The following is a 56,679-nucleotide window of genomic DNA, read 5'->3' as shown; positions in this document are numbered from 1 at the left end:
CTCCGTGAACCGGTCGCCGCGGTAGCCGGCCTCGTCGGGCCGGTCCCGCTGGATCGCCGTACCCATCGCACCGTCGATCACCATGATGCGCTGGCGCAGCGCAGCGGTCAGTTCCTCGGTGCAGTCGGGGCGGACGTGTGGCACGAAGGTATCCGGCGCCGAGTCGGTTGCGGTGGCGTCCACGTGCACTCCTTCCGTAGCGGAAGGCGTCCTTAGCTCTGCCGAGCGTGGCGGATACCGGGCTGGGCGAGGTCAATCCCCGCGCCCCCGGCAACCGTTGCAACGCCTCTCGACCGAGCAAGTCTACGTCGTCGTCCTCACGACGGCTGGACGCCCACGTCATGGTCAAGATCAAGCCCGACGCAGGTGGCGTCGACCCGGTCTTGGTTACCCAGGGTAACGACACTGCCGCCGAAGGTATTTCACGGCGACGCCAGCGCGGACGGCGACCCGCCCGGCGATGGCACTCGCCGGTGCCGGGCAGGGCTTACGCTGGCCTGGTGACAGACCTGCCCGACCTGCAGGACACCATCATCGTGGCGGCCTTCGAAGGCTGGAACGACGCCGGTGACGCGGCCAGTGACGCCCTGGAACACCTCGACGTGATCTGGGAGGCCGACACCATCGTCGAGATCGACGACGAGTCCTACTACGACTACCAGGTGAATCGCCCGGTGATTCGCCAGATCGACGGCGTGACCCGCGAGCTGGTGTGGCCCTCCATGCGGATCTCGCACTGCCGCCCACCCGGCAGCAACCGTGACATCGTCCTGATGCACGGCGTCGAGCCCAACATGCGGTGGCGGACGTTCTGCGCGGAGTTGCTGGCCATCGCCGAGAAGCTCAACGTCGACACCGTCGTGATCCTGGGCGCACTGCTGGCCGACACGCCGCACACCCGGCCGGTGCCGGTCTCCGGAGCCGCCTACTCCCCCGAGTCGGCCAAGTTCTTCGGCCTCGAGGAGACCCGGTACGAGGGACCGACCGGCATCGCCGGCGTCTTCCAGGACGCCTGCGTGGCCGCCGGAATCCCCGCCGTCACGTTCTGGGCCGCCGTGCCGCACTACGTGTCGCAGCCACCCAACCCCAAGGCGACGGTGGCGCTGCTGCGCCGTGTCGAGGATGTCCTGGACATCGAGGTGCCCCTGGCCGACCTGCCGATCCAGGCCGAGGAATGGGAGCAGGCCGTCACCGAGATGACCGCCGACGACGAGGAGATCGCCGAGTACGTCCAGTCCCTCGAGGAGCGCGGCGACGCCGAAGTGGACATGACCGAGGCCCTGGGCAAGATCGACGGCGACGCGCTGGCCGCGGAGTTCGAGCGGTATCTGCGTCGGCGCGGGCCGGGCTACCGGGGTTAGACCGGTTGGCTCGACGACCTGGCGGAGAGCCGTTGCGCCTTGCGCGCGTCGCGCTCGAGATACCTGGCCTTCGACTCGTCGAACCTGTCCGCCTCGACCTCCGTGTAGGCGATGAAGACGGCCAGTTCGTCGCGTAACCGCAGACCCTCGCCGGTGAAGTCGTCGCGCTCGAAGATTCGCCAGTACCGCAGCACGGGCATGATCACTTCGTCGAGATGCTGCCGCAGATCGTAGATTCCACCGACGGCGATCTTGACGGCGTTGCGGCGGAAGTTGGGTATCGAGAAGCCAGGCATCTGGAAGCTCGACAGGATGCGGCAAATCGCGCGTATCGCGCGGTCGGGCGAGAGGTCGAGCGCAGCTGCCCCGACGCCGCGATAGAAGATCATGTGCAGGTTCTCGTCGGCGGAGACGCGCTTGAGCAACTGGTCGGCGATCGGCTCGTCGCAGGCCCTGCCGGTGTTTCGATGAGACACGCGGGTGGCCAGCTCCTGGAACGTCACGTACACCAGGGTGTCGAGCATCGACTCGGGACCCACGGTCCCCTGCCCCTGCTGGCCGGGACTGAAGCCGGCGGTCACCTGCAGCATCCTGGCCCGTTCCAGCTCGACCGGATCCACGGCCCGCGTGACGACCAGGTAGTCGCGAAGTGCCGTGCCGTGCCGGTTCTCCTCCACGGTCCAGCGATTCACCCACGCGCCCCAGGCGTCGTCGACGGTGAAGCTCTCGGCGATGGCGCGGTGATACGACGGCAGGTTGTCCTCGGTGAGCAAGTTGGTGATCATCGCCACCCTGGCCAGATCGGAGATGCCCGAGTCGTCGACGTCCCACTCGCGGCCGCCCGCCGCGGCGTAGTTCGCGCCGTCGGACCACGGCACGTAGTCGTGTGGGCTCCAGTCCTTGGTCGTGGCGAGGTGTTGGTTGAGTCCGGCCTCCGCGACCGGCTCCAGCTCGCGGAGGAGCTCTACGTCGGTGAGTGTTCTTGCCAATTGTCCGCCGTCCGCAGTCGTGGTCGTGGTCGTGGTCGCCACGTCATCGCTGGAGTCTTGGCGCTGAACTGACTGGGCCAACCTACACGCGGAATGTGGGTAGACCCGGGACGCGCACCGGCTAGACCCGAATTGGCTTGGGCGCCTGCCACTGACCGTCCAGCGCGTCGGGCTTGGGCCAGTAGAGCCGCAGTATCAAGGCGAACGGGCCGTCCGGGGCAGGCAGCCAGTTGGGTTCGCGCTCGGGCCCGGGTGAATCCCGTTGCACGTAGATGGTGTAGCCGCCGTCGACGTCGGGGACCAGCTCGCGCAGCATCGGCGAGTTGATCAGATAGCGGTTGATCGGGTTGGCCACCAGCAGACTCTTCGGCAACCCGTACATGGTCAACGACCAGAACGAGTTGACGGGCGGCAGCTGGCCCGGGGCGAAGTGATACGTGTAGGCGTTGGCGCCGGTGAGCGGCGCACCCGACGCGTCGGTGGAGAAATTCGGGTAGAGCGCTTCGGCCGCGGTGTTGCCGTAGATGCCGAACACCGCGCCGGCCATCCGGTAGAGGTAGTTGCCCCTGAGGTCCTCCTTGGAGCCAAACAGGCTGGCGGAGGACAACTTTCCGGTGTCGATCTCGTTCTTCTTCAGGGCGTCGAGGTCGGCCCAGGCGTCGGCCATGCCGTCCTGGACCGCGGTACGCATCTCGGGTGAGAGCTTCTCGGCGTCGAAGGACCCGTCGGGCCCGATGCCGATGGAGGCGAACCGGTCTCGCATCGCCTTCTCGGCGGGCAGCGTCGGGGTGAACTTCATGATGAAGCTCAGGATGTCGAAGAACTGGGGTGAGGTGCGCTCCTGGTCGGAAGTCAGGGCGGGGACGAAGTCGATCGCCGGGGCCGGCGGCGGCAGCGGCTGCTTGAGGAAGACCGACAGCGGCTCCACGCGATAGCCGTCCTGAATCCTCTTGACGGCGTCCAGATCTGCCGGTTCGAACAACTGGGTACGGTAGAGCACCAGCGCCAGATCGGTGTCGGACCGGATGACCTCGTTGACGCCCGCGGGCTTCTCCCCTGTCCAATTGGGGCCTGCCAGAAGGTATTTGCCCCCGCTGTTGCCGGTGGTGCGGCTGCCCACGTAGGCGAAGTTGGCCGTGTACTGGTCGACGAACTGCAGTGAGTAGTACCGGTCCTGCTCGATCGGCGGGACGGTGAACACCAGCGGCTCGGTGCGCAGGTCGGCTCCCACCGCCGAGTAGGGCGTGTCCGAGTTCGGGGTCTGGATCGTGGTGTCGGCCGGCGTGTAAACCCGTGCGGTGTTGTGGACTTGGTTCCAGCCGCCCTTGTACTCGGCGTCCTCCTTGTCCACGAAGTAGGAGTACATGACGCGGTAGTCGTCGACCATCGGGAAGCCGTAGACGTAGGCCTCCTTCGCGATCGCCCTGGCCTGCTCCGGGCTGACGGCCGACGACGGTGGGGGCGGCGGTGCGGAGCCGACCGCCTGGGGCTTGTCACCCTTCGCACATGCCGCGGCGACGGTGACGAGCGCCGCCACGATGCCGAAGGCCATGGCCCGTCGGAGGAAGGTCGACTTCACGTCATCATCAAACCACCTGAGCGGCTGCCGATCCCGGACCCTCGACGGGCAGGGTGTCACGTGGGGTTTGGCGCGTTCACCGCCTCGGAGTGCGCGCTCGTCGACCGCCCCAGCGCGACCACCTCGGCGTCCATCCGCGGCAGCAGGTCGGGCACGAACCTCTTGATCGGCGCCTCGCCCAGACGGGTCGACGCGAGCGGCTTGAGCCATCGCAGCGCGCCCACCCAGCGCGGGCAGTACACGCGGGTCTTGCGACCCTCGATGCCGGCGACGAAGGCCGCGCCGCACTTCTGCACGGACGTGGTGACGTTCACGGGATAGGGCAGCTTGGCCAACATCTCGCCGAACGTCGACAGATCGGTCTTGGTGTCGCGCACCATCGCCGTGTCGACCCACGACATGTGCGCCGACCCGACGTCGACGCCGTGGTGGGCGACCTCGAGCCGCAGCGCGTTCGCGAACTGCTCGACCGCGGCCTTGCTGGCGTTGTAGGGCGCCAGTCCCGGGGCGGCGGTGAACGCGGCCAACGACGACACCACGAGCACGTACCCACGGCGGTCGACGATCGACGGCAGCGTCGCCCGCACGGTGTGGAACACCCCGAGGACGTTGACGTCCAGCAGTCGCTTGAACGCCGCGGGGTCGACCTGCAGCACCGATCCGTAGCTGGCGATGCCCGCGTTGGCCACCACCACGTCGACGCCGCCAAAGCGGCGCACCGCGGCGTCGGCGGCCGCCTGCATGGCGGGCAGGTCGCGGACGTCGGCGGTGACCGTCAGCACCCGGTCGTCTCCGAGTGTGGCGGCGAACCGGTCGAGCGCGTCGGCGTCGACGTCGGTCAGCACCAGTCGCGCACCCTTGGCGTGCAGCCGTCGTGCGACCTCCGCGCCGACACCCGCCGCGCCGCCGGTGACGAACACCACCTTGCCGCTCACCGAACTCATGGGCGAAAAGGTACCTCGTGGTTAGAGCGCGACCCCGAGTAGCGCGTCGACGGCCGCCACGACGCGGCCTGGGGCGTCGGCGTCGTCGCCGCCGTACTCCGCCGCGTCGGCGACCCAACCGTCAACGGCGGCAAGCGCCTTCGGGGTGTCGAGATCGTCGGCCAGGTACTGGCGAACCCTGGTGATCACGTCGGTCGCGTCGGGTCCGGCAGGCAGCGCCGCCGCCGCGCGCCACCGGCCCAGCCGGTCTTGGGCCTCGGCGAGGACCGCGTCGCTCCAGGAGCGGTCGGCGCGGTAGTGCCCGGCCAGCAGGCCCAGGCGGATGGCCGCGGGGTCGACGCCCTGGGCGCGAAGCTTCGACACCAACACCAGGTTGCCGCGGCTCTTGCTCATCTTGTGGCCGTCCCAGCCAATCATGCCGGCGTGGACGTAGTGCCTGGCGAAACGTCGCTCGCCGGTGACGGATTCGGCGTGGGCGGCCGAGAACTCGTGGTGCGGAAAGATCAGGTCGCTGCCGCCGCCCTGCACGTCGAGGCCGGTGCCGATGCGGTCGAGCGCGATGGCGGCACACTCGACGTGCCATCCGGGCCGACCCGGGCCGAACGGTGACGGCCAGCTCGGCTCGCCGGGACGCTCCGCGCGCCACAGCAGGGCGTCCAGCGCGTCCCCCTTGCCCGCCCGGTCGGGGTCCCCGCCCCGTTCGGCGAACAGCCGCAGCATCGTCTCGCGGTCATACCCCGACTCGTACCCGAACTGCGGCGTCGCGTCGGCCCGGAAGTACACGTCGGGGTACTGGGCGTCGTCGACCACGTAGGCCGCACCGTCGGCCAGCAGCTTCTCGACCAGCTCGACCACCTCGGCGATGGCGTCGGTGGCGGCCACGTAGTCGTGCGGCGGCAGCACGCGCAAGGCCGTCATGTCCTCGCGGAACAGCTGGGTCTCCCGGGCGCCGAGGTCACGCCAGTCGACGCCGTCGCGCGCCGCCCGCTCGAACAGCGGGTCGTCGACGTCGGTGACGTTCTGGACGTAGTGCACCCGGTGACCCGCGTCGAGCCAGGACCGGTAGACCAGGTCGAACGCCAGATACGTCGCCGCATGGCCCAGGTGGGTGGCGTCGTACGGGGTGATGCCGCACACGTACATGGTCGCGGTCTCACCGGCGGCCACGGGCCGGACCTGGCCGTCGGCACTGTCGTAGAGGCGCAACGGCGTTCCCTCACCGGTGAGCTGCGGAACGGTAGGCGCAGGCCACGATTGCATGGCTCCGACTCTAGGGGTTGCGTTCAGTTCGGCCTCCGACGGTGGTTGTTCGCAGTCTGGGACAACGGGCGGCACCGATCCATTCCCGGACGCGCTCAGAACAGCGAGCCGATCGCGTCCAGCAGGGTGCCGGCCAGCTCCGGCCGGCACATCACGAAGTCGGGCAGGTACGGGTCGGGCCGGTTGTACCGCAGGGGCGAACCGTCCAACCGCGAGGCGTGCAGTCCCGCCGCCGTCACCACCCCGGCCGGTGCCGCCGAGTCCCACTCGTACTGACCGCCGGCGTGGACGTAGGCGTCGACGTCGCCCCGGACGACGGCCATGGCCTTGGCTCCGGCGGACCCGATGCCGACCAGTTCGACGTCGAGCATGTCCCGCAGCCACCACAACACCGTGGGCGGGCGGTGGCGGCTCGTCGCGATGCGGATGGGCCCCGGCTCGCGCGGCGGGGGCGCGGACACCGTGTCGCTGCGGTACACCGCCCCGAGCGCGGGCAACCCCACCACGGCGTCGGTGATCGCGCCGTTCGGTCCGGAGGTGCGCTGCCACAGCGCGATGTGCACCGCCCAGTCGGTGCGGCCGGGCGTGGAGAACTCCCGGGTGCCGTCGACCGGGTCGACGATCCAGACCCGGTCGGCGCGGAGCCGCGACAGGTCGTCGGCCGCCTCCTCGGAGAGCACGGCGTCGTCGGGCCGGTGCTCGCGCAGCCGGTTCAGGATCAAGGTGTTGGCACGACGGTCCCCGGCGTCGCCGAGGTCGTAGAAGTCGTCGAAGCCGATCTCGGCGCGCAACGCGACCAACATCCGGCCGGCTTCGGCGGCCACCTCCGCGGCGAGCGCCGCATCGCTGATGCGGGGACTAATCGGGTCCTACTTGGGCGTCGCGCCGGGGGCGCGCACGACCATCGGCACCGCCGGGAAGTACGCCGCCATCTCCGAGCGGCAGCGCCGCAGCGCCGCGGTACCGAAGCCGCGGTGACGATGATCGGGGTGGATCCAGACGCGGACGTTCACCTCACCCCCGACGAGCTCGCCGAACACCATGCCGACCTTGTCGGATCCCTCCTCGGCGACGAACCAGACCGCCTCTTCGTTGGAGACCCGGCCCAGCGCGGCGCTGATCTCGTCGTCGATGCTGCCCGCGGGCCCGCCGGAGCCGTCGCCGGTGGCGCCGACGTCGGAGGTGCGCGCGGCGAAGAGGTCGCGGTCGGTGTCGGAGGAGAACGCGCGCAGCGACAGGCTCTCGCCCGAGCTGGCCGGTCGCTCACCGAGGGTGAAGGTGAGCTGCTTGTTCAGATCCTCGAGCTCCTCGGCGATCTTGCGACGGGAGTCCCTGGTGAGCTGGTCGAAGGAGATGGTCATCACCGCCTCACCGCCCTTGGGCGAGGTGTCGAGCAGCGCCGCGATGGCCGAGACGGCGGCCGCCCGGTCGCCGGCTTCGACGATCGCGTCGAGCACCTCGTGGCGGCGGTCGAGCGCCTTCTGAAGGGCGTCGGCGATCTCCCTGCGGGCGGCGGCGTGATCGTGATCAGTCATGACGACGAGCGTAGAACACTCAGGTCAAAACGCCGGCCACGGGATCGGCCTGCGCCTGTCCGGTGACGGCATCACCGGGTTCTCCAGCAGACCAACGGTTCTGGCATACAGCGCGTCGATCTCCCGGTTGGTGACGTGTGGCCGCAGCGTCTGGTCCAGATCACCCAGCAGCGCGTCCCGCAGGCAGGCGACGTCCCGCAGCGCGTCGTCGTCGACGGGCTTTCCGGCCCACCCCCACAGCACCGTGCGGAGCTTGTCCTCGGAGTGCAGACTCACGCCGTGGTCGACGCCGTAGACGTTGCCGTCGACGCCAGCCAGGATGTGCCCGCCCTTGCGGTCGGCGTTGTTGATGATGACGTCGAACACCGCCATCCGCCGCAGCCGTGCGTCGTCGGCGTGGACGAGGGTCACTTCGTCGCCGGCGTAGTCGTAGGCCTGCAGCACCGGCAGGAACCCGGGCGGCACCTCACCCGCGGGCAGCAGGTCGACCAGGTCGGGGCCCGCGTCCGGGTCGTCGGGCACCTCGGTGTCGTCCAGCACGTCGCCGGGCTGGTCGACCCACCGCTGCACCATCCCGCGGCCCGCGGGTCCGTCGCGAACCACGGTGTGCGGCACCACGTTCCAGCCGAGCACCGCGGACACCAGGTAGGCCGACACCTCGCGACCCGCGAGGGTGCCGTCGGGAAAGTCCCACAGTGGCGCCTCACCGGCGACGGGCTTGTAGACGCAGTGCACGGTGCGCTCGTCGAGGGTCGCCTCGCAGAGGAACGTCGCGTTGCTGGCCGACCGGATCCGCCCCAGGACCGTCAGCGCGCCGGAGCGAAGGACTTCGTCGTCACCTGCGCGGTCGTCGACACTGCGGTCAGAATTCGGCGTCATCGTCGGATTCCGCCAGCATGCCTCGTCGGTAACCGTTGGTGCGCACGCAGATGTGTCCCGCGGGATCCAGGGGTTCGTCGCAGAGCGGGCACGGCGGCCGGCCCGCGGAGATGACGCGATTGGAGCGGGCCGCGAACTCGCGCGCCGACTCGGGCGTCAGGAACACCCGTACGGCGTCGGGACCGTCCTCGGCGTCGTCGAGCACCACCGACGCGTCGAACTCGGTCTCCGAGACGGCGAGCAGTTCGACCACCACCGTCTCGGCCTCCGAATCCCAGCCCAGGCCCATCGTGCCGACGCGGAACTCGGCGTCGACCGGGGTGATCAGTGGGCTGAGATCTTCGACCTCGGCGGTCTCCGGCGGCACCGGGGTGCCGAAGCGGCGGTTGATCTCGAGCAGCAGGGCGGCGATCCGCTCGGCGAGCACCGCCACCTGTTGCTTCTCCAGGATCACCGACACGACGCGTTCGTCGTGCACGGCCTGAAGGTAGAACGTGCGGTCGCCAGGTTGCCCGACCGTCCCGGCCACGAAGCGGTCGGGTGAGCGGAAGACGTGAATCGAACGGGTCATGGCACCTCCCAAAATACCGGTAGAGCCACCGCATCCGTAATCCGAACGGTGACGCCACCGACGTGTCCGGACCTGTCAGTCGGTGGAGCCACCCACCACCGCGTCCCCGGAGGGCTCCGGTTTCGCCAGCAGCGCCGAGGTCAGGGCGGGGCCGGTGTGGTTGACGTGGAGCACGAACGGACGCGTCGACGTGTACCGGATCACGCTCATCGACGCCGGGTCGGCGGTGATGCGCTGGAAGTTGTCCAGGTGGCTTCCCACCGCGTCGGCGATGATCGACTTGATGACGTCGCCGTGCGTACAGGCGATCCACAGAACGTCGCCTTCGTGCTGCTCGGCGAGGGTGCGGTCGTGTTCGCGGATCGCGGCAACCGCCCTGGCCTGAACCTGCGCCAGCCCCTCTCCGTCGGGGAACACCGCGGCGCTGGGTTGCTGCTGGACCACCGCCCACAGCGGCTCCTTGACGAGGTCGCCGATCTTGGCGCCGGTCCACGCGCCGTAGTCGACTTCCGAGAGCCGTTCCTCCACCACGGGTTCCAGCCCGAGCGCGGCAGCCAGCGGCGCCACCGTTCGCTCACAGCGCAGAAGCGGCGAGCGCACGATCGCCTTGATCGGAAGGTCTCCGACGCGGGAGACCACCGCCTCGGCTTGTTCGCGGCCCTTGTCGTCGAGGTCGACCCCCTCGGAGCGACCCGCGAGGGTGTGCGCGGTGTTGGACGTCGAGCGACCGTGTCGAAGCAGGATGACCGTCATCGCCTGGCGCCGCCGCTCACTGTGCTGCCACCGAGCCGGTGCCCAGCAGGACCAGCAGCGTCGCACCGAGGATCACCCGGTAGCCGACGAACCAGTACATGCCGTGGCGCACCAGGAATTTCAGGAACCAGGAGACGGCAGCGAGGCCGACCACGAAGGCGATGACGACCGAGACCGCGAGCTGCGGCCCGGAGGCGCTCATCCCCCGCCCGTCGGGATGGAAGGCGTCGGGCAAGGAGTACAGCCCCGAGGCCAGGACGGCGGGGATGGCGAGCAGGAAGCCGAACCGGGCGGCGGCCTCGCGCTGCTGACCCATGAACAGACCGGCGCTGATGGTCGCACCCGATCGCGACACCCCGGGGATCAGGGCCAAGCATTGGGAGACGCCGATGACGATGCTGTCCTTCCAGGTGAACTGCTCTATCGGGCGGGTTTGCCTGCCGAAGTACTCGGCGGCGGCGATGACGGCGGAGAACACGATCAGCGCCGTCGCGATGACCCAGAGGTTGCGGACGTCGTCGCGGATGAAGTGCTTGAAGATCAGCCCGGCCGCGCCGATCGGAATGGTGCCGATGATGACCCACCAGCCCAGCCAGTAGTCCGGGGTACGACGCGAGGAGTCGCGCAGCCCGCCGAACCACGCCGCCAGGATGCGGCCGATGTCCTTGGCGAAGTAGATCAACACCGCGAGTTCGGTGCCGAGTTGGCTGACCGCGGTGAACGACGCGCCCGCGTCGTCGGCGAAGAAGAGCTTCGACACGATCGCGAGGTGCCCGGAGCTGGACACGGGAAGGAACTCCGTCAGGCCCTGCACCACCGACAACACCACGACCTGCAGCCACGACATGTCCATCACGCCGACGACCGTACCGTGGGCGGGCGGTCAGCGAGCCGTGCGCGGCACCGGTTGGGCGTCGTTGACGGCGTCGCGGACGGCCGCCGTCAGGCTGCGTTCGTCGGTGACGTCGACGTGCTCGAGGCTGCGGCTGGCCGCGGCGACGACGTCCTCCTCCTGCGGGACCGGGCCCCGCAGGCGCGGGCGGTACACCTCGACGGTGAGACGCCGACGGTCGACCTGGAAGGAGAAACTCCTGCCGTCACCCACGCGGCCGAAGCCGCTGGCGTGGAGGCCGGTGGAGACGACCTCGACGCTGAACTCGCTTTCGGACACGTCGTCATCGGCGGCCAGGGTCATGTCCGAACCATAGCGCCGGGGCGGTGTCCCGACGTGCCTAAACTGGCCCTTCGAGCCCCAATCCCATCCCATCGTAGAGGTTTACCCCTTGCCACCGACCAGAACACCGAGGCGTCGCCTGACTCACGGCGCGGCCATGATCGTGACGGTGGTCGCCCTCGCGTCCTGCGGCTCCAAGGCCTCCGACGCTCCCCCGCCGACCATCTCGCCCGCGACCGCCGCCGTGTCACCGGCGGCCAGCGAGACGCCTGCGGGCTCGGTGCGGCCCCTGGCCGGGCGCGGTGAGGCCGTCGTCTTCGACGCGGCCACGTCGTCGTCGGTGGTGCTGAGCGCCGACGCCGCCGGTCAGTCGGCGCTCGTCGCGTTCCCGGTCACGGGGCCGTCGCGGACCGTGCCGCTGCCGAGCCCCGCAACGGCGATCGCCGGCGACGGGCGCGGGACCGTCTACGCGGCGACCAAGGGCGGATACTTCACCGTGAACCTGGGCGCGGGCGGTTCGGTGGTCCGGCGCGACGTCGACGGCGAACGCGACACCGACTTCACCGCCGTCACCCGCCGGGCCGACGGCAAGATCGTGCTCGGCAGCGCCTCCGGTGCGGTGTACACGCTGAGCTCCGACACCACGGTCGGCGCACGGCTGCAGATCTTCGCCCGCGTGGATGCGCTTGTCGCAGAAGGCGACACGGTCGCCGTCCTGGATCGGGGCCAGACGTCGGTCACGACGGTCGACCCGTCGGGCACCAAGCAGCAGCACGCCCTTCGCGCGGGTGAGGGAGCCACCACCATGGTGGCCGACCCGGCCGGCCGCATCCTGGTGGCCGACACCCGCGGGGAGGCGCTGCTGGTCTTCGGCACCGACCCCCTGATGCTGCGCCAGCAATACCCGGTGAAGGGTGCGCCGTTCGCGCTGGCCGGGTCGTCGCGACTGGCGTGGGTGTCGCAAACTGCGACGAACACCGTCGTTGGTTACGATCTGGCGACCGGAATACCCGTCGAGAAGGTGCGTTATCGAACCGTGCAGCAACCGAACTCCATGACATACGACGACCAGACCGGAACACTCTTCGTGGTGTCCGGTTCGGGCGCGGGTGTGCAAGTGATCCCGGGGGCGGGCTCGTGAGTTCGCCTCAGCGGGGACGCATGCCCGCCGCGTGGGAGGCCGACCTCTCCGACGAGTACGAGTGGGTGCCGTTGCGGCTGCCCCCCGACGTCACGCGCGTCTCCGCGTCGATCCGGCTGTCGATCGAAGCCGAGTATCGCGGGTGGGAGTTGACCAGGGTTCGCCTCTACACCGACGGAAGTCGACGAGTTCTGTTGCGGCGCAGGAAGTCTGCGGCATGGGCGAGCGTCGACGGTCAGCCCGCCTCGTGATCTACCACGCGCTGCGACGACTCTTCTTCCTCGTTCCACCCGAGCGGATCCACACCCTGGTGTTCGCCGCCCTGCGGTTGGCGACCGCGCCGAGGCCCCTGCGCCGGAGCCTGACCAGGTGGCTGGCCCCGCACGACCCCGTCCTGGCCAGCACGGTGTTCGGCGTGCGGTTTCCGGGGCCGGTCGGTCTCGCGGCCGGCTTCGACAAGGACGGTACTGGCCTGAAGACTTGGGGTGCACTGGGTTTCGGCTACGCCGAAGTCGGCACGGTGACCGCACACCCGCAACCGGGCAACCCGGCACCGCGAATGTTCCGCTTGCCGCAGGACCGCGCCCTGCTGAACCGGATGGGCTTCAACAACCACGGCGCGGCGGCGCTGGCACGTCGGTTGAGCCGTCGCGTCGCCGAGGTGCCGATCGGGGCGAACATCGGCAAGACGAAGGCGACCCCCGCCGAGGACGCCGTCACCGACTACACCGAAAGCGCGCGCCTGGTCGGTCCGCTCGCGTCGTTCCTCGTCGTGAACGTCAGCTCTCCCAACACCCCCGGCCTTCGCGATCTGCAGGCCGTCGAGTCGCTGCGGCCGATCCTGGCCGCCGTCCGGGCCGAGACCACCACCCCGGTGCTGGTGAAGATCGCCCCCGACCTGTCGGACTCCGACGTCGACGACATCGCCGACCTGGCAGTCGAACTGGGCTTGGCCGGCATCGTCGCCACCAACACCACGATCTCGCGCGCCGGACTGGTCACCCCTGGCGCCGACGAGCTGGGCGCTGGGGGCGTGTCCGGCCCGCCCGTCGCCCGCCGCTCGGTCGAGGTGCTCCAGCGGTTGTACCGCCGCGTGGGCGACCGACTGGTGCTGATCAGCGTCGGCGGCATCGAGACCGCCGACGACGCGTGGGAGCGCATCGCCGCGGGCGCCTCACTGCTGCAGGGCTACACCGGCTTCGTGTACGGCGGGGGGTTGTGGGCCAAGCACGTTCACGACGGCCTCGCCGAGAAGCTGCACGCCGGCGGTTTCGCGTCGCTGACCGACGCCGTGGGGTCGGAGGCCCGCTAGCCCTCCTTCTGCTCGTAGGTGCCCATGATGACGGCGCGGGCGATGGCGTGGCTGAACAGGTTGAAACCCAGATAGGCCGGCGTCGCATCCTCGGGGATGTCGAGCTTCTCGGCGTCGACGGCGTGCACGGCGATGAAGTAGCGGTGCGGGCCGTGCCCCGGCGGCGGGGCGGCGCCGATGAAGCGCTTGAGGCCGGCGTCGTTGGCGAGGGTGATCGCGTCACCGGGGAAGCCGCTGTGGCTGCCGTCCCCCACGCCTTCGGGCAGCTCGGTGACGGTGGCGGGCAGGTTGGCCACCGCCCAGTGCCAGAAGCCGGAGGCCGTCGGCGCGTCGGGGTCGTACATCGTCACCGCGAAGCTGCGCGTCGTCTCGGGAAACCCCGACCAGCTCAGCTGCGGGGAGACGTCGGAGCCCCCGGCGCCCATGATGCCGCTGACCTGGTCGTTGGCCAAGGGCTGGCCGTCGGTGACCGACGTCGAGGTCAGGGTGAAGGAGGGCAGCGTCGGAAGGTCGTCGTACGGGGTGCTCATCAGGTCCTTTCGGTGCAACTGTGGGTGGGTCAGCAATTCAACAGGAAGCTCTGGAGAACCTCGGTGCCGAACGTCAGCGACTCGACGGGTACCCGCTCGTCGACGCCGTGGAACAACGCGGCGAAGTCCAGTTCGGGCGGCAGCCGCAGCGGAATGAAGCCGAAGCATCGAATGCCAAGCCGCGCAAAGTGTTTGGCATCGGTCCCGCCGGACAACATGTAGGGCACGATGCGTGCCTCCGGGTCGACCGCCAGCAGCGCGGCGTTCATGGCCTCGACCAGGTCGCCGTCGAAGGTGGTCTCGTAGGCGGGCAGATCGGTGATCCACTCGCGGGTGACGTTCGGCCCGATCAGTTCGTCGACGGCGGCCTCGAACTCCGCCGCGTGGCCGGGCAGGATGCGGCAATCCACCACGGCCTCGGCCGACCCCGGGATCACGTTGGCCTTGTAGCCGGCCTTGAGCATCGTCGGGTTCGCCGAGTCGCGCAGCGTCGCACCCACGATGCGCCCGATCGGACCGAGCTTGGCGACCACGCCGTCAAGATCCGGCGAGTCGGGATCGAAGGAGTGCCCGGTCTCCTCGCCGACGGCGGTGAGGAACTGCGCGACGGTGTCGGTGAGCACCACCGGGAACTGGTGGCGGCCCAGCCGGTCCACCGCGCCGGCGAGGGTCGTGACGGCGTTGTCGTCGTGCACGAACGAGCCGTGGCCCGCGCGGCCGCGGGCGGTCAGCCGCATCCAGCGCATGCCCTTCTCGGCCGTCTCGATCAGGTACAGGCGCTTGTCGCCGCCGTCGCGGTGGGGCACCGTCAACGAGAATCCGCCGACCTCGCCGATCGCCTCCGTGACGCCCTCGAAGAGGTCGGGGCGGTTCTCGACGAGCCAGCCGCAGCCGTACCTGCCGCCGGCCTCCTCGTCGGCGACGAAGGCGAACACCAGGTCTCGCGGTGGCGCGATGCCCGAGCGCTTCAGGTACCGCGCGACGGCGATCATCATGCCGATCATGTTCTTCATGTCGATCGCGCCGCGGCCCCACACGTAGCCGTCGGACACGGCGCCCGAGAACGGATGCACGCTCCAGTCGGCGGCTTCGGCGGGCACCACGTCGAGGTGCCCGTGGATCAACAAGGCCCCGCGGCTGCGATCGGCGCCCGCCAGCCGGGTCACGACGTTCCCCCGGCCCGGGGCACCGGACTCGACGTACTCGCATTCGTAGCCGACCTCCTCGAGCTGCCGAGCCACCCAGCGGGCGCAGTCGGCCTCGCCCTTGGTGGTCTCGAGCTCGCCGGTGTTCGACGTGTCGAACCGAATGAGCGAGCTCACGAGCTCGACGACCTCGTCGGAGGGCTGCGGAAAGTCAGTCACGGTCACCATTCGTACCACTGCTCACTTCTACGCGTTTTGGTCCGGGCCCCGGAATCCGTTAGCCTTAGGCGCTCTTGTCCGAGTGGCGGAATGGCAGACGCGCTAGCTTGAGGTGCTAGTGCCCTATTAATGGGCGTGGGGGTTCAAGTCCCCCCTCGGACACTCTTTCAACTCAGCGTTCTACCCAACCCGCGCGCGAAGTCGACGACGTCGTGCAGGGCCCGCTCGAAGAGGTCCGGGATGAACGCCCCCATCAACTGCTCGCACCCATGCCCCACACCGCTGTAGGTGTGGCCGGTGGCGTCGACCCCGGCCCGTTGCAGGGCTCGCAGGAAGGCCAGCCCCTCGTCACGCAGCGGGTCGACCTCGTCGGTCGTCACCACGTGCGGCGGAAGACCCCGCAGATCGTCCTCGTCGGCGTAGTACGGCCACGCCAGCGGGTCGCGTGCGTGCGTCCCCGTCGGGTCGTAGAGCGCCGCCATGAGCGTCATGACCGACGGGCTGAGTATGTACCCCTCGTTCTCGACCAACGACGGCAGCGCGGGATTGGGGGTGTCGTAACCGCCGTAGATGAACGGCACCTGGGCGTAGACCCCGTCGACGTGGTCCAGCCGACCGTCGCGCTTGGCCTTCAGCGCCGTCGCGATCGACAGGTTGCCGCCGCCCGACTCGCCCGTGACGACGATGGACGTCAACCCCAGGCCCTCGCGCTGAGCGTGCATCCAGTCCAGCGCGCTGGCACAGTCGTTCAGGCCGGCCGGAAACGGATGTGGCCCCAGGGCACCACCGGAGTTGCGGAACTCCACCCCGACGACGACGCACCCGCGGGCCGCCAGATGGTTGCGCCACAGAGCGGCCCCCTCGTCGACGGCGGTGAGGATCGCCATGCCGCCGCCGTGCAGATGCAGCAGACCCGGCAGCGGCATCGACACCCCGATCGGGCGGTGCACGTACAGCGCGACGTCGTTGCCGTCGACGCCGGTGATGGTGAGGCTGCGGGTTTCGACGCCCTGGGCGGCGGGGACGTCGGCGAGCAACGCCCCGAACAGGCCGTCGAAACCCTGCTCCGCCGCCGCCGCGACGGCGAGCAGATCCTCGAGCGGCGAGTCCCTGGTGACGGGCACCTCGGCGGCCTTCGCGTCGAGGCCGAACGGGGCGATGGCTGCCAGCAATCGGGGATCGACACGTGGGTCGGTACGCATTTCCATGGTCGGGTCGCCAAGGCGGCCCGGCAGATTCACGTTCACGGTGGGTGCGGCCATGGTCGGAAACCTACACCTCCACGGTGACGGCCACAGGTGGTCGACGACTGTCAGTACACGTCGCGCACATAGCGTTTGGCGGCGACGAGTTCGCGTTTGTAGTCGTGTGCGCCCTCGCTCGACAGTCCACCGTGCGTGCGGATCACCGCCGTGAGTGCGTCGTCGACGTCCTTGGCCATGCGGGTGGCGTCGCCGCAGACGTAGACGTGCGCACCGTCCTCCAGCCAGCGCCACACGTCGGCGCCGTAGTCGCGAATCTTGTGCTGCACGTAAACCCGCTCGGGTTGATCGCGGGAGAAGGCCACGTCCAGTCGACTCAACAGGCCGTCGTCGACCATGTCCTCCAGATCCTCGCGGTAGTAGAAGTTCTCGGCGCGGTGCCGGTCGCCGAAGAAGAGCCAGTTGCGGCCGGTGTGCCCCAGCGCGCGGCGCTCCTGAAGGAATCCGCGGAAGGGGGCGACGCCCGTCCCCGGGCCCACCATGATCATCGGGACCGAGCCGTCCTCCGGCGGCCGGAAGTGCGGCGACGGCTGCAGGAACACCGACGCGTGCGACGCCCGGTCGGCGAGGAACGTCGAGCACACTCCCCCGCGCCGGCCTCCGTCGCCGGTCAGGTAGCGGACGACCGACACGGTCAGCTGGACCTCGTGGGGACTGACCAGCGGGCTGCTCGAGATCGAGTACGACCGCGGCGTCAGTCGGACCAGGGCGTCGCGCCACCGTTGCGGCTCGGCACGGACGCCGAATTCGCTCACCACGTCCACGCCGTCGCGGCCGCGCAGCCACCGATCCATCTCCGACCGGCTGCGAGGGCCGCCCTCGCCGATCAGCTCGAGCAGGTTGGGCGTGACGCGACAGATGTCGTAGCGGGTCGTCAACGCCTCACCCAACGCCATGTCGTGGCCGTCGACCTCGATCACGTCGTCGGCGGACAGCCCCGTGGCGTCGAGCCATCGGCGCACCGTGGCCTCGTCGTTGACGGGGCACACGCCCAACGCGTCGCCGACGGCATAGGCGACGCCGTGCGCGGACACGTCGAATCCGAACTGCCGCACCTCCTTCGAGGCTCCCGGCGGAGTGAGCAACACGTTGCGGCTCAACGGTGCGTCGACGGGGTTGGCCCTGGTGAACGGCGCGACACGGCGCGCCGGCGCGGGAGTCACGGGAATCGAGGAGGCGCCGACCAGAGCGGTGACCCGGTCGACCCACTGCGCCATCGGTTCGGCGTCGTAGGCCTCGCAATCGGCACGTGTGGTGAGCGGGGTGGCCCCCAACTCGCTCAACCGGGCGTCCACCGACCTGGCGTGCCCGCAGAAGTCGTCGTAGGAGCGGTCCCCGATGCCGAGCACCGCGTACCGCACCCCGTCGAGCGCCGGCGCGTCGGCCGAGGCCAGGCGGGCCCAGAAGTCCGCGCCGTTGTCCGGTGGCCCGCCGTCGCCGAACGTGCTGGTGACGATGAGGACGTCGCCGGCGGTGGCCAACTCGGAGAGCTGGCACTGGTCCATGTTCACCACGCGCGCGGGTCCGAGCCGGTCGGCCACCTGGGCCGCAACGTCCTCGGCGGTGCCGGTCTGGGACGCCCACAGCACCAACGGCCCTGGCGCGGCCACCTCGGCACCAGTCGCAAGGCGGGAGTAGGTTCCCGCGAGCATGCCGTCGACGTAGTGGCGCACCGCGGCACCCACCGGCGCCTCGGCCGGAAGCACGGGGACACCGTGAACGTCCGGCGGCAGAGCGCGGAAGAAGCCTGCCAGGTAATGCTTCTCGGCGTCGGCGAGGGCGGGCACCGGGTGCTCGTCGAGGCCCAGCGCCGACCCGATCCGGTGGGTCCGACCGCCGGCGAGGTCCACCGGTGCGGGCGGCGGTCCGGCGGGGCGCATCCGGACCGCGCACGCCTTGAACTCGGGTTGCAACGAGACGGGGTCGACGGCGTCGGAGGTGACGGCGTTGACCGCGAGATATTCACCGTGCTCGTCGTTCCAGTGAAAGGGCGCAAAGCAATTGCCGGGGCGCACCCGGTCGGTGACCACGGCGGGGAGCACCGCGCGACCGCGTCGCGACGCCACTTCGACGGGCTGACCCTCGACGACGTTCAGCGCCGCGGCGTCGTCCGGGTGGATCTCGACGAACGGACCGTCGTCGAGCTTGTTTAGCTTGGCCACCTTGCCGGTCTTGGTCATGGTGTGCCATTGATGTTGCAGGCGACCGGTGTTCAGCACCGTCGGGTAGTCGTCGTCGGGCATCTCGGCCGGCGGAAGGTGCGGCCGGGGGTGGAACACCGCACGTCGCGACGGGGTCGGGAAGGCGAGCCGGGGGCGGTGGCCGTCGAGGTCGACGAACGGGTCCTGGCTGACGCCGTCGTTGAGGTAGCGAATGGGGTGGCGGTCGACGTCCCCGCCCGGCTGACCGGGCGGCGGCGCGGGCCACTGCACCGGCCCCTGCCGCAGCCGCTCGTAGTCAACCCCTCTGAGGTCGTAACCCGTGCGGGGATTGGAGAATTCGCGGATCTCCTCGAAGACCTCCTCGCTCGAGGCGTAGGCGAAGTCTTCGCCGAAGCCGAGCTGCCCGGCGACCTGGCAGATCAACTGCCAGTCCGGCCGGGCGTCGCCGTGGGCGGGGATGGCTTGCCGGAGCAGCGTGAGGTTGCGGTCGGAGTTGACCATCACCGCGTCGGCTTCGGCCCAGAGCGTCGCCGGCAGGACGACGTCGGCGTAGTGGTTGGTCGCCGTCGTCCGGTAGGCGTCCTGGGTGATCACCAGCTCCGCCGATTCCAGACCGGTGATCACCGTCTTGCGATTGGCCACACTGGCAACGGGATTCGTGCAGATGATCCAACAGGCCTTGACGTGGCCGTCGGCCATCTGCCGGAACATGTCGACCGTGCCGGGGCCGACGTCGGTGCGGATGGTGCCCGCGGCCAGGCCCCACACGCGTTCGACGAAGGCACGGTCGTCGGCCGAGGTGACCACCCGCTGACCCGGCAGACCCGGTCCCATGTATCCCATTTCGCGGCCGCCCATGGCATTCGGTTGACCCGTCAGGGACATGGGCCCGCTGCCCGGCCGGCAGATCGCGCCGGTCGCCAGGTGAAGGTTGCAGACGGCGTTGGTGTTCCACGTGCCGTGGGTGCTCTGGTTGAGGCCCATCGTCCAACAGGTCATCCAATCGCCGGCGTCGGCGATCATGCGCGCCGCCAGCCGGATGTCGGCCTCGGCCAGACCGGTGATTCGTGCGACGACCTCGGGCGGATAGTCGGCGAGGAAGTCCGGCATCGCGTCCCAGCCCTCGGTGTGGTCGGCGATGAACTGCGCGTCGACCTCACCCCAGGAGACCAGCAGGTGCAGGATGCCGTTCAGCAGGGCGAGGTCGGTCCCCGGTGCGATCTGCAGATACAGGTCGGCCTTCTCGGCGGTGGTGGTGCGGCGCGGGTCGACGACGATCAGCTTGGCCCCGGCCTTGAGGCGTTCGGCCATCCGCAGGAACAGGATGGGATGACAGTCGGCCATGTTCGACCCGATGACGAAGAACAGGTCGGTGACGTCGAAGTCGGCATAGGATCCGGGCGGACCGTCCGCGCCCAGCGACTGCTTGTAACCCGTTCCCGCACTTGCCATGCACAGGCGCGAATTCGACTCGATGTGCATCGTGCGCAGGAAGCCCTTGGCCAGCTTGGTCGCCAGGTACTGCGCCTCGATCGACATCTGACCGGAGACGTAGAGCGCCACCGCGTCGGGCCCGTGCTCGTCGACGATCGCGCGGAGCCGCCGCCCGGCTTCGGCGACGGCCTCGTCGACCGACGTCGGCACGGGCTCTTCGCCGCGCGACGGCCGCACCAGAGCCGAGCCCAGCCGGTCGTCGTCGGCCGCCATCATCTCGGCGTGCGTCGCGCCCTTGGTGCACAGGCGACCGACGTTGGTGGGGTGCAGCTTGTCGCCCGACACCCTGGCGATCACCGGATGCCCCGTGGCGGAGTCGGTTCGAGTCTGGACCTCGATGCCACAGCCGACACCGCAGTAGGAGCACGCGGTTCTGGTCGTGACGGTCACGCCGGTCAGCCCGCGGCGACCGGTTCGGGTGCCCTGCCGACGTGCTCCCCGGCCCGGGCGCGGCTCGTCATCCTCAGGAAGACGACCCACGTGGTGACCGCGCAGACGACGTAGAAGCCCAGGAAGACCCAGAACGCGTTGGTCGCCGACTTGGCGTCACCAACGTAGGACGCCCGAAGCACGATGTTGATGAACACCCCGCCCAGCGCGCCGACGGCTCCGGCGAAGCCGATCAGCGCACCGGACATGCTGCGCGACCACGCCGCCTTCTCCTCTCGGCTCCAGCCGTCCTTGCCTTGGGCCTTGGCCTCGAAGATCGACGGAATCATCTTGTAGGTCGAGCCGTTTCCGGTACCGGACAGGATGAACAACAGGATGAAGCCGACGACGTAGGCAGCGAGCTGCCCACCGCTGGGGGCTCCCTTTTGTGCGTCGTCGAGAACCCCGGCGCCGACCAGGATGCCCGCCGCGAAGATCATCGCCACGAACACGTACAGCGTCACCTTGCCACCGCCGATGCGGTCGGCCAGCTTGCCGCCGAACGGACGGGCGACGGACCCGAGCAGCGGGCCGATGAAGGCGATCTGGGCGGCGTGCAGCGAGGCCTGCGCGGCGGTGTCGCCGCCCGCCAGGTAGTTGATCTGCATGACCTGACCGAAGGCGAAGCTGAAGCCGATGAACGAGCCGAACGTCCCGATGTAGAGGAAGCTCATCACCCAGGAGTCGCGGTAGCGCAGCGCCTCGACCATCGCCCCGAGGTTGGAGCGCTGATTGCGAAGGTTGTCCATGAAGAACGCCGCACCGAGTGCCGCCACGGCGATCGCGACGAGGTATACGGCGCAGACGATTTCGGGCGCGGTGTTGCTGATCGCCGAGATCACGAACAGCCCGATGAGCTGGATCACCGGAACGCCGATGTTGCCGCCGCCCGCGTTGAGACCCAGCGCCCAGCCCTTGAGCCGCTGGGGGTAGAACGCGTTGATGTTGGTCATCGACGAGGCGAAGTTGCCGCCGCCGAAGCCAGCGAACGCCGCGACGACCATGAATGTGGTGTAGCTGGTGTCGGGCTGCTTCATCACGTACAGCGTCAGCACCGTCGGAATCAGCAGCAGTAGCGCGCTGACGACGGTCCAGTTGCGGCCGCCGAAGCGAGCCGGGGCGATGGTGTACGGAATGCGCATGAAGGCACCCACCAGCGTCGGCATCGCCACCAGGTAGAACTTGCCGGCCGCGTCGACGTGGTAGACGGCCTGCGGCATGAACAGCACCATCACCGACCAGATGGACCAGATCGAGAAGCCCACGTGTTCGGCGACGATCGACCAGATCAGATTGCGTTTGGCGACTTTACTGCCCCCTGCCTCCCAGGCGGCGACGTCCTCGGCGTCCCATGTCTCGATGTTGCGGTCGCGTATGAGCGGCATCACTGATTCTCCTCAGAAGGTGGTGAATCAGGTTTACGGCCAGGCCATTCCGCATCCGTTGCCCAGCCGTGTCGAGCGTGTCAACAGTGCCTCACGAGTAGTCAGCGGTGCCGGTGAGGCGATGTTGTCCACAGTGGACGCGCCCCCGAAACGACGCCGAAACAATCCAGACTTAGCTTCGGTGCGATGAGCGATGGCAGCACTCCGGTATTCCTGCAGGGCCCGTTCGCGTTCGAGGGTAAGGGCTTGGACGAGCCGCTGCCGATCGACGACTCGCTGCGGTACGTGGTCCCGGCCGGCGCGACGACTCAGCCGGTGTACTTTCGTGGGGGCAACTCCACCGAGGACATGATCTCCGTCGTGCTGTTTCGCGACGGAAAGCCCATGCGCTACTTTCCCATTGCCGCCAAGGGGGCCACCCACGTCGCCCTGCGGGTGGTCGAGGACCTGCTCGCCGACTCCGTGCTCGAACTCTTCGTCGCCGCGCCCGTCGGGTGCAGCGGTACCGTCGTCGTCGACCTCGGCATGGTGCAGGTCCGGTGACGAACGGCCGCCGCAAGCTCGTCGTCGTCGGCAACGGGATGGCCGGCGTCCGCGCGGTGGAGGAGATCCTCGCCCGCGGTGGGTCGGATTCGTTCGACGTCACCGTCTTCGGTGACGAGCCGTACGGCAACTACAACCGGATCCTGCTGTCCAATGTGCTTGCCGGCAGCGACGATCCCAGTGAGATCTACCTCAACGAGGTCGACTGGTACGCCGAGAACGGGATCTCGCTTCGGGCGGGAGTCAGGGTGGTGCGCGTCGACCCGTACGCCCGCCTGGTGCACTCCGACGACGGCGCGACCACCCGCTACGACAAGCTCATCCTGGCCACCGGCAGCCGGTCGTTCTTTCCTCCGATGACGGGGTTGTGGGCCGACGACAAGAACCTGGTCGACGGCGTCTTCGGCTTCCGCACCCTCGACGACTGCGTCGGCATGATCACCGAGGCCGCGCACCGCACCAAGGCCGTGGTGATCGGCGGTGGACTACTCGGCCTCGAGGCGGCCCGCGGTCTGCAGAACCGCGGACTCGACGTCGACGTCGTCCACGCCGGACCCACCCTGATGAACGCGCAACTCGACGACCCCGCCGGCGCGATCCTGCGAAAGTCGGTGGAGGACATCGGCATCACGGTCCACGTCGACAAGCGCACCACCGAGGTCACCACGTCCGAAGACGGCCGACTCACCGGCATCGTGTTCGCCGACGGCACCTCGATCGCGTGCGACATGCTGGTCGTCGCCACGGGCATCAGGCCCAACGTGGGACTCGCGCAGCGGGCGGGCTTGACCGTCGAACGGGCGATCGTGGTCGACGACCACATGCGGTCAGTCGACGACGACGACGTCTACGTCGTCGGTGAGTGCGCGCAACATCGCGGCCAGGTATACGGGCTGGTGGCCCCGTTGTGGGAGCAGGCCGCCGTGCTGGCCGACCATCTGACGGGTGCCAACTCCGTTGCGGCCTACCATGGTTCGCGGACGGCCACGAAGCTGAAGGTCGCGGGCGTCGACGTCGCGTCGATGGGGCTGAAGGGTCCGGAGCTGCCCGACGACGAGTTCGTCCAATTCTCCGAGCCGCGGCACGGGGTGTACAAGACGATCGTGATCCGCGACGGCAAGCTGGTGGGCGCGACCCTGGTCGGCGACGTCCGCAAGGTGTCGTTTCTGACCCAGGCGTTCGACAGTGGCCTTCAGCTGCCCGAGGAACGCGTGTCGCTGCTGTTCGACATCGGGACGCCGGACGTCGCGGTCGGCGTCGCCGAACTGTCCGACGACGCGCAGGTCTGCAACTGCAACGGCGTCTCCAAGGGCGCCCTGGTGGCCTGCGTGCGCAATGGCGAGAGCTCCGTCACCGGGGTGATGAAGGCGACCAAGGCGGGCAAGGGCTGCGGCTCGTGCAAGCAACTGGTGGCCCAGGTCGTGGAGTGGGCCGCCGACGGCGCCGTCGCCGAGGATCCGTCGGCCAACTGGTACGTCCCGGCCGTTCCGTACGACAAGCCGACGTTGATGACCATGATCCGAGAGCTCCAATTGCACTCGGTGTCATCGGTGTTCGCGGCGCTGACACCCGACGGCCGGCCCGACGCCGGATCCAAGATGGCGTTGGCGTCGCTGCTGGAGACGATGTGGGCCGACGAGTTCGTCGACGAGCGCGACGCCCGCTTCGTCAACGACCGGGTACACGCGAACATTCAGCGCGACGGCACGTTCTCGGTGGTGCCCCAGATGAAGGGTGGGGTGACCAACCCGCACCAGTTGCGCAGGATCGCCGACGTGGCCGACAAGTACGACGTCCCCATGATCAAGCTCACCGGGGGTCAGCGCATCGACCTGCTCGGCATCAAGAAGGAAGACCTGCCCGGGGTGTGGGCCGACCTGGACATGCCCTCGGGATACGCCTACGGCAAGAGCTTTCGCACGGTCAAGACGTGCGTCGGCAGCGACTTCTGCCGTTTCGGCGTCGGCGACTCGACGGCACTGGGCATCGCCATCGAGGAACGCTTTCAAGGCCTGGCCAGCCCGGCCAAGATGAAGCTCGCCGTCACCGGGTGCCCGCGCAACTGCGCGGAGGCGCTGTGCAAGGACCTCGGCGTCGTCGCCGTCGAGGGCGGCCGCTGGGAGATGTACGTCGGCGGTGCCGCGGGCGCCCACATCCGCAAGGGCGATCTGTTGGCCACCGTCGACACCGCGGCCGAGGTCATGACCCTGACCGGCCGCTTCCTGCAGTACTACCGGGAGAACGCGAACTGGCTGGAGCGCACGTATGCGTGGGTGCCTCGGGTCGGGATCGAGCACGTCCGCGCGGTGGTGGTCGACGACGCCGACGGACTGGCCGCGCAGCTGGACGCGAACATGGCGAAATCCGTTGCCGCCTATCGCGATCCGTGGCTGGACGGTCGCGAGCCGACGAGCGAGGGTCAGTTCCGGTCGGCGCTGCCGTTGCTGCCGCTCCCCCAGGTTCCGGTCCGATGAGCGACGCGACGATCGGCCGGGTGACCGAGATTCCGGTCGGCGAGGGGCGCACCTTCGCCGTCGGCGGTGAGCAGATCGCGGTGTATCGCATGCGCAACGGCACGTTGCGGGCGCTGGGCGCGGTGTGTCCGCACCGCGGCGGGCCGCTGGCCGACGGCCTCACCGACGACGACTCGGTGGTGTGCCCGCTGCACGGCCGAACCTACGACCTGGCCAGTGGAGCCGAGACGACCGGCAGCGGTCCCGGCGTCTGCTCGCACGCCGTGCGCGCCGACGACGACGGGTCCATCCTGCTGACCCTCGAATGCCGTTGAGCCGTCACATGTCCGCGTGGCGGGCACGGACGAAGCCGTACGCGCCGTACGCGGCGAGGCCCACCGCGGCGAGCAGCAGCAGGAACTTGCCGAACGGCGCGGCGCCCAGCGTCTTCACGGCGGAGTCGACCCCGGAGGCCTTCGCTGGGTCCGCGGTGAAGGTGGCGACGATGACCAGGATGCCCGCACCCGCGAGCACCAGGCCCTTGGCGGCGTAGCCGACGATCCCCACCCAGGTGACGGCGGTGCCTCCCGACACGTCGAGTTCCTCCAGGAACTTCTTGGTCACGCCCTTGTACACGTGGTAGCCGCCGACGGCGATGATGCCCAGCGCGATGACGATCAGCGCCGCCTTGCCCCAGCCGGACTTCATCATCTCGGCGCTCAGGCCGGCGTTCTGCTGACCGCTGGACTTGCCGCTGCCCATCGCGAACTTGCCTGCCGAGAAGGCGAGCGAGAGGTAGACCACGCCCACGGCGGCGGACTTGACCCGATGCTTGGCGTCGTCTTCGAGGAAGGTCTCGACGAGGTACCAGACCCCGAGCGCGCCGAGCACGACGGCGGCCACCCACAGCATGACCGCACCGCCGGGTTGGGCGGCAAGGGTTGCCAGCGCGCCGGACTGGTCGGCGTTGCCGCCGGTGCCCAGCGCCAACTGCGCGACGATGAAGGCGATCAGAATGTGTAGAAGTCCGCTGGCCGCAAAGCCCGCTCGCGCTGCGCGTTCGAACCAGACGTTGTCGTGGGCGGTGTGAGCCGCCGACCGGGTGTCGACCATGGCCGGGGTGTACCCAGCGCTCGCCACGCGCCAAACCGAAATATTGACGACGAAGTAGACGGAACGCCGACGACGATGGGCCCCTCCATCGGAGGGGCCCATGGCCGTGTGCGTGCTGCTATCGGCTAGCTCTCGCCACCCTTGGAGGCACCGGACTCGCCGCCCGAGGTGCTGGACTTGGCCTCGCCGCCGGCCGCGGACGTGGAGCCGCCTTCGCCACCACCGGCGTTGGAGCTGGCCGCCTTGGTCTTGGGCTCGGCCTTGTTGCCCCCGCCCGCGGCGGACGTCGCATCCTTGGCGTCCTTCTTGTCCTGCTTGGCCGCCTCCTTGGCCTCCTTCTTGGCCTCCTTGGCTGCCTCCTTGGCCTCCTTCTTGGCCTCCTTGGCGTCCTGCTTGTCACCGGTGGCCGAGGCCCCGCTGGTCGCCGAGGTGGCGCTGGACGACGCGTCGGCTTCCGTCTTGGACGGGGCCGCCGCGATCGCCGCCGGCTCGGTCTTGGCGAGCTTGAGGGTCACGTTCGGCGAACTCGTCGTCAGCGCCGAGATGTCCGACGGGCCGGTCTGGACCGCGGTGGTCGACGGGCCGGCGATGATGCCACCCGCCGTGGTGAGCGTGGTGCCGACCGTGCCGGCGACCTGGCCGGCCGAGGCCAGCCCGGTGGCGCCGGTGGCGCCCACGGTCGCCAGACCCTGTGCCGCCGTGGCCGCTCCACCGGCGAGTGCTTGCGCACCGGTCGCCGCTCCGTAGGCCACGCCCTGCGCCACCGTCGCACCGGTGTAGGCGAGTCCCTGCGCACCCGTCGCCGTCACACCTGCGAGAGCCTGAGCCCCCGTCGCCGTGCCGTACGCGAGAGCCTGGGCGGCCGTCGCCCCGGCCCCGGCGAGGCCCTGCGCCAGCCCGTTCACTCCGCCCGTTGCCAGCGACGCGAGCGCTGCCGCGTAGCTGCCGGGGTTCAGCGGGTTGGCCAGGATGGCCGCGATGGCACCAATGCCGCCGGCCGCGAACGCAACTCCCGCGGTACCGGCGGCAGCCAGGCCCGTCGCTCCCGTGACGCCGAGCCCCTGGAGGGCGGTGGCACCGGTGGTGGTGAGGGCCGCGAGACCCGTGGCACCCGTGACGCCGATGCCCTGGAGGGCGGTCGCGCCGGTGACGCCGATGCCCTGGAGGGCGGTGGCACCCGTCACGCCGGCCGCCTGCAGGCCGGTGGCACCGGTGACGCCCGCGCCCTGCAGGCCGACGGCGCCGGTGTTCTCGATGCCCGAAAGGGTCTGCGCGCCAGCCAGACCCGTGCCCGCGAGGACGACGGCGGCCGCACCGGCGAGGTCACCCGGGGTGAGGGCCAGCGTCGAGACCGGCTGATCGTCGGCGACGAGGGCAGCGGTCCGGCTGGTATCGGAGACGGCGGCGGGAGCGGGGCCCCCGATTGCCAGGCCGAGCGCCGTGGTGATGGCGGTCAGCAGCGTCGCACCGACGCCACCCACCGTGGCCAGGGTTGTCGCGCCGGCCGCGCCGAGGCCGGCCAGCGCCTGCGCGCCGCCGCCCACCGAGGAAGCGAGGGTGATCGCGCCGGCCTGCCCGAGCGTCGCAAGCGCGGTGCCACCCGCGGTGTTCAGCGTGGCGAGTCCCGCCGCGACGGTGCCGCCGAGGCCGGCCAGACCCAGGGCACCGGTGGCGCCGAGGCCGGCCAGACCCGTGGTCAAGCCCACCGACGTGCCGGTGAGCAGCGAGCCGAGCGCGACTGCGTAGTTCGCGGGGTTCAACGGGTTCGCGAGGATGGCCGTCAACGCGCCGACCCCACCACCGGCGATGGCAGCGCCTGCGCCGCCGAGGGTGGCCAGGCCCGAGGCACCGACCGCGCCAAGGGTGCCCAGACCGGTGCCGATCGTCGAACCGATGCCCGCGAGACCCTGCGCGCCCGCGGTACCCAGTCCCGCGAGGGCGACGGTCCCGGCAGCGCCGAGACCCGAGAGAGCGGTCGTGATCCCGGCGCCGACGCCTGCGAGCGCCTGCGTGCCCGCGGTCGCCAGCCCCACGTAGCCCTGGCTCAGCGCGATGGCGGCGCCGGTCGCGAGCGTCCCGATCGCAGACAGCACGTCGGGGGCGAGATCAGCCAGGGCTGCACCGATGGCGGTGTTCAGCGTGGTGCCCGCCGTGCCGATGGTGGCGAGCAGGTTGGTGCCCAACGCACCCACCGCGTAATTCGCCAAGTTGCCCGTCACCCCGAGTCCCAACGCGGCCTGACTCAGACCTTGGCTGCCGCCGGCGATGAGAAGCGCCAGCGCGGCCGGGTAGGCGCCCGGGTTCAACGGGTTCGACGCGATCGTCGCGAGCGCGCCGAGGGTGGTGGTCGACAGTGTGGTGCCGGCGATTCCGATGGTCTGGTTGAGTGCGTTCCCCGCGGCGCCGAAGTTGTTCAGCGCGTTCGTGCCCGTGATGCCGAGACCCTGGGCGCCCTGGGCCAGCGCGAGCGTGGCGCCGGAGGTCAGGTCGGCGAGCGCCTGGGCCAGACCGGTGGGCGTGTACTCGGCGAAGACCGACGGAATCTGGTCTGCCTTGATGGTCAGACTCGGCGGCGTGGGCGTCAGGGGAGCAATCGCGATTGCGGCGGCTCCGACGAGAGCGATGCCTGCTGTGAGTGGTGAGCGAATGGCGCGTTGCATGTGAATCTCCTGCGTTGGGATGAGACCGATGGGCAAACTTTATAACTTCGTAATGGTCAGATGCACTACTTTGCTGGAGAAATTTTTCAGACGGCCGATCGATCTTGAAATGAATTTGCTGGACGGCGGCAATGGCGGCTTGCCGAGTGCGCCGAAGTCGAACTTCTGGCAAAAGCCGGCGGCCGCGACCCGGCCCGTGTCCGGGTCGGCTCAGCAACACCGACCAGAACCACACGTGAACGCCACTGCGTCAGTCGAAAGTCATCAACCTGCAGCTCACGGGCGTGCCCGCGTCGCCAGTCCGTCGCCGCGGGACGACGGTGCGGAGTTTCAGCAATGCAGTGATCGCGCCGACAGGACTCTCACCATCATGGCGTGGCTCACTCCCGTCAGCGGACCGCCCCATTCGCCCGCGACGGGGGCGCCACCGACGGGTCGCGGCGGCGTCGCGCCGGAGCTCCGGAGTGTCGCAGCCAGGCGACGACGAGGCCGAGACCGGCCCGACCACGCAGGTTCAGGTCAATCCGCCGAGCTCGTCGTCGATGCCCACGTGGCGCGCGATGGGGACGCCGACGCCGTCTCTTGGTGCCCAGGCAAGGGGCTCGGCGTTGCCGTCACCGATCCATTGCGGAATAACCCCAGTTCACACGTGTCATCGAATTTTAAACATAGTAATTTCGCCATGCTGCACCATTTGCGATCATGATGGTCGAAAGCGTTCAAATGGAATGTTCTGAAGGCCTCGTGACCAATGGTGAGTTCGCCAGCAGCAAATAAAATTGACGTATCCGTCGATGGCGGCTTCAGACGGCTGGTTTGACGGCCAATACCGGCTTTTGGCATTCGAGCAGCAGCTGTTGGGACACGCTCCCCAGCAGCAGCTTGCCCACCGGATTGCGGTGTCGGATGCCGATGACCAACAGCTCGGCATCGGGGCGGTCCATCACCGTCAACAGCTCGTCGACGGGGTCGACGCCGACGGGCTGGGTCAGCTCGTAGGCCAGCCCGCTGTTCTTGAGCCGGTCCTCGACGTCGTGCACCTCCGGCGCTCCGGCGAAGGCCGGGTCGACGTACGCGTCGCCCTTCGTCGAGTTGACCACCAGCAGGCCCGTCCCCCGCACCGACGCCTCGGTCATGGCGTGTTCCAGAGCGGCCTGGCCGTACTGATCCGCGGTGTATCCGACGACGATCACTTCGACTCCGCCTTCTCTCTCTGGTCCTTGTCGTCCTCCACGACCAACAGCGTCTCCTCACTGCGGTGCATCAGCTTCAGCACCAGCGGCGCCAGCAGCAGCAGCGCCATGCAGACGTACACGCCGATCGCCACCGGCTCGGTGAAGAGGCTGCCCCACTCACCACCGCCCAGCTGCAAGCTCTGGCGCAGCTGACGTTCGATCCGCGGCCCGAGGATGACACCGATGATCAACGGCAACACCGGTAGTCCGAAGCGCCGCATCATCAACCCGAGCAGGCCGAAGACCAACAGCAGCACCAGATCGAGCGGCTGGATGTTCACCGCGAACGCGCCGAGCGTCGCGAAGAACAGGATGCCTGCGTAGAGGTACGGCCGCGGCGTGCGCAGCAGCTTCGCCCACAGGGGCGCCAGCGGCAGGTTGAGGACCAGCAGCAGGAAGTTGCCGATGAAGAGGCTCGCGATCAGCGTCCAGATCAGCAGCGGCTCCTTGTCGAACAGCGTGGGGCCGGGCTGGATCCCGTAGGAGACGAACGCCGTCAGCATGACCGCGGCGGTGGCGTTGGTCGGCAGACCCAGCGACAGCATTGGCACCAGGGTGCCCGCCGCCGAGGCGTTGTTCGCCGCCTCCGGACCCGCGACGCCCTCGATGGCGCCCTTGCCGAACTCCTCGGGATGCTTGGAGAGCTTCTTCTCGGTGATGTAGGACAGGAAGGTGGGCAGCTCGGCGCCGCCGGCGGGCAGCGCTCCGAACGGGAAGCCGTAAGCCGTGCCGCGAAGCCACGGCTTCCAGGACCGCTGCCAGTCGCTCTTGCCCATCCAGGGCCGGCCGACCGGGATCACCTCGGCGGGCTTCTGCCGCAGGTGCGCCGCGACCCAGAGGGCCTCGCCGAGGGCGAAGATCGCCACCGCGATGACGACGATGTCGATGCCGTCCGACAGCTGCGGCAGACCGAACGTCGCCCTGGCCTGTCCGGTCAGGGAGTCGATGCCCACCAGGCCGATGGCCAGCCCGAGGAACAGCGAGATACCGCCGCGCAGCTTCGACGAGCCGAGCACGGCCGTCACCGCCACCAGGGCGAACAGCATGATCGCGAGATACGACGGCGCACCGAGGGTGACCGCGAAGCGCGAGATCGCCGGGGCGAAGAGCGCCAACAACACGGTGCCGATGGTGCCCGCGACGAACGACCCGATGGCCGCCGTCGCCAGCGCCTGCGCGGCTCTGCCCGCCTTGGCCATCTTGTTGCCCTCGATCGCCGTGATCACCGACGACGACTCGCCGGGGGTGTTCAGCAGGATCGAGGTCGTGGACCCGCCGTACATGCCGCCGTAGAAGATGCCGGCGAACATGATGAACGCCGCGCTCGGGCTGACGTTGTAGGTGATCGGCAGCAGCAGGGCCACCGTCATCGCGGGTCCGATGCCGGGGAGCACCCCGACCGCCGTCCCCAACAGCACGCCGATCACGGCGTAGAGCAGATTCATCGGCGTGGCGGCCTGCTCGAAGCCTTGAAGCAGCCAGCCCAGATTGTCCAACATCTACAGAATCCCATCCAGAATGCCTGCGGGCAGCGGAATTCCGAGCCCGGAGTAGAACGCATAGAAGCTTGCGGTGCTCAGCACCGCGCCGATCACGATGTTGCGGACGTAGTGCTTGCTGCCGAGGACCGTGGCGCACGCGGCGAACATCAGGGCCCCGGTGATCGCCCAGCCCAGCGGCATGACGAGCAGGATCGTGGCGACGAAGATCGCCACCAGCAGGCCGACGGTGCGCCAGTCGCTGGGCAGATCCGGGTCGATGTCCTCGCCCGCGTCCGCCTCACCCCGGGATCCGCGCGGGATGGCGATCGCCAGGATGGCCGCCAACACCACCAGACCCACCCCGACGATCATCGGAAAGAGCCGTGGCCCAACGGGATCCACCTTCGCGAAACCGCTGGGCAGGTTCAGCGCGTCGTAGACGAGGAACGCGCCGACCAACACCAGCACCGCACACACCAGGTACTGCGCCCGGTCGACGGTGGGCTCGGGTGGCGTCTGCACCGCGGCCGGCTGCTCCGCCGGCTTCTCGATCGGCTCGGTCATAGCAGCCCCAGCTCGGTCAGCGTCGTCGAGACGCGCTGGTCCTGATCCTTGAGGAACTGTTCGAACGGTGCTCCGGTCATGAACGCGTCGCTCCAGCCGTTCTTCACCAGGGCCTCCTTCCAAGCGTCGGTGGCGTGCAATTCTTCGAGCGTCTTGACCAGCACCTGCTTGGACTCCTCCGAGATGTCCGGCGGCGCAAGGACGCCGCGCCAGTTGGTGAAGGTGAGGTTGATGCCGGCTTCCTTGAGCGTCGGCGCGTCGACGCCCTCGACGCGCTTGTCGCCGGAGACGGCGAGCACCCGGACCTGGCCGGCCTCGATTTGGTCGACGTACTCGCCGAGACCCGAGGTGCCCGCCGCGATCTTCTGTCCGAGCAGCGCGGTGAGCAGGTCGCCACCGCCGTCGTAGGAGACGAAGTTGACCTTCTTGGGGTCGACGCCCACGGCGCGTGCGGTCTCCATCGGGAACAGATGGTCCGGACCGCCCGGCGAGGAGCCCCCGCCGATGGTGACCTTGGCCGGATCGGCCTTCCACGCGGCGACGAAGTCGTTGACCGTCCGATAGGGCGAGTCGGCCGGAACGAGGATGCCCTCTTGCTCCTCGACGACCTTGGCGAGCGCGGTCGCATTGGTGGCGAGTGCGTTGGACCCGTTGGTGTACACCGCGCCGACCACGCCGAGCCCCATCATCATCATGAGGTCGCCGTTGCCCTTCTCGTTCATCAGCCGGGCCATCGCCACGGTGCCGCCGGCGCCGATGACGTTGAACACCTCGACGCGACCGGTGATGTCGTCGTCCTCCATGATCTTGACGGCGGTGCGCGCGGTCAGGTCGTAACCGCCGCCCGGGCTGTTGGGCACCATCATTCGCAGCCGGTGCAGGCCGGAGTCGTCGTCGCCGCGCGTCACGCCGCAGCCCGTCGCGAACGCGGCGGCGAACGCGAGACTGATCAGGAACGCCAGGATGCGGGTCGTTCTCGGAGGTCGTGCTCTCATAGGGTCGTCCCAATTCGCTTGAGTGTGATGCTGAGCAATACTGGACTCCGAGGTGACACAGGTCACTCTTGCGAACGCAAAGGAAGTTGTGGTCGTTGCGATCACCCGTGAGACGCGTGGGGCGACGCGCCACGTCCGGCCGGGCCGACGGAGGCGCGCGTAGCACGCGCAGTCTGGCCGGCCAGTTCCTGGTCTTTCAACTGGTGGTCATCGCCATCGTGCTGGTCGCCGTCGCCGCGGTGTCGGTCACCCAGTCCACCGACGAGTTCCGCGACGTTCGTGGGCAGCGGATGATCGCGGTCGCGGAGAATCTGGCCTCGACGCCGATCGTCCGGGAACGGTTCGCCGATCCGTTCGCCGGGCAGATCCTGGCGCCCGACGTCGACCGCGCCGCCGCCCTGTCCGGCGCCGAGCTCGCCGAGATCGCCGACCCCTCCGGTGGCGTCCGGGTGTCCACGGATCCGTCGCGCATCGGGCGGCGGCTGGACCTCTCCGACAGCGGTGCCGCGCACGGCCGAGCCTGGTTCGGCGACCTCGACGTCGACGGTCAGCACGGCCTGGCGGGCCAAGTGCCCATCAACGACATCGACGGGGTCGTGCTCGCCGTCGTGTCCGTCTCCGAGAGATACCCCTCGATCTGGCAGCTCCTCGGCGGCGCGGGCGAACGCCTCCTGGTCTACCTCGGGCTCGGCGCGGCCCTGGGTTCGATGGCGTCGTGGCTGCTCTCACGACGCATCAAGCGACAAACCCGCGGGCTGGAGATCGCCGAGATCGCCGGCCTGGCCGAACATCGGGAAGCGTTGTTGCACAGCATCAGAGAGGGCGTGGTGGCCGTCGACGACGACGGTGTGATCACGGTGCTCAACGACAGCGCGCAGATGTTGCTCGACGTGACCGAGGACGCCGTGGGACGCCGCGTCGACGACGTCGACCTCGATCCGGCGGTCAGCGAGTTCCTGCTGTCCGGCGTGGCCGCGCAATCGGACAACGCCCAGTCCGACGTCGTCATCGTGACCCGCACCCGGGTGTTGGCGCTCAACCGCCGCTCCGCGACCAGCCAGGGCAAGCGGATCGGCACGGTCACCACCATGCGCGACAGCACCGAGTTGGCGTCCATGCAGGGTCAGCTGTCGTCGCACAAGAGCGTGACCGACACCCTGCGGGCCCAGACCCACGAGTTCGCCAACCAGTTGCACACCATCTCGGGATTGGTCCAGCTCGGCGAATACGACTCCGTCCGCGACTTCGTCGGAGCCCTGACCCGCCGCCGAGCCGAGATCAGCGACGCCGTCACCACACTCGTCTCCGACCCCGCCGTCGCCGCCCTGCTGATCGCGAAGACGTCCCTGGCCGCCGAGAGCGGTGTCGCGCTGACAATCGACGGCGACTCGCACCTGTCGGCGCTGGACCCCGCACTCTCGACCGACGTGATCACCCTGCTCGGTAACCTCATCGACAACGCGGTCGACGTGTCCGAGGGCTCGCCCGCGGCGCGCGTCACCGTCCACCTCGACGACGCCGAAGGGATGACCGTGTCCGTCACCGACTCGGGACCCGGTGTGCCCGAACACCTTCGGGAAGAGATCTTCGCCAGGGGTGTCACGTCCAAACCAGAGGTGCCCGGCGGCCGCGGCATCGGCCTGGCTCTGGTCCGGCTGGTGAGCGCCCAGCTCGGCGGCACGGTCGACGTGACCGACGCCCCCTCCGGAGGCGCGCGCTTCCGGGTCTGCCTTCCCCCGGCCCGGCTGGCCGAACATGCGTGAGGTGCTCGTCGTCGACGACGACTTCATGGTCGCCGAGATCCACCGCAAGTTCGTCGACCGCGTCGACGGGTTCACCACGGTGGGCGCCGCGCGGACCGGGGCGGAGGCCCTCGAGCTGGCCGGCGCCCTGCGGCCCGACCTCATCCTGCTCGACGTGTACCTGCCCGACATGACGGGGCTCGACGTGTTGAAGCGGCTGCGGTCGGCCGGCGACCCCGTCGGCGTCATCATGATCACCGCGGCCCGCGAACTGGACACCGTCAGCGGAGCTCTCGACGGCGGGGCGGCCGACTATCTGATCAAGCCGTTCGAGTTTCCCCAGCTGCACGCCAAGTTGGAGGCCTTCGCGGCGCGGGCCGACGCGCTGTCGTCGGCGGCCGGGGCCGACCAGTCGCTGATCGACTCGTTGTTCGGCAGTCCGGGCGGTGCGGCCGTCACCGTCGACGACGCCCTGCCCAAGGGACTCGGGAAGGTCACCGGGCAGCTGGTGTTGGACGCCGCGCGCGCCGCCGGTGAGGTGTCGTCGGCGGAATGCGCAGAGTTGGTGGGCATTTCGAGGGTCAGCGCGCGGCGATACCTCGAGCACTTCCTCGGCGTCGGCGCCCTGGAGCTCCGGCTGCAGTACGGCGCGGGCAGGCCCGAGCGCCGCTACCGGGCGCGCCGCGCAGAATAGGGCCATGGACGCAGCAGTCGAGCAATCCCGAGTCGAGGCCCTTCGCGACGCCGAGCGCAAGGCCCGCACCCTCTTCGACGAGGTGGTGGCCCGTGGGCTGATCGTGCCCGGCGTCGGCGAACGCGAGCTCAGCGACCAGATCCGAGGCCTCGCCGACGAACTCTTCGGAGTCAGGAAGTTCTGGCACAAGCGCATCGTGCGGGCCGGCGCCAACACCGTCGAGCCCTACGCCGAGAACCCACCCGAGCGCGTCGTCGAGGCCGACGACATCGTGTTCCTCGACTTCGGGCCCATCTTCGCCGACTGGGAAGCCGACTTCGGCCGGACCTACGTCCTGGGCGACGACCCCGCCAAGCACCGGCTGGCCGAGGACCTCCCGCGGATCTGGGACGCCGGCCGGACCTACTTCGAGGCGCACCCCGACGTCACGGGGGCGCAGCTGTACGCCCACGTGCTCGGGCTGATCCGCGACGCCGGGTGGGATCACGCGGGCGAGCACGTCGGGCATCTGGTCGGAGAGTTCCCACACGTCCGCATCAGCGGCGACGAGATGGCGAGCTACATCGCCGCGGCGAACCCCGATCCCATGCGCCGCGCCGACCCGGCCGGGCAGGACTGCCACTGGATCCTCGAGGTCCACCTCATCGACCGGCAGGGCGGCTTCGGCGGGTTCTTCGAGCAGCTCCTCGACATACCTTCCTGACACGCCCACCTGCGAAGGCGGGGCACTCGCCCGTATCCTCTAGCGGTGGCGAAGACGGTGCTGTTCCTCTACAACGATCCCACTGCGCCCGAGGCGATGCTGGGAGACGCGTTCACCGAATGCGGTTACGACGTCACGACTTTCGAGGTCGTCACCGCCGCCCAGGCCGACGAGCCGGCGTTCGACGCGACGATGCCGGACCCGACCGCCTACGACGTGGTGGTCCCCCTCGGCTCACGGTGGGGGGTGAACGACGGGTTCGCGTGGATGGACTCGGAGGCGGCCATGGTGCGAGACGCGCACGCGGCCGGGGTCCCCATGCTCGGGGTGTGCTTCGGTGGTCAGCTCATCGCCCACGCCCTGGGCGGCTCGGTGACCCGATCGCCGGCACCCGAGGTCGGCTGGTTCGACGTCGACGCCTCGCGGACCGAATTGGTGCCCGGCGGGCCGTGGTTCGAGTGGCACTTCGACCGGTTCACCGTGCCGGCCGGTGCGGTGGAGATCGCCAGGAACTCCAACGCCTCCCAGGCGTTCGTGATGGGCGCCACGATGGGCCTGCAGTTCCATCCCGAGGTCGACGAGGGCCTGCTCGAGACGTGGCTGGCCGGCAACGGCGCCGACGAGTTGGCCGCGCTCGGCGTCGACGCCGACCGGTTGCGCACCGCCACCCGGGCCGAACTCGAGAACGCCACCAAGCGGGTGCACGCGCTCGTCCGGGCGTTCGTGGACGGGGTCGCTCAGGCCTGAGCGTGCCCCAGCTGGTGGGCCAGCGCGTCGCCGAGCACCGGCTGGCGGAATCGATGCCCCACCTTCTGCAACGTCACGGGCAGCACGCGCTGGTTGGCCTCGGCCAGTTCGCGGGCGCCCTGGCTGCCCAGCAGCAGCCGCGGGCCGAACGCCGGCACCGGCAGCAGCGCGGGGCGATGCATGGTGGCGGCCAGCACCGTGGTGTACTCCACGTTGCGCACCGGGTTCGGCGCCACCGCGTTCACCGGTCCGCTGAGGCGCTCGTCGTAGAGCGCGCGGTAGTACACGTCGACCAAGTCGTCGATGCCGATCCACGACAGCCACTGGTGGCCGCTGCCCAGCCGGCCGCCCAGACCGGCGGCGAACAGCGGACGCATCAGCTTGAGCGTGCCTCCGCGGGCGGCCTGCACGATGCCGGTGCGCACCGCCACCACGCGCCGTCCGGCGTCGGACGCAGGTGCGGTCGCGGCTTCCCAGTCGGCGACCACGTCGGCCAGGAAGCCGTCGCCGCGGGAGCTGTCCTCGTCGAGCGGGGTGTCCCCGCGGTCGTACCCGTAGAAGCCGATCGCCGAGGCGGTCACGAACGTCGGCGGACCGTCCGGACGGGCGGCGACCTCGGCGAGTTTGCGGGTCGGCTCGACGCGGCTGTCCCGGATCGCCGCGCGATGGGCGTCGGTGAAGCGGCCGGCGATCGACGTGCCGGCCAGGTGCACCACCGCGTCGGTGCCGTCCAACAGGTCGGCCGCGGGCGCATCGGGATCCCACCGGCGCTCGTCGGGGCCCTTGGCGGCGTGCCTGACCAGCCGGATCACCCGGTGTCCACCGCTGGTGAGCAGTGCCGTCAACGCCGAACCCACCAGCCCCGAGGCCCCAGTGACGGCGACGGTGATCGGGCCCAAGCCCGCCTCGGCGGCATCCCGGTGGGCGTCGAGGTCGTCGGCCAGTTGGCGGTGGCGGTACACGAAGGTGGACCGCAGCGCTGCCGCGGGGACCGGCGCCTCGACGCGGTCGTGCACCCGGGTGGCGTCCGGCCCCTCGGCGCTGAAGTCGTGCGTGTGGCGCCAGGTTCCGATGATCCGCGGCGGCCACGACCGCACGCCGTCGGAGGACAGCTGGTCGACGAAGCGGTGTGGCGGGTCGTAGTCGGCGGCCTCGTGCTGCGCGACCCACCGAAGTCCGGCCGGCAGGCCGAGCACCGCCCGCCCGTCGGCCACCGACGCCGTCTCGGCGACCACCGTCATCGGCTGCCACGGCGGCACCAGCCGTGGCATGGCGCCCGGCCGGGTGTGCCAGGCAAAGACCTCGTCCAACGGATGGTCGACCACGCTCTCGAACTCGATGCCCACGACATCCATTCGTAGCCGCCTCGGGGCCGGATTGCACGCCCGGCCTGGGCCCATCGGCCTACGATGCCGACATCTGGCCTTCAGCTGATCGCGCGTTCGAGGACCGCCACGCGGCGGGCAGAGTCCTCGCGGACATGCTGGCCGACCGCTGCGCGGGCCGCGACGTCGTGGTGCTCGGCCTGGCGCGGGGCGGCGTGCCGGTCGGGCTGGAGATCGCCGGTCGGCTCGGCGCCGAGCTCGACGCCTTCGTGGTCCGCAAGCTCGGTGCGCCGAAGTGGCCCGAGTTGGCGATGGGGGCGATCGCCAGCGGTGGCGGCATCGTCGTCAACGACCACGTGGTGCGACGCCTGGGGATCACCGACGCCGAACTGCGGGAGGTGGTCGAGGCCGAAACGCGGGAATTGTCGCGGCGGGAGGTGGCCTATCGCGGTCCGGCTCCGCCACCGCGGCTGGCGGACCGAACGGTGGTGCTGGTCGACGACGGCATCGCCACCGGGGCGACGATGCTGGCCGCGCTCAGAACGGTGCGCGCCGCCGGGCCGACGCGGGTGATCGTGGCGGTGCCGGTCGGACCGTCGTCGACGTTCGACCTGCTTCGGGGGGAGTGCGACGACGTCGTCGTCGCGACGGTGCCACGGCGCTTCGACGCCGTCGGGCAGGCATACGAGGACTTCCGCCAAGTGAGCGACGACGAGGTTCGCGCGGCCCTGAAACGCTAGTCGCGCTTGGCTTCTGGGGTCTCGTCGGGGGTGCCGTCGCCATTGCCCCCGTCACGGGCCTCGACGCCGACGGTCGACGGCTCGTGCTCGGGCTCGGCGGGGACGTCGGCGGGCTCGTCGGGATAGTCCTCCGCGGCTTCGGGATCCGTCACGGCCGGCATGACGGTCGTGGCGTCCTCCCCGTCGTCGTCTCCCTCGGCGTCGACGACGTCGGCGCTCTTCGACCGTTCGCGGAGCGCGTCGACGATGAGGAGCAGCACACCGATGACGCTGGCCCCGATGCACACCCAGGCGATCAGCTCGTTGCTGGTGACGACCGCGGTCACCAGGGCCGCAAGGCCGATGACGGCAAGGACGAGCGCAACGATGAGCATCAGTCAGCCAACCTACCGATCAGTTGTTGCCCCGGTTGAACTGGTTGAACCCGCCGCCGTCGTTGTTGGCGGTCGAGTCAACCGGTGCCGCCGAGCCACGTTGGCCCAGCTCTTCGAGCTGCGACTCGAGGTAGGTCTTGAGGCGCGTGCGGTATTCGCGCTCGAAGGTGCGCAGCTGCTCGAGCCGGCCTTCGAGAACGGTGCGCTGCTGGTTGATGGTGCCCATGATCTCGGTGTGCTTGCGCTCGGCGTCGGCCTGAAGGGCGTCGGCCTTCTCCTGCGCCTGCCGCAGCTGGGTCTCGGAGCGCGTCTGCGCGTCCGACAGCAGTGCGTCGGCGCGCGCCTTGGCCTCGGACACCGTGGTTTCGGCGGTCTGACGGGCCTCGTTGACCATCGCGTCGGCCTGCGCCCGCGCGTCGGCGAGCATCTTGTCGGACTCTGCCTTTGCGGTGCCGGTCAGACGGTCGGCCGTGTCCTGGGCCAGGCCGAGGATCTTCGCGGCCTTGATGTGCGAGTCCTCGCTCACGGGCGCAGCAGCGACCGGTTGCGGCGCCTCGTAGGCCGGTTGCGGGGGCGCGACTGGCTCCGGCTCGGGCTCGGGCTGCTGGTACTGCGGGATCGACTGGGTGGCCTGGACGCCGCTGCCGGAGCGGGCGCTCGAGAGGTCCTGGTCGAGCTCGGCGACCCGCTGACGGAGGTCGGCGTTCTCCTCGATGAGGCGGGTCAGTTCGTTCTCGACGAGATCGAGGAACGCGTCGACCTCGTCTTCGTTGTAACCGCGCTTGCCGATCGGCGGCTTGCTGAACGCGACGTTATGGACGTCGGCTGGTGTAAGCGGCATTGTCTGCCCCCTTGAGGTCTGGACCGTCAACCGGTGTCATATGAAAGCCATGTTGGAAGTAACTGGCGTCCATCCTGTCACAGTAGACCCGGCGGTTGCGGTTGAGGTCCAGTTTAAGAGCGAATTTCACAGTTCACGGGGCCGTCGGGGGTCCCCCGCCGGCTGGCTCGCGCTACTGGCTCCAGGCCAACTCCATGCCGATGAACGCGGCCAGGAGAAGCACCATGATCGACAGGTCGAAGCGCACCGCACCTATCGTGAGCTGGGGAATGATGCGGCGGAGCAACTTCACCGGCGGGTCGGTCACCGTCATGATGACCTCGAGGACGACGACCATGAAGCCTCGCGGACGCCAGTCCCTGGCGAACGAGCGCACGAATTCGACGACCACCCGCGCGATGAGGAGAAGCCAGAACGCGAACAGCACGAAGCCCAGGATGGAAAAGAACAGCGACAACTGCGCGACCTCACTCCAGGCGATGATGACATTGGATAGAGCTGGAACACGGGTCGAAGGAGGACCCGATCTACGACCAGCCTACCCAGGCCGTCACTGGTAGGCGTAGAAGCCGGCCTCGGCGATGCGCTTGCGCTCGTCGGCGGTCACGTCGACGTCGGCCGGCGACAGAAGGAAGACCTTCGTGGCGACCTTGTCGAAGGAACCGCGAAGGGCGAACGCCAGTCCGGCGGCGAAGTCGACCAGACGCTTGGCGTCGGCGTTGTCCATCGAGACCAGGTCCATGATCACGGGCGTGCCGTCGCGGAAGCGCTCGCCGATGGTGCGGGCCTCGCTGTAGTCCTTGGGACGAAGCGTGGTGATCTTCGCCAGCGGGCTGCCCGCCTCGAAGAGTTCGGCCATGCGGCGCGGTTCCATCGCGACGGCGCCGTGGGTGGCGCCACGCAGCGTGTTGAACCGGGGGCGCTCGAAGTCGCGACGGCCCCGGAAGGACGGCTCGTCGAGGTATCCGCCGCGGTAACCCGCTGGGGCACCGGCCATTTCGCGTTCGAACTCGCGTCCGCCGGGTCGGTCCATCCGGTCGTCGTAGCCGCGCGGCTCACCGGGGCGGGCGTCGTATCCGCGGCCCTCGTCCTCGAAGCGGTCCTCGCGGGCACGACGCGGGTAGGCGGCGCGCGACGTGCGGTCGTCGTCGTCGTAGTACTCGTCGTCGTAATCGTCCATCGGCGCCATACCGAAGTAGGCCTTGACCTTATGCAGTGTGCTCATCGGAGACCCTTCTGATGACGGAAATTCGTGTTGTCTGTGATGAAGATGTGACTGGAGTGACTACTCAGGGAGACGTTAGAGGACGTGCTCCCATAAGAGCGGTACCGACACGCACACACGTCGAGCCGTGTTTCACCGCCGTCTCGAGGTCACCGGACATACCCGCCGAGAGACCGAGACGCTGCTGGTAGAAGCCCTGTACCCGCTGCAGTTCGGCCTCTAAACGCACGAATGACTCCTCGGCGTCGGCGTGGAGCGGCGGGATGGCCATCAGCCCGACGAACTCGAGTCCCTCCGTGGCGTCGGTCAACGCGCACAGCTCGTCCACGAGGTCCGGTCGGGCGACGTCGACCCCGCCCCGATCGGGATCGCCGTCGAGGCTCACCTGCAGGTAGACCCGCAGCGGGTCCGTCCGCGTGCCGTCGGCCAGCGCCTCGGCCGCCGCGCGCCCCAACGCCTCGACGACGGCGGCGCGGTCCACCGAATGGGTGGCATACGCCCAACTCGCCACCGCGCGCGCCTTCTTGCGCTGGATGCTGCCGATCATGTGCCAGCGCACCGCGGGCAGCGACTCCTCCGCCGACAGCGCGGCCAGGTCGGCGATCTTGCGGGACGCCTCCTGTTCGCGCGATTCGCCGAAGGCGTCGCAGCCGAGGCGCACCAGGTCGACCACGTCGGACGTCGGGAAGAACTTCGTCACGGGCAGCAATTCGATCTCGGATGCGTCGCGACCCGCCGCCGCCGCGGCGTCGTCGACCCGTTTTCTCAGCGCCGCAAGGGATTCGGCGAGCTCGGTGGCGCGGGCTGACGTCATTGCATCCACACCAGGGAGGCGAGGCGTCCGGTGGGCGCGCTGCGGCGGTGGCTGAACAGGTTCGGGTCCTCGACCGTGCAGCGCGGGTCGACGCCGATCGAGGTGATGCCGAGTTCGGTCAGCTGGCGGGCGATCCCGGACCGCAGATCCAAGCCCGCGGTCCCGCGGGCGGTGGTGGTCCGGCTGCCCGGCAGTGCCGCCTCGACATCGGCGGCCATGTCGTCGGGCACCTCGTAGTTGCGACCGCTCACCGCCGGGCCGAGCAGCACCGAGACGTCCTCGACGTGGGCGCCGTGGGCCAGCATGACCTCGACGGCCCGCGCGACGACGCCCAGCTTGGCGCCCGCCCGACCGGCGTGCACGGCCGCGACGACGCCGGCGTGCGGGTCGGACAACAGGACGGGCACGCAGTCCGCGGTCACCACTGCCAACGCCAACCCGGGCCGGGTCGTCACCAGCCCGTCGGCGTCGTCGACTGCCCCTTCGACCGGTCCGTCCACCACGACGACGCGGTCGCCGTGAACCTGATTCATCCAGACGACGCCGTCGGGGCCGAGCCCGGTCGTCTCGGCGAGCCGGGCCCGGTTGGCCGCCACCGCGGCCGGGTCGTCACCGACGTGGTCGCCCAGGTTGAACGTGTCGAATGGCGGAGCCGAGGCGCCACCGGCCCTCGTCGTGGTCACACATCGGATGCGTCGGGTCACGCTGCCCAGTATCCCGGCCCTCGGGAACGGCCCGATCAGTGACGCATGAAGGGCGGCACGTCGACGTCGTCGTCGTCGTCCCCACCGCCGCCGATGCTGACCGTCGCTCCGTTGGTGTGCACGGGCACGCTCGCCGGGTCCGGATCGAACGCCGACGGCGGCCGCAGCTTGCCCGACGTGCCCGAGGCGACCGACGGCCCGCTGACGCCGGCGCCCAGGACGGGCTTGCGGCTGGGTCCGGCGGCGTCGAAGCCCGCGGCGATGACCGTGACGCGCACTTCGTCGCCGAGCGAGTCGTCGATCACGGTGCCGAAGATGATGTTGGCCTCGGGGTGGGCGGAGTCTTGGACCAGCGACGCCGCCTCGTTGATCTCGAAGAGACCGAGGTCGCTGCCGCCGGCCACCGACAGCAGCACGCCGAGCGCACCCTCCATGGACGCCTCGAGCAGCGGGGAGTTGATGGCCATCTCGGCGGCCTTGAGGGCACGTCCGTCGCCGCGCGCCGAGCCGATGCCCATCAGCGCCGTGCCCGCCCCGGACATCACGCCCTTGACGTCGGCGAAGTCGACGTTGATGAGACCGGGGGTGGTGATCAGGTCGGTGATGCCCTGCACGCCGTTGAGCAGCACCTCGTCGGCGCTGCGGAACGCGTCCATCAGCGAGACCGCGGCGTCACCCATCTGCAGCAGCCGGTCGTTGGGGATCACGATGAGCGTGTCGCAGCTCTCGCGCAGGGCCGCGATGCCCGCCTCGGCCTGGTTCGACCGGCGCTTGCCCTCGAAGGAGAACGGCCGCGTGACCACGCCGACGGTCAGCGCCCCGAGCTTGCGGGCGATCGTCGCGACGACGGGAGCGCCACCGGTGCCGGTGCCGCCGCCCTCGCCCGCGGTGACGAAGACCATGTCGGCGCCGCGCAGCAGCTCCTCGATGTCGTCCTTGGCGTCGTCGGCGGCCTTGCGTCCGACCTCGGGGTCGGCGCCGGCGCCGAGGCCGCGGGTGGAGTCCCGGCCGACGTCGAGCTTGACGTCGGCGTCGCTCATCAACAGCGCCTGCGCGTCGGTGTTGATGGCGATGAACTCAACGCCCTTGAGTCCTTGCTCGATCATCCGGTTGACGGCGTTGACGCCGCCGCCACCGATGCCGACCACCTTTATTACTGCGAGATAGTTGTGCGGGGGTGTCATCGGTAGTCTTCCTCCTGGGCCAACCCTCAACCTCAACCATAGGCTTAGAGTTATGTCAAGTAGTTTCGCAAACAGAACGGTAGGGCGAGCACGCGAGGTATCCGTGCAGGCGCGCCGCGACACGCCGCGGAAGTTTCCGCGCGGCCTACTTGACCGTCGGAAGGTCCGGGCTCGACAGGTCGTAGGTGGTCCCCGGCTGTGTCAGCAGCGCACCCAACTTCAGCGCCTTCTCGTCGGTGCGCTCGGTGGTCCCCCAGATCACCTGGCGACCGTCGAACAGGGTCAGGGTGATCGACGCGACCGACGGCGCCGCGATGCGACTCACCTGCGAGGCCACCTCCGGACGCAGCGCGGTGAGCACCTGCAGCGCCGCCAGTGTCGGGAGGTCGGTGGGCCCCGGCGTGTCGGCGTCCAGATACGGCAGCCCGGGAGGCGGTGGCGCCGTGGCGAAGTCGACGCCGTCGCGGTCGAAGAGATGCGAGCCGTCGGGATAGTCCTTGACCACCACCGGAACCCGCTCGACGATGGTGATCCGCAGGGTCGACGGATACTCGCGCTGCACCCGGGCGCTGGCGACCCGTCGAATGGTCGCGACCCGGTCGGCGACCGTGTCGGTGTCGATCTGCAGGAGTGGCGTGTCCGCGGGGACCGCGGCCGCCTGCTCGACCTCGTCCTGCGTCAGCGTGACCAGGCCGGTGATCGCCATGACGCGAGCCGACATGATGGGCGTGAAGTAGAGCAGCAGCCCGGCGCCGACCACCAGCACGCTGATCAACGCCGACCACATCAGCGCCTTGAGTCCCCTGATCAAACCCCGGGCGGACGGCTTCGGTTCGTCGACCGGGCGGCCGGCGACTCGTCGCTTGGCCTCACGCCGGGCGTTCTCGATGGCCGTCGCGCGCTCCTGCGCCGCGCGCCGCTCCTCGCGCTCTCGCCTTGCGCGTCGCCGGGGACCCTCGAAGTCGGCCCCGTCGTCGGGCCCGTCGTCGGTCCTGGCGACCCCGTCACCGGGAACGTCGTCGGGAACGTCACCGACGACGTCGTCGGAGAGCTCGCCCGGGACGGCACCGTCGTCGGCGGCGACGTCCGGTTCGTCGGTGGGGCCGGTCACGGCTACCGCGCCCCCGGCGCGCCACGTTCGGCGCGCTGCGCGAGCGCGGCCAGGATCTCCCCACCGAGCATGGTCACGTCGCCGGCACCCATCGTCACCACGACGTCACCCGGTGCCGCCGACGCCGCCACCAGATCCGCCACCGCGGAGAAGTCCGGGACGTATCGCACGGGGACGCTGACGTGTTCGGCGACGCTGGCGCCGCTGACACCGGCGACGGGTTGCTCCCTGGCGGCGTAGACGTCGAGCACGAACACCTCGTCGGCGACGCTCAGCGCCTGCCCGAACTCACGGGCGAAGGTCGCCGTCCGCGTGTAGAGGTGTGGCTGGAACACCACGATCGAGCGACCGTGGCCGGCGACGGCCCGCAGTGCCTCCAACGTCGCGCGCACCTCGGTGGGATGGTGGGCGTAGTCGTCGAACACCCGCACCCCCGCCGACGTCCCGACCGACTCGAACCGGCGGCGGACGCCCTCGAACGCGGCCAGCCCGTCGAGCACCGTCACCGCGTCGGCACCCGCCTCCGTCGCCGCCAGCAGCGCCGCGAGCGCGTTGAGCGCCATGTGCCTGCCCGGCACCGCCAACCGCATGCCCCGGGGCTGAGACTCCCCCGCCAGCTGCACGGTCGACACGCTTCCGGTGCCCTGCTGCTGCCAATTCATCAGTGCGCCAGCAAGATTGGTGACGTCAGCTGTACCGTCGACGCTGCCGTAGCGCAGCACGCGAACCCCCGTCGCCGCCGCACGTTCGGCGAGGGCCGCCGCACCGGGGTCGTCGACGCAGACCACCAGCGCGCCACCGGGACGCAAGCGGGCGACGAACTCGTCGAACACCGCGCAGTAGGCCTCGACACTGCCGAAGAAGTCCAGGTGATCGGCCTCGACGTTGGTGACCACCGCGACGTCTGGGGTGTATTCGAGCAGGGAGCCGTCGCTCTCGTCGGCCTCGGCGACGAAGCACTCGCCGCTGCCGTGGTGCGCGTTGGTGCCCGCCTCGCCGAGGTCGCCGCCCACGGCGAAGGACGGGTCGAACCCGCTGCGCTGCAACGCCACGATGACCATCGACGTGGTCGTGGTCTTGCCGTGCGTGCCGGTCACCATGACCGTGGTGTAGCCGTCCATCAACCGGGCGAGCACCTCGGGCCGGAGGATGACCGGGATGCCGCGGCGCCGGGCTTCGACGAGTTCGGGGTTGTCCTTGGGGATCGCCGCGTGCGTGCTGACGACGACCGTCGGGCCCCCGGGCAGCATGTCCAGCGCCGACGCGTCGTGCCCGATCCTGACCTGGGCCCCGCGGGCGCGTAGCGCGGCCACCCCGCGCGACTCCTTCGCGTCCGATCCCGACACCAGGCCGCCACGGTCCAGCAGGATGCGGGCGACACCGGACATCCCCGCGCCGCCGATGCCGACCATGTGCACCCGTTGCAACGCCGGCGGTAGTTCCCGCGGATTCATCGTGCCCCCCGGTTCTCGGCGACCACCTGCAGCGCCACCTCGGCGACCCGGCGCGCGGCGTCCCGATGCCCCGCCAGCGTGGCGGCCGCCGTCATGGCCGTCAACCGCGGCGGATCCGCCAGCAGCACGCGCACGGTCTCGGTGATGAACTCGGGCGTCAGATCCGCGTCGGCGATCAGCAGGCCGCCGCCGGCGCCGACCACGGGCAGCGCGTTGAGCCGCTGCTCGCCGTTGCCGATGGGCAGCGGGACGTACACCGCGGGCAGGCCCACCGCGGTCACCTCGGCGACCGTCATCGCGCCCGACCGGCAGATGACCAGGTCGGCGGCCGCATAGGCCAGGTCCATCCGGCTGAGGTAGGGCACCGCCACGTAGGGCCGGTCGCCGACCGCCGGAACGCGCAGCTGCAAGACGTTCTTGGGGCCGTGCGCGTGCAGCACCGCGATGCCCGCGGCAGCGAGGTCGTCGGCCGCACCGGAGACGGCCCGGTTCAGGGACTGCGCGCCCTGAGAGCCACCGAACACCAGCAGCACCCGGTCGTCGTCGGCGAAGCCGAAGTGCGCCCTGGCCTCGGCGCGCAACGCCATCCGGTCCAGGGACGTGATGGTCTCGCGCACGGGGACGCCGACCACCTCGACGCGCCTGCCGAGTCCGGGATCGGGGGTGGCGGCCAGGACGCGCCGCGCCGAGCGGGCGCCGACGCGATTGGCCCAGCCGGCGCGCGCGTTCGCCTCGTGGATGACGACGGGCACGACGGCCCGCCGCGAGGCTCCACCGCGGGCCGCCAAGTAGGCGGGCAGGGCGACGTAGCCGCCGAAGCCGATCACGACGTCGGCGCGGACCTCGTCCAGGATCGCCCGCGTCTGACGGACCGCCGAGCGGACCCGTAGCGGGAGCCTGACCAGGTCGCCGGACGGCTTGCGGGGAAACGGAACCGGGGTGATGAGCTCGAGGTCGTAGCCGCGCTCGGGGACCAGCCGCGTCTCGAGGCCGCGCGCCGTCCCCAGGGCGGTGATCCGCACGGTCGGGTCCAGCGCGACCAGGGCGTCGGCGACGGCCATCGCGGGCTCGATGTGTCCCGCGGTGCCGCCACCGGCAAGCACGACGGACACGACTCCCCCGTCGCTGCGCTCTTGCCCGCCGGACACTGCACCGCGAGGGATATCAGGGTTGCTCACCCGTAACGCTGACCTTCCAGAGGGCGAGCCCGTCGACTCGGCTGACGCTGACGGTCTCCATGATGCCCTGCGCCCCTTGCCGTCCGACCGGCCGGCTCCGCCGAGGTGCGTCTGCGATCCTCGGCGGGTTTGCGGACCGGCTTCGGGTTGCCCTTCGACTTCACCTTCGGGCTGGCCTTGGCCTTGACCTTCGGCTTGGGCTTCTTGGGGCCGGCCTTCGGCTGTGCCTTGGGGGGCGACGGCTTGTCGGGTCGCGTCCGCAGCCGGTCGCGCGCCGACTCGAGACGGGTCGGCACGTAGGGCTCGGGCAACGGCAGTCGCAGCAGTCGGTTGAACCGGTCCTCGCGGCCGGCGCGCAGCGCGGCGACCGCCTCCGGTTCGTGCCGTGCCGCGTTGGTGATGATGCCCAACATGAACAGCGTTGTCGCCGTGGACGTTCCGCCGGCAGAGATCAGCGGAAGCTGCAGGCCGGTCACGGGCAGAAGGCCGACGACGTAGCCGACGTTGATGAACGCCTGGCCCAACACCCAGAGGGTGGTCGTGGCGGTGAGCAGCCGCAAGAACGGATCCGCGGAGCGCCGCGCGATGCGCATGCCGGTGTAGGCGAATAGACCGAACAGGCACAGCAGCCCCACGGCGCCGACGAATCCGAGTTCCTCCCCGATGATGGCGAAGATGAAGTCGTTGTGGGCGTTGGGCAAATAGTTCCACTTGGCGGTGCCTTGGCCGAGCCCGTCGCCGAAGATGCCGCCGTTGGCCAGGGCGTAACGGGCTTGGCGCGACTGGTAGCCCGAGCCCTGCATGTCGGCACCGGGGTTCAACCACGACTGCACCCGGTCGGAGCGGTAGCCGGCCGACATGGCCAGGATGCCCGCGGCCACCACGATGGCCAGCAGCGAGCTCATGAAGATCCGCAGCGGCAGACCGGCGTACCACAGCAGGCCCAGCAGGATGATGCCGAGCGAGACGGTCTGACCGAGGTCGGGCTGCAGCACGATCAGCATCAAAGCCACCAGGGCGCCGGGCACCAACGGGAACAGCATCTCGCGCACCGACGCACGTTCCATCCGGCGCGCGGCCAGCAGGTGCGCGCCCCAGATGGCGAAGGCGATCTTGGCGAGCTCCGACGGCTGCATCGAGAAGCCGGCGACGACGAACCATCCGCGAGAACCGTTGGACTCCTTGCCGATGCCCGGGATGAGAACCAGGATCAGCAGGATGATCGTGAAGATGAAGCCGGGGAACGCCACCTTGCGCATGAATGCCACCGGCGTGCGCAGCGCGACGTAGAAGGCGACCAGGCCGACGACGGTCCACAGAACCTGCTTGGCGAAGATCGCCCACGGGGAGCCGTCCTCGTCGTAGGAGTGCACCCCCGACGCGGACAGCACCATGATCAGCCCGAGCGTGACGAGCAGGGCGGCGACGGCGATGACGAGGTGGAACGACGTCATGGGTCGCCCGAGCCAGGCGCCGAAACGAGTGCGTGGAACGGCGTCGGCGGCGGCGGCGTTCCCGGCGTGGGGTTTGCTGCGCCGCAGTCTGGCGAAGACGTCGGTGGCCATGGTCAGCGTGCCACGTTCGTCACATGAGTCACATTTGCAACAGTAAGCTCATTTGTCCCTGGCACCCCAGAATCCTCCCCCGTCACAGGCCGAGGTGGGTGGACATCCGACGCGTGTCGCGGAAGTCGAGACCCGGTTACGCGCCGACGGAGGCGAGCCACTCGCCGTAGAACAGGGCCACCCCGAGACCGCACGCAATGGCCGTGAGCAGCCAAAACCTGATGATCACCGTGGTCTCGGCCCAGCCCACCAGCTCGAAGTGGTGGTGGAACGGCGCCATCCGGAACACCCGGCGGCCCGTCGTCCGGAACGCCAGGATCTGCACGACCACGGAGGTGACCTCGGCCACGAACAGCGCGCCGAGGACGATGGCCAGCATCTCGGTGCGGCTGGTGACCGACAGCCCCGCGATGATCCCGCCGAGGGCAAGCGACCCGGTGTCGCCCATGAAGATCTTCGCCGGGGCGGCGTTCCACCACAGGAACCCGATGCAGGCACCCGCCGTGGCGGCCGCGACCAACGCCAGGTCCAGTGGATCCCGCACGTTGTAGCACCCCAGGCCGGGACTGAACGCACACGCGTTGCGGAACTGCCAGAACGTGATGATCACGTAGGCCGCGGTCACCATCGCCATCGCTCCGGCCGCCAGACCGTCGAGACCGTCGGTGAAGTTCACTGCGTTCGACCAGGCGCTGACCAGCACGACGCAGAACAGCACGAAGACCGCAGGCGCCAGCGTCACGGTCGCGATCTCACGGACGTAGGACAGCTCCGGGCTACCCGGGGTCAGACCGTCGTCGTTGCGGAACTGCAGGACCAGCACGCCGAAGAGCACCGCGGCGAGCAGCTGGCCGACGGTCTTCGCGGTCTTGTTCAGGCCCAGGTTTCGGGAGCGCCGGATCTTGATCAGGTCGTCGACGAAGCCCACCGCGCCCAGCGCCGTCGCCAACCCGAGCACCAGCAGGCCGGAGGCCGACGGACCCTCGCCGTCCAGGGCCAGGCCCACCAGGTGCGTTCCGAGGTATCCGGCCCAGATGCCCGCCAGGATCGCGACGCCGCCCATCGACGGCGTGCCCCGCTTCTTGTGGTGACTGGGCGGGCCGTCCTCGCGGATCTCGTGCCCGAAGCCCTGGCGTGTGAACACGCGGATCAGGGCGGGGGTCAACAGGATCGACACCGTCAACGCGATGCCGACCGCGATGAGTATCTGTCTCATGCCGGCGCGTCCCCGGTGACGTCCCCCGAGTCGCCGCGCTCCATCAGCGCATCGGCCAACGCGGCCAGACCCGCGGACTTCGAGGCCTTCACCAACACCACGTCGTCGGCCCGCAGTTCCTCGCGGAGGAGCGCCAGGGCGGCGTCGACGTCGTCGACCATGACGGACTCACTGCCCCATGACCCCTCCATCACCGCCCCGTGGTGCATGGCGCTCATTGATCTCCCGGTTCCGACGACGACCAGTCGAGACACATCTAAGCGCACCGCCAGTCGACCGATGCTGTCATGCTCGGCGATCGCGTCGTCGCCGAGTTCGCCCATCTCGCCGAGGACCGCCCAACTCCGACGGCGTTCGGCGCCGGGTTCGGACCCGCCGCGAGCCATCCAGGCCAGTGCCTTGAGGCCGGCGCGCATCGAATCCGGGTTGGCGTTGTAGGCGTCGTTGACGATGGTCACGCCGTCGGCGCGGGTGCCGACCTGCATCCGGTGCCGCGAGACGGGCCCGGCCGCGGCCAGTGCGTCGCGCACCTGCTCGAGCGTGGCGCCGCACTCCAGCGCCACCGCCGCCGCCGACAGCGCGTTGGACACCTGGTGGTCGCCGTGCACGGCGAGCGGCACCTCGATCTGCCCGCCTGCGGCGTGCAGGGTGAAGCGCGCCCTGGCCAGCTCGTCGAGGACGACGTCGCCGGCCCAGACGTCGGCACCCGAGGAGCGGCCGACGCGGATCACGCGGGCGGCGGTCAGCTCGGCCATGGCGGCCACCGCCGGATCGTCGGCGTTGAGGATCACCACGCCCGACGCTGGAACCGCTTGCGGCAGTTCGGCCTTCGTCGCGGCGATGGCTTCCCGCGAGCCGAACTCGCCGAGGTGGGCGGTGCCGACGTTGAGCACCACCGCGATCGACGGCGGGGCGATCCGCGCCAGCGCCGCGATGTTGCCGGGGTGGCGCGCCGACATCTCCAGAATCAGGTAGTCAGTGTCGGTGGTCGCGCGGAGCACCGTCCACGGATGTCCGAGTTCGTTGTTGAACGACCCGGGCGGTGCGACGACGGAGCCGAGGGGCTCCAGCACGGCGGCCAGCAGATCCTTGGTGGACGTCTTGCCCGACGACCCGGTGACCCCGACGACGACGAGCCCGCCGGCGACCAGTTCGGCGGCGACGGCGGCGGCCAACGTGGCGAGCGCCGCCAGCACCGCCGCACCCGACCCGTCGGAGTCGAACTCGAGCACGCTGGCACCGGAGTCCACCGGGACGGCGTCGGGCCGCACCACGACGGCGGGCACTCCGACCGGGCGGGCGGCCAGCACGCCGACCGCCCCGGCCGCGACGGCGCCCGCGGCGAAGTCGTGTCCGTCGGACCGTGCTCCGGGCAACGCCAAGAACAGCCCGCCCGGAGTGACGGCGCGCGAGTCGAACTCGACGGAGCCGGTGACGACGAGCGCCTCGGCTTCCTCGGGTGAGACGTCGGCCAACTCACCGCCGACGATCTCGGCGATCTGGGCCAGCGTCATCTCGATCACGGTGTCACTCCGAGGGCGTGCAGGGCGCGAGCCAGCTCGTCGCGGTCGTCGAAGGGCCGGGTCTGGCCGTGACTGGTCTGACCCGCCTCGTGACCCTTGCCCGCCACCAGCACGACGTCGCCCTGCGCGGCCCACGCGACGGCGAAGTCGATGGCCGCCGCCCGGTCGCCGATCTCCTCGACCATGGCGGCACCGCCGGTCGCACCGGCGACGACGGCTGCCCTGATGTCGGCGGGGTCCTCGTCGCGGGGGTTGTCGTCGGTGACGACGACGAGGTCGGCCAGCTCGGCGGCCACCTGACCCATCGGGCCCCGCTTGCCGGGGTCGCGATTGCCACCGGCCCCGACGACCACCGCGATGCGGCCGCGGGTTTGGGCGCGCAGCGTCTCGAGCACCGCGCGCAGCGCACCGGGCTTGTGCGCGTAGTCGACCACGGCGAGGAAGTCCTGGCCGCAGTCGACCGGCTGAAGCCGACCGGGCACGGTCGCGGTCCGCAGCCCAGGTGCCGCCTGTTCGGGCGACACCCCCACCGCGTCAAGGAGTGCCACGGCCAGAAGGGTGTTGGCGACGTTGAAGTGTCCGGGCAGACCGATCCGGAGCCGGTGGGGTACGCCCGCCGGGTCGACCACGACGAACTCCTGTCCCCCGCCGTCGAGGGTCCGCACGTCCTCGGCGCGCCAGTCGGCGGCGTGGCCCGCGGCGCTCACCGTGACCGGCCGCTCGGCACGGGCGGCGATGGCCCGGCCACCGTCGTCGTCGACGCACACGACGGACACGTCGGCATGCGTCGGCGACCGGGGCTCGAACAGTCGCGCCTTGGCGTCGAGGTAGTCCTCCATCGTGGGATGGAAGTCGAGGTGGTCCCGGGACAGGTTGGTGAAACCACCCACCGCGAAGTGGACGGCGTCGACCCGACCCAGCGTCAACGCGTGGCTGGACACCTCCATCACCGCGGTGTCGATCCCCCGCTCCAGCATCACCGCGAACAGAGCCTGCAGATCGGGAGCCTCCGGGGTGGTCAACGCGCTGGGCTCGTCGCGACCGTCTATGCGGATGCCGACCGAGCCGACGAGACCGGTCACCCGGCCGGCAGCCCGCAGCCCCGCCTCCACCAGATAGGTGGTGGTGGTCTTGCCGGACGTACCCGTCACCCCGATGACGCGCATGTGTTCCGAGGGCCTGCCGTAGACGGCGGCCGCGACGTCTCCGAGCACCGTCCGTGGCGCAGGATGGACCAGCACGGGCGTCGTCGTCGGGACCCCCGTCACCTGGGCGCCCGCCTCGTCGGTCAACACCGCGACGGCGCCCTGACGCACGGCGTCCGCGGCGAACGTCGCACCGTGCGAGTGGGCGCCGGGCAACGCGGCGAACAGGTCGCCGGGCTGGACGTCCTGGCTGCGCAGCGTCACCCCGGTGACGCGCGGCGACGTGGGGCCCTCGCCGCCCCGCAGGTCGGCGTGCACGCGCTCGGCCAATGCGGCGACGTCGTCACCGACGGGACTCGAGGGACGCAAGTTCATGGCCATGACACCTTAGCGGCCGCGTCGCGGCCGACGTCTCCGCTCAGCCCTGCAGGACCAGTGGCGGACCCGGGTCGGGCGAGAGCGGCACGTTCTCCCGCTGCAACAGCCACGCCGACAGGTTGTGGATCAGCGGCGCCGCCGTCGTGCCCGGCGAACCGTCGGCGGTGCGGTGCGGGTTGTCCATCATCACGCCCACCACGTAGCGGGGGTCGTCTGCCGGCACCATCGCGGCGAAGGTGATCCAGTAGACGTCGTCGAAGTAGCAGCCGCACGCCGGGTTGATCTGCTGGGCCGTGCCCGTCTTGCCCGCGATTTGGTACCCCTGCACCGCGGCGCCCGAACCCGTGCCCTGCTGCACACCGGTCGGATCCTTCTGAATGGTGGCGCGCAACATGTTTCGCACGGTCTGCGCCGTTCCCGGGTTCACCACGCGGATGCCTTCCGGCCGTGGCTCCTCGGTCCTGGTGCCGTCCGCGGCGATGGTGGCCTTGATGATGCGCGGCGGCATGCGGACGCCGTCGTTGGCGATGGTTTGGTACATCCCGGTCATCTGCAACAGCGTCATCGAAAGACCCTGTCCGATGGGCAGGTTGGCGAACGAGCTGCCCGACCACTGGTCGATGGGGGGCACCAGGCCCGCGCTCTCGCCGGGCAGCCCGACGCCGGTGCGCTGGCCGAGGCCGAACTTGTCGAGCATCTGCGCGTAGCGCTCCGGGCCGATCCGCTGGGCCAGCATCAGCGTTCCCACGTTGGAGGACTTCCCGAAGACGCCGGTGGTGGTGTACGGCATGACGCCGTGGGCCCACGCGTCCCGCACGGTGACGCCGCCCATGTCGATCGACCCCGGTACCTGGAGCACCTCGTCGGGGTTGGTGAGGTCGTTCTCGATCGCCGTCGACGCGGTGATGATCTTGTTTACCGAGCCCGGCTCGAAGGGCGAGGACACCGACGGGTTGCCCAGTTGGCGGTCGTCCTGCCGGCCGATGTCCTGGCTGGGGTCGAAGGTGTCGTTGTTCGCCATGGCCAGCACCTCGCCGGTCTTGGCGTCCAGCACCACGGCCGAGACCGACTTGGCACCCGAGAGGTTCTTGGCCTGCTGCACTTGCTGTTGGGTGAAGAACTGGATGTCGTCGTCGAGGGTGAGCTGCACCGTCGAGCCGTTGACCGCGTCGTGGCGGTTGCGGTAGCTGCCGGGGATCACGACGCCGTCGGACCCGCGGTCGTAGGTGACCGATCCGTCGGTGCCCGCCAGCTTCGAGTCGAGCGAGTCCTCCAGGCCGAGCAGTCCGTGTCCGTCCCAGTCGATGCCGCCGACGATGTTCGCCGCCAGGGACCCGCCCGGGTACTGGCGGATGTCCTGGCGCTCCGCGCCCACCTCCGGGTACTTGCTGATGATGGCGTCGGCGATCGCCGGGTCGACGGCACGCGCCAGGTAGACGAAGGAGTCCTTGCCGGCCAGCTTCTTGTACAGGGTGTCGGCGTCGGGCTTGTTGTTCAGTAGGCCCGCCACGCCCTTGGCGATCTCGCGGAGCCGCTTGACCGGTTCGGGTGCGTCGGGCTTCTTGGCCTGGGCTTCGACGAGCTGTTTCTGAATCTTGGTGGGCTGGAACGTCAGTGCGCGTGCCTCGGTGGTGAAGGCCAGCTTGTCGTCGTTGCGGTCGACGATGCTGCCGCGCACCGCCGCCTCGACGTCGGTGACCTTGAGTTGGCTGGCCGCCTCGGCCCGCAGGCCGGCCGCGCGCGGCACCTGCAGCATGAACAGCTGACCCGCGGCGAGGAGCAGGACGACGAGCATCACGCCGTTGCCCATGCGACTCCGGAACGCGAAGGAGGCGCTGCGCAGCCCGTCGTCGGCGACGGGTTTGCGGATGCGGCGCTCGTTGGCGGGATGTGGCGTACCGGGGCGGCTCATGCGGGGGCTCCGGGTGCGGGGACGGGGGCGGCTGGGGCAGCCGGTGCGGCGGGATCCACGGGCACCGGGCCCGGCAGCGCAGGCGCCTGCGGTGAGTCGAGCTGCGGCGCGGTGGCGTCGAGCGGCGCGGCAGGCAGCGGTGTCGGCCCCGGCAGCTGTGGGTTCGGGACGGCGGCAAGCGGAGCCTGCCCCGGTACGACGGGCACGACCGGGGCTCCCGCAACGGGTACCTCGGGGTTGGTCGCCGCGGCTCCCGCCGCCGGCAGGTGCACCGCCACCTCGCGGGGGTCGACGACGCGCGGGGCCGGGGCCACGGGCGCGGGCGGCGCCGGCGTCGTCGGCTCGGGCAGCGGGCTGTTGAGCGGCGGCGGTTGCACGCCCTCGGCCGGCTTGGGGGTGCCGACGACCACCCAGTTGCCGGTGGCGTCCTGCACCAGGTGCGCGGTGTCCCGGGAGGGAATCATGCCGAGGTTTCGGGCCGCCTCGGCCAGTGCGGGCGCGGCCTGCGCCTCGAGGACGTCGCGCTCGAGACCGTCCTTCTGCTGCATCAGCGCCTGGTTGACCTGGCGGGCGCGGCCCAGTTCGTAGGACCGCTCGGCGGCGTCGGTCGACAGCCACAGCGTGACGCCGAGGCCGACTCCCAGCGCGCCGATCACCAGCACCACGAAGGGCACCCTGGTGACGAACCTGCGGGGGTCGAGGTCGATCGACGACAGCCGGACGAGCAGGCGCTCCCGAAGTGGCGGGCGTACGACCTTGGGGGCCTTGGCCTTGCGAGCCTTGGCCCGGGCCTTGGCCTGGGCGGCATTCTTGGGGCGCACCGGGCCGTCGGCGGGGCGCGGCATGGGTCCGGTGTGCGGCCGCGAGGTGTCGGGGCGCTGCTCACGGGTGGTCCGGCGGCCACGCGGCGGCGCGTCGACCTGGCGCCGCTGGGCG

General features: G+C 69.9%; 52 protein-coding genes and 1 tRNA gene (1 of these 53 only partly in view). 13 read left to right on the top strand and 40 right to left on the bottom strand.

Annotation, left to right across the window (positions count from 1 at the left end):
* Window positions 1-84, bottom strand: partial view of a methionine synthase gene (metH, locus tag H7J06_RS17080; RefSeq protein WP_264040269.1) — the beginning only. 3,579 nt of this gene lie to the left of the window's left edge; only the first 84 of its 3,663 coding nucleotides appear in the window; its start codon is at window positions 82-84; the stop codon falls past the left edge of the window.
* Between the two features lie 389 nt (window positions 85-473).
* Between metH and H7J06_RS17075 the strand changes: the two genes are divergently transcribed.
* Window positions 474-1,361, top strand: a complete 888-nt coding sequence (locus H7J06_RS17075; RefSeq protein ID WP_372515330.1) for a PAC2 family protein — start codon at window positions 474-476, stop codon at window positions 1,359-1,361.
* On the opposite strand, the gene H7J06_RS17070 is transcribed toward H7J06_RS17075, so the two are convergent.
* The 11 genes from H7J06_RS17070 to H7J06_RS17020 form a co-directional block, all read right to left on the bottom strand.
* Window positions 1,358-2,350: an acyl-ACP desaturase gene (locus tag H7J06_RS17070; protein ID WP_264040267.1), complete on the bottom strand. Its 993-nt coding sequence runs from the start codon at window positions 2,348-2,350 to the stop codon at window positions 1,358-1,360. The genes H7J06_RS17075 and H7J06_RS17070 overlap by 4 nt on opposite strands.
* 121 nt (window positions 2,351-2,471) lie before the next feature.
* Entirely contained in the window at window positions 2,472-3,902 is a 1,431-nt protein-coding gene (locus tag H7J06_RS17065) for a DUF1254 domain-containing protein (RefSeq protein WP_264040266.1), read from the bottom strand.
* Window positions 3,903-3,985: 83 nt separating this feature from the next.
* On the bottom strand, window positions 3,986-4,873 hold the full coding sequence (locus H7J06_RS17060; RefSeq protein ID WP_264040177.1) for an SDR family oxidoreductase: 888 nt from the start codon (window positions 4,871-4,873) through the stop codon (window positions 3,986-3,988).
* Window positions 4,874-4,894: 21 nt separating this feature from the next.
* Window positions 4,895-6,133 carry a cysteine--1-D-myo-inosityl 2-amino-2-deoxy-alpha-D-glucopyranoside ligase gene (mshC, locus tag H7J06_RS17055; protein WP_264040176.1) on the bottom strand — a complete coding sequence of 413 codons (1,239 nt, stop codon included), beginning with the start codon at window positions 6,131-6,133 and terminating at the stop codon, window positions 4,895-4,897.
* Between the two features lie 95 nt (window positions 6,134-6,228).
* On the bottom strand, window positions 6,229-6,936 hold the full coding sequence (locus H7J06_RS17050; RefSeq protein WP_264040264.1) for a 3'(2'),5'-bisphosphate nucleotidase CysQ: 708 nt from the start codon (window positions 6,934-6,936) through the stop codon (window positions 6,229-6,231).
* A 66-nt stretch (window positions 6,937-7,002) separates the two neighbouring features.
* Entirely contained in the window at window positions 7,003-7,668 is a 666-nt protein-coding gene (locus tag H7J06_RS17045) for a GNAT family N-acetyltransferase (protein WP_264040175.1), read from the bottom strand.
* Between the two features lie 24 nt (window positions 7,669-7,692).
* Complete coding sequence (locus H7J06_RS17040) at window positions 7,693-8,547, bottom strand: Rv2133c family protein (RefSeq protein ID WP_264040174.1); 855 nt, start codon at window positions 8,545-8,547, stop codon at window positions 7,693-7,695.
* Window positions 8,531-9,118 (bottom strand): Rv2134c family protein, encoded by a 588-nt coding sequence (locus H7J06_RS17035; RefSeq protein WP_264040173.1) that lies wholly within the window; start codon window positions 9,116-9,118, stop codon window positions 8,531-8,533. Before H7J06_RS17035 ends, H7J06_RS17040 begins: the two co-directional genes overlap by 17 nt.
* 75 nt (window positions 9,119-9,193) lie before the next feature.
* Window positions 9,194-9,871 (bottom strand): histidine phosphatase family protein, encoded by a 678-nt coding sequence (locus H7J06_RS17030; RefSeq protein ID WP_264040172.1) that lies wholly within the window; start codon window positions 9,869-9,871, stop codon window positions 9,194-9,196.
* Between the two features lie 16 nt (window positions 9,872-9,887).
* The gene (locus tag H7J06_RS17025; protein ID WP_264040263.1) at window positions 9,888-10,718 is read right to left on the bottom strand and encodes an undecaprenyl-diphosphate phosphatase; all 831 of its coding nucleotides are present in this window, start codon (window positions 10,716-10,718) and stop codon (window positions 9,888-9,890) included.
* Window positions 10,719-10,754: 36 nt separating this feature from the next.
* A complete protein-coding gene (locus H7J06_RS17020; protein ID WP_264040171.1) occupies window positions 10,755-11,066 on the bottom strand; it encodes a hypothetical protein in 312 nt (103 codons plus the stop codon).
* Window positions 11,067-11,202: 136 nt separating this feature from the next.
* On the opposite strand from H7J06_RS17020, the gene H7J06_RS17015 reads away from it, so the two are divergent.
* The 3 genes from H7J06_RS17015 to H7J06_RS17005 are packed head-to-tail and all read left to right on the top strand — an operon-like array spanning window position 11,203 to window position 13,498.
* Window positions 11,203-12,186 carry a YncE family protein gene (locus H7J06_RS17015; RefSeq protein WP_264040168.1) on the top strand — a complete coding sequence of 328 codons (984 nt, stop codon included), beginning with the start codon at window positions 11,203-11,205 and terminating at the stop codon, window positions 12,184-12,186.
* Window positions 12,187-12,206: 20 nt separating this feature from the next.
* Window positions 12,207-12,437 (top strand): DUF5703 family protein, encoded by a 231-nt coding sequence (locus H7J06_RS17010; RefSeq protein WP_275079544.1) that lies wholly within the window; start codon window positions 12,207-12,209, stop codon window positions 12,435-12,437.
* Entirely contained in the window at window positions 12,404-13,498 is a 1,095-nt protein-coding gene (locus H7J06_RS17005; RefSeq protein WP_275079532.1) for a quinone-dependent dihydroorotate dehydrogenase, read from the top strand. The genes H7J06_RS17010 and H7J06_RS17005 overlap by 34 nt, the downstream gene beginning before the upstream one ends.
* Here the strand turns inward: H7J06_RS17005 and H7J06_RS17000 are convergent.
* Complete coding sequence (locus H7J06_RS17000) at window positions 13,495-14,028, bottom strand: YbhB/YbcL family Raf kinase inhibitor-like protein (RefSeq protein WP_264040166.1); 534 nt, start codon at window positions 14,026-14,028, stop codon at window positions 13,495-13,497. The genes H7J06_RS17005 and H7J06_RS17000 overlap by 4 nt on opposite strands.
* 29 nt (window positions 14,029-14,057) lie before the next feature.
* Complete coding sequence (locus tag H7J06_RS16995) at window positions 14,058-15,401, bottom strand: M20/M25/M40 family metallo-hydrolase (RefSeq protein ID WP_264040165.1); 1,344 nt, start codon at window positions 15,399-15,401, stop codon at window positions 14,058-14,060.
* 67 nt (window positions 15,402-15,468) lie between these two features.
* Between H7J06_RS16995 and H7J06_RS16990 the strand changes: the two genes are divergently transcribed.
* A tRNA-Leu gene (locus tag H7J06_RS16990) sits at window positions 15,469-15,554 on the top strand.
* A gap of 5 nt (window positions 15,555-15,559) precedes the next feature.
* Here H7J06_RS16990 and H7J06_RS16985 read toward each other — a convergent pair.
* From H7J06_RS16985 to H7J06_RS16975, 3 genes are read right to left on the bottom strand one after another with little or no spacing between them, the layout of a single operon-like run.
* On the bottom strand, window positions 15,560-16,654 hold the full coding sequence (locus H7J06_RS16985; protein ID WP_264040164.1) for an alpha/beta hydrolase fold domain-containing protein: 1,095 nt from the start codon (window positions 16,652-16,654) through the stop codon (window positions 15,560-15,562).
* 50 nt (window positions 16,655-16,704) lie between these two features.
* Complete coding sequence (locus H7J06_RS16980; protein ID WP_264040163.1) at window positions 16,705-20,700, bottom strand: bifunctional nitrate reductase/sulfite reductase flavoprotein subunit alpha; 3,996 nt, start codon at window positions 20,698-20,700, stop codon at window positions 16,705-16,707.
* Between the two features lie 5 nt (window positions 20,701-20,705).
* Window positions 20,706-22,124: a nitrate/nitrite transporter gene (locus tag H7J06_RS16975; protein WP_264040162.1), complete on the bottom strand. Its 1,419-nt coding sequence runs from the start codon at window positions 22,122-22,124 to the stop codon at window positions 20,706-20,708.
* A 186-nt stretch (window positions 22,125-22,310) separates the two neighbouring features.
* On the opposite strand from H7J06_RS16975, the gene H7J06_RS16970 reads away from it, so the two are divergent.
* The 3 genes from H7J06_RS16970 to H7J06_RS16960 are packed head-to-tail and all read left to right on the top strand — an operon-like array spanning window position 22,311 to window position 25,455.
* A complete protein-coding gene (locus tag H7J06_RS16970; RefSeq protein WP_264040160.1) occupies window positions 22,311-22,667 on the top strand; it encodes a molybdopterin oxidoreductase in 357 nt (118 codons plus the stop codon).
* Window positions 22,664-25,141, top strand: a complete 2,478-nt coding sequence (gene nirB / locus H7J06_RS16965) for a nitrite reductase large subunit NirB (RefSeq protein ID WP_264040159.1) — start codon at window positions 22,664-22,666, stop codon at window positions 25,139-25,141. The genes H7J06_RS16970 and nirB overlap by 4 nt, the downstream gene beginning before the upstream one ends.
* Entirely contained in the window at window positions 25,138-25,455 is a 318-nt protein-coding gene (locus tag H7J06_RS16960) for a Rieske (2Fe-2S) protein (protein WP_264040158.1), read from the top strand. The genes nirB and H7J06_RS16960 overlap by 4 nt, the downstream gene beginning before the upstream one ends.
* 4 nt (window positions 25,456-25,459) lie before the next feature.
* On the opposite strand, the gene H7J06_RS16955 is transcribed toward H7J06_RS16960, so the two are convergent.
* The 6 genes from H7J06_RS16955 to H7J06_RS16930 form a co-directional block, all read right to left on the bottom strand.
* Window positions 25,460-26,233 (bottom strand): DUF1206 domain-containing protein, encoded by a 774-nt coding sequence (locus H7J06_RS16955; protein WP_264040261.1) that lies wholly within the window; start codon window positions 26,231-26,233, stop codon window positions 25,460-25,462.
* A 125-nt stretch (window positions 26,234-26,358) separates the two neighbouring features.
* Window positions 26,359-28,893, bottom strand: a complete 2,535-nt coding sequence (locus H7J06_RS16950; RefSeq protein ID WP_264040157.1) for a beta strand repeat-containing protein — start codon at window positions 28,891-28,893, stop codon at window positions 26,359-26,361.
* A gap of 803 nt (window positions 28,894-29,696) precedes the next feature.
* Entirely contained in the window at window positions 29,697-30,086 is a 390-nt protein-coding gene (locus H7J06_RS16945; protein WP_264040156.1) for a universal stress protein, read from the bottom strand.
* Window positions 30,083-31,624: a tripartite tricarboxylate transporter permease gene (locus tag H7J06_RS16940; protein WP_264040260.1), complete on the bottom strand. Its 1,542-nt coding sequence runs from the start codon at window positions 31,622-31,624 to the stop codon at window positions 30,083-30,085. Before H7J06_RS16940 ends, H7J06_RS16945 begins: the two co-directional genes overlap by 4 nt.
* Window positions 31,625-31,627: 3 nt before the next feature.
* A complete protein-coding gene (locus tag H7J06_RS16935; protein WP_275079531.1) occupies window positions 31,628-32,173 on the bottom strand; it encodes a tripartite tricarboxylate transporter TctB family protein in 546 nt (181 codons plus the stop codon).
* On the bottom strand, window positions 32,170-33,039 hold the full coding sequence (locus H7J06_RS16930) for a Bug family tripartite tricarboxylate transporter substrate binding protein (protein ID WP_264040258.1): 870 nt from the start codon (window positions 33,037-33,039) through the stop codon (window positions 32,170-32,172). Before H7J06_RS16930 ends, H7J06_RS16935 begins: the two co-directional genes overlap by 4 nt.
* A 245-nt stretch (window positions 33,040-33,284) precedes the next feature.
* Between H7J06_RS16930 and H7J06_RS16925 the strand changes: the two genes are divergently transcribed.
* The 4 genes from H7J06_RS16925 to H7J06_RS16910 are packed head-to-tail and all read left to right on the top strand — an operon-like array spanning window position 33,285 to window position 37,054.
* The gene (locus H7J06_RS16925) at window positions 33,285-34,931 is read left to right on the top strand and encodes a sensor histidine kinase (RefSeq protein ID WP_264040256.1); all 1,647 of its coding nucleotides are present in this window, start codon (window positions 33,285-33,287) and stop codon (window positions 34,929-34,931) included.
* On the top strand, window positions 34,924-35,604 hold the full coding sequence (locus H7J06_RS16920; protein WP_264040155.1) for a response regulator: 681 nt from the start codon (window positions 34,924-34,926) through the stop codon (window positions 35,602-35,604). The genes H7J06_RS16925 and H7J06_RS16920 overlap by 8 nt, the downstream gene beginning before the upstream one ends.
* A gap of 4 nt (window positions 35,605-35,608) precedes the next feature.
* Window positions 35,609-36,307, top strand: coding sequence for a M24 family metallopeptidase (locus H7J06_RS16915; protein WP_264040154.1), 699 nt, complete (start codon window positions 35,609-35,611; stop codon window positions 36,305-36,307).
* 45 nt (window positions 36,308-36,352) lie between these two features.
* Window positions 36,353-37,054, top strand: a complete 702-nt coding sequence (locus tag H7J06_RS16910) for a type 1 glutamine amidotransferase (protein ID WP_264040153.1) — start codon at window positions 36,353-36,355, stop codon at window positions 37,052-37,054.
* Here H7J06_RS16910 and H7J06_RS16905 read toward each other — a convergent pair.
* Window positions 37,045-38,400 carry a TIGR01777 family oxidoreductase gene (locus tag H7J06_RS16905; protein WP_264040151.1) on the bottom strand — a complete coding sequence of 452 codons (1,356 nt, stop codon included), beginning with the start codon at window positions 38,398-38,400 and terminating at the stop codon, window positions 37,045-37,047. The two genes, H7J06_RS16910 and H7J06_RS16905, sit on opposite strands and share 10 nt — an antisense overlap.
* 134 nt (window positions 38,401-38,534) lie before the next feature.
* Here H7J06_RS16905 and H7J06_RS16900 point away from each other — a divergent pair, with 134 nt between their 5' ends.
* A complete protein-coding gene (locus tag H7J06_RS16900; protein WP_372515329.1) occupies window positions 38,535-39,119 on the top strand; it encodes a phosphoribosyltransferase in 585 nt (194 codons plus the stop codon).
* On the opposite strand, the gene H7J06_RS16895 is transcribed toward H7J06_RS16900, so the two are convergent.
* From H7J06_RS16895 to ftsL, 16 genes are all read right to left on the bottom strand, one after another.
* Entirely contained in the window at window positions 39,116-39,493 is a 378-nt protein-coding gene (locus tag H7J06_RS16895) for a hypothetical protein (RefSeq protein WP_264040150.1), read from the bottom strand. The genes H7J06_RS16900 and H7J06_RS16895 overlap by 4 nt on opposite strands.
* A 19-nt stretch (window positions 39,494-39,512) precedes the next feature.
* Window positions 39,513-40,334, bottom strand: a complete 822-nt coding sequence (gene wag31, locus H7J06_RS16890; RefSeq protein WP_264040149.1) for a DivIVA-like cell division protein Wag31 — start codon at window positions 40,332-40,334, stop codon at window positions 39,513-39,515.
* Window positions 40,335-40,506: 172 nt separating this feature from the next.
* Complete coding sequence (locus H7J06_RS16885; RefSeq protein WP_264040148.1) at window positions 40,507-40,791, bottom strand: YggT family protein; 285 nt, start codon at window positions 40,789-40,791, stop codon at window positions 40,507-40,509.
* Between the two features lie 93 nt (window positions 40,792-40,884).
* Entirely contained in the window at window positions 40,885-41,559 is a 675-nt protein-coding gene (locus H7J06_RS16880) for a cell division protein SepF (protein ID WP_264040147.1), read from the bottom strand.
* 64 nt (window positions 41,560-41,623) lie between these two features.
* Window positions 41,624-42,373 carry a YggS family pyridoxal phosphate-dependent enzyme gene (locus H7J06_RS16875; RefSeq protein ID WP_264040146.1) on the bottom strand — a complete coding sequence of 250 codons (750 nt, stop codon included), beginning with the start codon at window positions 42,371-42,373 and terminating at the stop codon, window positions 41,624-41,626.
* On the bottom strand, window positions 42,370-43,077 hold the full coding sequence (gene pgeF / locus H7J06_RS16870; protein ID WP_264040145.1) for a peptidoglycan editing factor PgeF: 708 nt from the start codon (window positions 43,075-43,077) through the stop codon (window positions 42,370-42,372). The genes H7J06_RS16875 and pgeF overlap by 4 nt, the downstream gene beginning before the upstream one ends.
* Before the next feature lie 35 nt (window positions 43,078-43,112).
* On the bottom strand, window positions 43,113-44,261 hold the full coding sequence (gene ftsZ, locus H7J06_RS16865) for a cell division protein FtsZ (RefSeq protein WP_264040144.1): 1,149 nt from the start codon (window positions 44,259-44,261) through the stop codon (window positions 43,113-43,115).
* A 145-nt stretch (window positions 44,262-44,406) separates the two neighbouring features.
* Entirely contained in the window at window positions 44,407-45,372 is a 966-nt protein-coding gene (locus tag H7J06_RS16860; protein WP_308205800.1) for a cell division protein FtsQ/DivIB, read from the bottom strand.
* 2 nt (window positions 45,373-45,374) lie between these two features.
* On the bottom strand, window positions 45,375-46,826 hold the full coding sequence (murC, locus tag H7J06_RS16855; protein WP_264040143.1) for a UDP-N-acetylmuramate--L-alanine ligase: 1,452 nt from the start codon (window positions 46,824-46,826) through the stop codon (window positions 45,375-45,377).
* The gene (gene murG, locus H7J06_RS16850) at window positions 46,823-47,989 is read right to left on the bottom strand and encodes an undecaprenyldiphospho-muramoylpentapeptide beta-N-acetylglucosaminyltransferase (RefSeq protein WP_264040252.1); all 1,167 of its coding nucleotides are present in this window, start codon (window positions 47,987-47,989) and stop codon (window positions 46,823-46,825) included. The genes murC and murG overlap by 4 nt, the downstream gene beginning before the upstream one ends.
* Window positions 47,990-48,000: 11 nt before the next feature.
* Window positions 48,001-49,569 (bottom strand): putative lipid II flippase FtsW, encoded by a 1,569-nt coding sequence (gene ftsW / locus H7J06_RS16845; RefSeq protein WP_264040141.1) that lies wholly within the window; start codon window positions 49,567-49,569, stop codon window positions 48,001-48,003.
* A 136-nt stretch (window positions 49,570-49,705) separates the two neighbouring features.
* Window positions 49,706-50,785, bottom strand: coding sequence for a phospho-N-acetylmuramoyl-pentapeptide-transferase (mraY, locus tag H7J06_RS16840; RefSeq protein ID WP_264040140.1), 1,080 nt, complete (start codon window positions 50,783-50,785; stop codon window positions 49,706-49,708).
* Window positions 50,782-52,308 carry a UDP-N-acetylmuramoyl-tripeptide--D-alanyl-D-alanine ligase gene (locus H7J06_RS16835; RefSeq protein ID WP_264040139.1) on the bottom strand — a complete coding sequence of 509 codons (1,527 nt, stop codon included), beginning with the start codon at window positions 52,306-52,308 and terminating at the stop codon, window positions 50,782-50,784. Before H7J06_RS16835 ends, mraY begins: the two co-directional genes overlap by 4 nt.
* Window positions 52,305-53,828, bottom strand: coding sequence for a UDP-N-acetylmuramoyl-L-alanyl-D-glutamate--2,6-diaminopimelate ligase (locus tag H7J06_RS16830; protein ID WP_264040138.1), 1,524 nt, complete (start codon window positions 53,826-53,828; stop codon window positions 52,305-52,307). The genes H7J06_RS16835 and H7J06_RS16830 overlap by 4 nt, the downstream gene beginning before the upstream one ends.
* 43 nt (window positions 53,829-53,871) lie before the next feature.
* The gene (locus H7J06_RS16825) at window positions 53,872-55,743 is read right to left on the bottom strand and encodes a peptidoglycan D,D-transpeptidase FtsI family protein (protein ID WP_264040137.1); all 1,872 of its coding nucleotides are present in this window, start codon (window positions 55,741-55,743) and stop codon (window positions 53,872-53,874) included.
* Window positions 55,740-56,679, bottom strand: a 940-nt coding sequence (gene ftsL, locus H7J06_RS16820; RefSeq protein ID WP_264040136.1) for a cell division protein FtsL, incomplete at its 5' end; no start/stop codon positions are given. The genes ftsL and H7J06_RS16825, both read right to left, overlap by 4 nt.

The sequence above is a fragment of the Mycolicibacterium hodleri genome (genome assembly GCF_025822245.1).
GTDB lineage: Bacteria > Actinomycetota > Actinomycetes > Mycobacteriales > Mycobacteriaceae > Mycobacterium > Mycobacterium hodleri.
Note: the sequence above shows the minus strand (reverse complement) of the source record. Positions and strands in the feature narration are given on the sequence as shown.

What these genes read in the sequence shown, in the direction of transcription:
- H7J06_RS17065 (WP_264040266.1), bottom strand. Translation starts at nt 3,902, where the DNA reads ATGGCCTTCGGCATCGTGGCGGCGCTCGTCACCGTCGCCGCGGCATGT.
- H7J06_RS17060 (WP_264040177.1), bottom strand. Translation starts at nt 4,873, where the DNA reads ATGAGTTCGGTGAGCGGCAAGGTGGTGTTCGTCACCGGCGGCGCGGCG.
- mshC (WP_264040176.1), bottom strand. Translation starts at nt 6,133, where the DNA reads ATGCAATCGTGGCCTGCGCCTACCGTTCCGCAGCTCACCGGTGAGGGA.
- H7J06_RS17050 (WP_264040264.1), bottom strand. Translation starts at nt 6,936, where the DNA reads ATGTTGGTCGCGTTGCGCGCCGAGATCGGCTTCGACGACTTCTACGAC.
- H7J06_RS17045 (WP_264040175.1), bottom strand. Translation starts at nt 7,668, where the DNA reads ATGACTGATCACGATCACGCCGCCGCCCGCAGGGAGATCGCCGACGCC.
- H7J06_RS17040 (WP_264040174.1), bottom strand. Translation starts at nt 8,547, where the DNA reads ATGACGCCGAATTCTGACCGCAGTGTCGACGACCGCGCAGGTGACGAC.
- H7J06_RS17035 (WP_264040173.1), bottom strand. Translation starts at nt 9,118, where the DNA reads ATGACCCGTTCGATTCACGTCTTCCGCTCACCCGACCGCTTCGTGGCC.
- H7J06_RS17030 (WP_264040172.1), bottom strand. Translation starts at nt 9,871, where the DNA reads ATGACGGTCATCCTGCTTCGACACGGTCGCTCGACGTCCAACACCGCG.
- H7J06_RS17025 (WP_264040263.1), bottom strand. Translation starts at nt 10,718, where the DNA reads ATGTCGTGGCTGCAGGTCGTGGTGTTGTCGGTGGTGCAGGGCCTGACG.
- H7J06_RS17020 (WP_264040171.1), bottom strand. Translation starts at nt 11,066, where the DNA reads ATGACCCTGGCCGCCGATGACGACGTGTCCGAAAGCGAGTTCAGCGTC.
- H7J06_RS17015 (WP_264040168.1), top strand. Translation starts at nt 11,203, where the DNA reads ATGATCGTGACGGTGGTCGCCCTCGCGTCCTGCGGCTCCAAGGCCTCC.
- H7J06_RS17010 (WP_275079544.1), top strand. Translation starts at nt 12,207, where the DNA reads ATGCCCGCCGCGTGGGAGGCCGACCTCTCCGACGAGTACGAGTGGGTG.
- H7J06_RS17005 (WP_275079532.1), top strand. Translation starts at nt 12,404, where the DNA reads ATGGGCGAGCGTCGACGGTCAGCCCGCCTCGTGATCTACCACGCGCTG.
- H7J06_RS17000 (WP_264040166.1), bottom strand. Translation starts at nt 14,028, where the DNA reads ATGAGCACCCCGTACGACGACCTTCCGACGCTGCCCTCCTTCACCCTG.
- H7J06_RS16995 (WP_264040165.1), bottom strand. Translation starts at nt 15,401, where the DNA reads ATGGTGACCGTGACTGACTTTCCGCAGCCCTCCGACGAGGTCGTCGAG.
- H7J06_RS16985 (WP_264040164.1), bottom strand. Translation starts at nt 16,654, where the DNA reads ATGGCCGCACCCACCGTGAACGTGAATCTGCCGGGCCGCCTTGGCGAC.
- H7J06_RS16975 (WP_264040162.1), bottom strand. Translation starts at nt 22,124, where the DNA reads ATGCCGCTCATACGCGACCGCAACATCGAGACATGGGACGCCGAGGAC.
- H7J06_RS16970 (WP_264040160.1), top strand. Translation starts at nt 22,311, where the DNA reads ATGAGCGATGGCAGCACTCCGGTATTCCTGCAGGGCCCGTTCGCGTTC.
- H7J06_RS16960 (WP_264040158.1), top strand. Translation starts at nt 25,138, where the DNA reads ATGAGCGACGCGACGATCGGCCGGGTGACCGAGATTCCGGTCGGCGAG.
- H7J06_RS16955 (WP_264040261.1), bottom strand. Translation starts at nt 26,233, where the DNA reads ATGGTCGACACCCGGTCGGCGGCTCACACCGCCCACGACAACGTCTGG.
- H7J06_RS16950 (WP_264040157.1), bottom strand. Translation starts at nt 28,893, where the DNA reads ATGCAACGCGCCATTCGCTCACCACTCACAGCAGGCATCGCTCTCGTC.
- H7J06_RS16935 (WP_275079531.1), bottom strand. Translation starts at nt 32,173, where the DNA reads ATGACCGAGCCGATCGAGAAGCCGGCGGAGCAGCCGGCCGCGGTGCAG.
- H7J06_RS16930 (WP_264040258.1), bottom strand. Translation starts at nt 33,039, where the DNA reads ATGATGGTGCCCAACAGCCCGGGCGGCGGTTACGACCTGACCGCGCGC.
- H7J06_RS16920 (WP_264040155.1), top strand. Translation starts at nt 34,924, where the DNA reads ATGCGTGAGGTGCTCGTCGTCGACGACGACTTCATGGTCGCCGAGATC.
- H7J06_RS16915 (WP_264040154.1), top strand. Translation starts at nt 35,609, where the DNA reads ATGGACGCAGCAGTCGAGCAATCCCGAGTCGAGGCCCTTCGCGACGCC.
- H7J06_RS16900 (WP_372515329.1), top strand. Translation starts at nt 38,535, where the DNA reads ATGCTGGCCGACCGCTGCGCGGGCCGCGACGTCGTGGTGCTCGGCCTG.
- H7J06_RS16895 (WP_264040150.1), bottom strand. Translation starts at nt 39,493, where the DNA reads ATGCTCATCGTTGCGCTCGTCCTTGCCGTCATCGGCCTTGCGGCCCTG.
- wag31 (WP_264040149.1), bottom strand. Translation starts at nt 40,334, where the DNA reads ATGCCGCTTACACCAGCCGACGTCCATAACGTCGCGTTCAGCAAGCCG.
- H7J06_RS16880 (WP_264040147.1), bottom strand. Translation starts at nt 41,559, where the DNA reads ATGAGCACACTGCATAAGGTCAAGGCCTACTTCGGTATGGCGCCGATG.
- H7J06_RS16875 (WP_264040146.1), bottom strand. Translation starts at nt 42,373, where the DNA reads ATGACGTCAGCCCGCGCCACCGAGCTCGCCGAATCCCTTGCGGCGCTG.
- ftsZ (WP_264040144.1), bottom strand. Translation starts at nt 44,261, where the DNA reads ATGACACCCCCGCACAACTATCTCGCAGTAATAAAGGTGGTCGGCATC.
- murC (WP_264040143.1), bottom strand. Translation starts at nt 46,826, where the DNA reads ATGAATCCGCGGGAACTACCGCCGGCGTTGCAACGGGTGCACATGGTC.
- ftsW (WP_264040141.1), bottom strand. Translation starts at nt 49,569, where the DNA reads ATGGCCACCGACGTCTTCGCCAGACTGCGGCGCAGCAAACCCCACGCC.
- mraY (WP_264040140.1), bottom strand. Translation starts at nt 50,785, where the DNA reads ATGAGACAGATACTCATCGCGGTCGGCATCGCGTTGACGGTGTCGATC.
- H7J06_RS16830 (WP_264040138.1), bottom strand. Translation starts at nt 53,828, where the DNA reads ATGAACTTGCGTCCCTCGAGTCCCGTCGGTGACGACGTCGCCGCATTG.
- H7J06_RS16825 (WP_264040137.1), bottom strand. Translation starts at nt 55,743, where the DNA reads ATGAGCCGCCCCGGTACGCCACATCCCGCCAACGAGCGCCGCATCCGC.